Consider the following 57,671-nt stretch of genomic DNA (forward strand, 5'->3'; position numbering starts at 1 on the left):
GAGGATGGGGTAACAGTTATTGATTCAATTTCATTCGGCTCACAAAGCGCTGACTTGTCTTTTGGAAGATTTCCTGATGCAAGTGTAGCATGGACTTTTCTGCAGCCAACCCCCCAAAGCAGTAATTTACTAACCGAAGTAAAAAATGAATTACTAATTGCTCCATTAGAATTTTCAATTCAAGCATTTCCAAATCCATTTAATCCTGAGGTAACAATTGAGTACAGTCTTCCAACTGGAATTGAGAACAACTTTCAGGAAAGAAAGGTTTCAATAAAAATATTTGACATTCTCGGTAATCAAGTTGCCGAGCTTCTTAATTCAACTCAATCGGCGGGCAGGCAAAGAATTATATGGAATGCGAAAAATAATTCCGGCGATATAATCAGTACCGGGGTTTATATAATCAGCATCAATACCGGTGAAAGTTTAAAATCAGTTAAAGTACTTTTTTTGAAGTAAAAAGATTTATAGAAAGAATTATTTTTTGTTCAAGTTTTTCAGTCTGAAAAGGCTTAATTTTCACATAGAAAAAAGAAATATTTAGTGTTTCTAAAACAAGATATTTCGTATTTATAAACAGTTAATGGAGATTTTATGGTTCGAAAAAATGTTTTAATTATGGGTGCAGCAGGTCGCGATTTTCACAATTTCAATGTATTCTTCCGCAACAATCATGATTACAATGTTGTAGCTTTCACTGCAACACAAATTCCAAATATCGAAGGGAGGATTGATCCAAAAGAACTCGCCGGAAAACTTTACCCTAATGGAATAAAAATTTATGAAGAATCAAAACTCGAAGAGTTAATTAAGAAGTTCAAAGTTGACGAAGTTGTTTTTTCATATTCGGATGTTCCATTTAATTATGTGATGACCAAGGCTTCTATTGTAAATGCTGCAGGCGTTTCATTTAGACTGCTTGGCGCAGCAGAAACTCAAATAAAAAGTACCAAGCCGGTAATAGCTGTTCTTGCGGTTAGAACAGGTTCGGGAAAATCTCAGACATCAAGAAAGATTGTTCAGATACTTCGCGAAGCCGGTAAGAAGGTTGTCGCTATTCGCCACCCCATGCCTTACGGCGACCTTGTTAAACAAAAAGTACAGCGATTCGCAACCTATGCCGATTTAAAAAAACATAAATGCACAATTGAAGAAATTGAAGAATATGCGCCGCATGTTGCAAGCGGCGGAGTTATTTATGCCGGCGTTGATTACGAAGCTATACTTCGCGAAGCTGAAAAAGAAGCTGATATAATTTTGTGGGATGGTGGAAACAATGACGTGTCTTTCTATAAAGCTGATCTAACTATTACCGTTGTTGATCCGCACAGACCGGGACATGAACTTACTTATTATCCCGGGAACACTTCATTAAGAATGGCTGATGTTGCTGTTATTAATAAAGTAGTAACTGCACAGCCGGAAAATATTCTTACAGTCACAAATAATATTAAATCTGTAAATCCAAAAGCAATAATTATTGAAGGCGCCTCCCCCGTTACGGTTGACAAACCTGAATTGATAACCGGTAAAAGAGTTTTAGTCGTTGAGGACGGACCAACACTTACTCATGGCGAAATGAAATATGGGGCAGGTGTAGTCGCTGCACAAAAACTTGGTGCAAGAGAAATTGTTGATCCCCGACCATTCACAGTAAAATCAATCAGCGCTACGTTTCAGAAATATCCAAACATCGGCGTGCTTCTTCCTGCGATGGGATATGGTGCTGCACAATTGAAAGATCTTGAGACTACAATAAATAATACCAAATGCGATTCAGTTGTTATCGGCACTCCGATTGATTTGAGCAGATACATTAAGATGAACAAACCATTCACACGTGTAAAATATGATCTTCAGGAAATTGGTTCTGTAACGCTGAAGGATATTCTAAAGAAAAAGAAAATGATTTAGTAAACTTCGTTATTTGATGTTTGCACTGAGAAATCAGTGCGAAGCATTTTTATTAAGAAGGAGAAGAATGAAAATTTCAGTTTTATTTATAACCCTCATCATATTTGCATTTTTGAATAATGAATCATTCTCGCAAGGAGAATCAGCGGTTCCATTTCTTTTAATCCAACTCTCACCTTCACTAAGTGCAATGGGACAAACAGGCACAGCCTTAGCCACTGAAGATCCTTTTGGGTTTATTTGGAATCCCGCACAACTTGGTTATACAAGCCAGAACAACAATTTTTCTTTTATTTTTTATCCAGCAAAAACCGAATGGCTACCTTCATTTAATTTAGGTTTAGAATTACATAGCTTAGCATTTAACTTAAGATATAATCTGAAGGATTTAATTGATTTCCCTTTAAGTGTAGGATTTGGCTATTCAAATTTTGAAATAAATTTTGGCGAATTTTCAAGAATTGGACCTGACCCGACAATTTTTAAGAATTCGAAAGATTACTATTCTGCTTATGCTTTAGGAGTTGGAATAAATTATTTTGCACAATTTAATATCGGTTTCACTTCTAAAAGCATAACTTCAATTCTTTCTGATAACGGCTCGGAAGAAAATACGACTGGTAGTTGGGAAGGAAGTGCAATAGATATTGGTTTATTATTAAATGTTCCCGTGTCAAAATTAATTGATGAGAATATTAAATTTATATTAGATGAAAATCTCGTAGCCCGGCCGGATTTTAATTTTTCTATTGGATATTCAAAATCAAACCTTGGCGACGAGGTTTACTATTTTGATAGGGCACAAACTGATCCTCTTCCAAGGATGGATAGAATTGGTTATGGTATTTCAACAGGATTCGATTTACTGAGTGATGCTTTTCGTATGAGAGTATTTAACTTTTCTCTAACCATTGAAGCAGATGATATACTTATTGCAAGAGACTCACTTGGATGGGATTATAGCTCTACCTTAAGCGATTTAAAGTTCTGGAAAAATCTTGTTAACATCGAAGGCACCAATAAAATCGTTTCACATATTGGATTAAAAATTGATTTATTTGAAACCATTTCATTTTATACTGGACATTTTTCTGGTCGCGGTTTTGATGAAAGGAAAACCAATGGTTTTGAACTAAGAGCAAAAGGATTATTAAGTCTGTGGGCTTTATGGGCAAAAGATCCTATAACAGATTTCCTGCGTGATCATTTTGACATTAGATATTATAACACAAATTACTTTGCCGATCACTTTTTTGAAACAAAACTCACCGGTTTAGCTTTTTACTTTCATAACATCAACTCATTGTTCTAAGAAAAAGAAAATGATTTAGTACTACAGATTAAATTAATTTCCAATTTATTTTCTGACTCTGTGGAAAAGTTATCACAGAGTCAGAAATAATTTATCAATCCTACCTCAGCAATATCATCTTCTTAGTTTCAACAAAACTACCAGATCGAAGTTGATAGTAGTACACCCCGCTGGACAGACTGATAGCCTGTCCTACGTTGAACTCAACTTCATACGTGCCGGGCTGCTGATGCTCGTTTACAAGTGTGGCGATTTCATTTCCCAAAACATCAAAAACTTTTAACGAAACCAATATGTCACTCTGAGCTTGTCGAAGAGTGACAGAGGGGACGGTGTATTTTATTTTTGTTGTGGGATTAAATGGATTCGGATAATTCTGTTCGAGCGAAAATTCTGTTGGTGAATTTATTTCAACTTCAACTGTGTTTGAATATTCAAATGTTCCATCAAAGTCAATTTGTTTTAATCTGTATTGATATTTTCCAGAAGAAAGATTTTCATCAGTGAAAGAATAACTCTTGGGTTCCGTAGTAGTCCCGAAGCCGGGAACGAAAGCAATTTGATTCCAGTCCTGATTGCCGACTGAAGACTGAGGACTGCCGACTTGTTTTCTTTCTATCTCAAACCCGCTGTTGTTTGTCTCCGTTGCTGTTTGCCAGTTGAGTGTTATGTTGTTTTGCTGTGCTATGGCTGTGAATGATGTTAACTCGACAGGGACGATGTCACTGGAGATTCTTAAAAGCATAACTTCTTTTTGAAAAAACACTTGCGATTGAGCTCCGGCAACTATGTAATCACCATTTTGAACTTGAAATACGGAATAACATATTGTACTTGCATCTAATGTGCCATTGAGGTTAGTAAAACTATTGATAAACAAAGTCCATAAAGTATCTCCAACAGAATCAGTCCTGATAATCCATCCACGATTCTCAATGTCCGGTGGAGAAGCACCACCAACAACAATATAACCACCATCCTGTGTTTGCTGGACTGAATAACCAACGTCTATATCATGGTCATAATCATAATTCTTTGACCATTGCTCATTACCAAGCGAATCTGTTTTTACTAACCAAACATTTGAGAATCCTAGAATCGAATTATACCCGGTAATAGCGAAACCATTATCAGACGTGTTCGTTACTTGATTAAACCAATCGCTATTTTGACTACCGTAATAAGATTTAGTCCAAAGTGTATCACCGTTTACATCTAATCTTAACACCCATCCATTACAACCAGCATATCCGTTACAATCTGTAGCGCCTGCCGCAATCATTCCAATATCGGATAATGACTTTATAGAAAAAAGTCTCTGGTCTTTAATTTCATTGCCAAAAGATTTTGACCAAAGTAAATTTCCCTCAGTATCAACTTTTATTATCCAGTCATCGCTATCACTCGTGTTTGCATCTTTTTCACCAGCAATTATAAAGCCCTCGGGATTAAAAATGTCAACAGATCTTCCATAATCATCATTTACACCACCGAATGTTTTTGTCCAAAGCGTATCGCCAAGTGAGTCAGCTCTTATTAAATAAAAATCAAACCCACCCGCTCCAAATGATGATGTTGCGCCTGCTAGTATATACCCACCATCATCTGTCTGTTTTAGATCATAGCCATAGTCATCATCATTTCCGCCGTATGTCCTTGTCCAGAGTGTGTCTCCGTTTTCATTAGTCTTTATTAGCCATACGTCAAAACTATCTGCTCCGAATGAATTGGTGTAACCCACAATTGCAAAACCATTATCATTAGTTTGAATTACCGACCTGCCCAAATCATCTGTTGTGTTTAGTCCATAATTTTTCTTCCATAATATTTCTTGAGCAAATAGTAGGGACTGAATACTTACGAGAATACTTAAAATTATTATTATTGACTTATTCATTTCATCCCCCTAATCCGCCGTACAGTCGGTTATAGGTTCACTGCAGAATATGCTCTGCCAGTCATTTCCTTTTTTCCATCTATTGTCTTCATAGATAACCGAATTTAAGAGAGTATTACATTCTCCTACGGGACAATTATGAGGATAGTCTAGCGGACAAAGAAAGATATTGTTTTTTATCTTTCCCATTGTGCCAGAATCCCAATTTTCTATTCTTAATGGCCAACGGTCTATAACTAAATTAACAATCGTACAATTCTGAACATCAGAATAAAACTAACCATTGGTGAGGTCATTACTTTGTGTTATCCCTATTCCTTTTCCACCCGCAATATAACTGTTATATGCTCTCAATAATGGCTTTTCAGTTTGCGGGTCTTTGTAGCCGGCTTCTATGCTTGATTTTTTAGGATGTGCAGTGTTTTTATAACACTCATTCACGGTCAGTCTGCCAGCTGTTTGTCCATCTTCCTGATATGTTGCCCCTGGTTCATCTACAGAATTGTAGTTTGTGTTTATTGAACTTGAAGCAATAAACAAAGCAATTACTGCAAAGAAAAGAACCGATCGAACAAGAATGATTTTCATCAGAACCTCCTGAAATATTACTTAAACAATATCAAATAAGTTATTTACCTCTCCTGATAAAATTTTCGAAAGTATATTACAAATAGAAATGGAGAAAGTCAAGAACTGAAAATAAAGGAAAGACTTGTATCAGAATTATCACTGAACGAGTAAAAAGAAATAATACACTGAACAAAAAAAAGGCGAGCCATTTCCGGCTCGCCTTTTCATTAATTATCTATTATCTGACGTTTGACATTTGTCGTCTGACATATTTACTTCATCAAGATCATTTTCTTAACCGAAGTATTCTTTCCGGAATCAAGTCTGTAAACATAAATTCCTGTTGAAAGATTATTTGCATCAAAATCAACAGTGTATCTTCCCGGCTTCATATTTTTGCTAATGAGTGTAGCAACTTTTTCACCGAGTAAGTTAAATACAGTTAAGTTTACAAATCCTTCTTCAGCAATTGAATATTTAATTGTTGTAGTTGGATTGAATGGATTCGGGAAGTTCTGCTCAAGAGCGAATTCGAGCGGAACATTTACTTCAACTTCAACTTCGTTTGAGTATTCGAAAACGCCGCCAAAGTCAATTTGTTTTAGTCTGTAAATGTTTTTACCTGTTTCGAGCTTTGTATCGAGATATGAATAGTTTCTGATTTCAGTAGTTGTTCCAAAGCCAGGTACATAACCAATCTTTTGGAACTGTCCATTTACTTTCTTTTCTATTTCAAATCCCTGATTGTTAAGTTCAGTAGCAGTTGACCAATTAAGTTCAACACCTTTTTCCTTAACAGAACCGGTGAATGAAGTTAACTCAACAGGCACAGGATCACTTGCCCAAACCTGGAAGTTATCAATTGCCCACCACCAATCCCATCCTGGTTGAACGGTTTTTAGTCTTACTAAGAAGTTGGTTAGATGAGCTACACTTGTTATATCAATATTTTCGTGTGAGGCTCTTACATCTGTTTCATCAAATGTTAAAACGTTTGTCCATGTTGTTCCGCCATCGGTGCTAACATCAATATAAGCGAAATCAGCATTGTCTATTGCCTGCCAGTCATTATCGAACTCTAACCAAACCGTGTTATAGCCGGTAGCATCAACAGGAGTGATTAAAGTAGCAGTAGTATTTGTTGTAGTACCGGATCCGCAAAGATCAGCATCAGCAGCAAAAACATTACCTGCCGCAGTTGAAGGCAGGGTATAAGACCGACTGCTTAATGGAATTATTTCCCAAACACAATTCCCACCGTCATTTGTAATATTCCAGTTACCGCTTCCTGCTTCAAAGTCATCATTAAAAATAACTAAGAGATTAGGATCCTGTTCGGTAGTGAAACTCCATGTTGGACCGGCAGTTCCACAAGTACCATCTTCATTAATAACTCTCCAATAATAAGTAGTCCCATAGCTCAAGGGTAAAGAAGTAATATCCCATGAAGAGAATAAACTTCCGCTTTGAACAATAGGCATAGAACCGGGATCAGTACCAAAATATAAAGTGGTGGTAGTGGCATTTACACCATTTGTCCAGCTAATTGAAGGTAAATTAATTGATACATCATTAGCGCCGCTAACAGGATTTGGATCAGTTGGTGCACCGACAGGACAAGGATCGCCGAAAGTTACAGGAGCAGTCCAGGCTTGGTAAATTCCTGTTTTATCATCTGCCCAATAAGGCCAGATAGTTCCATTTGATTCGGTAACTCCAATGTAATCACCTTGATAACCACCGGCTAATCCAGGAATCGATTTTGGTTTAAAGTGATGATCACTTACTTCAACTTCTGTCCAGCTATCGCCGCCGTCAATTGATCTTGCAAGATAAACTGTTGCAGAGTCGTTTGATAAATCTCTTGCATCATAGTAAACAACATTAACTGCACCATCATCACCACTGACAACAAGAGCAGGCATATACTGTTCTGCGCCATTGTTTAGAGCATCCTGATTAACACGGATACCCGCAGACCAGGTTGTTCCGCCATCAGTAGATTTGTGAAGAATAATATCGGGATCAGATCCAGCCGGGGCTAAATTCTTTTCTGCATGAACTATATAAATCCAACCATTTCTAGCACCGCCGGAAGTATCTACACCCATCCATGGAAAATCATTTACTCTAATGCTTGTTGCAAAAAGAAATCCCCTGATACCATTACAATCGTAAATGTTATTGTTTACGCTCCATGTAACACCACCATCTGTTGACTTGCCAAATCCCATAAAGTCACCGGTATAAGGCGAACCAAGAGTAGGACTTTGCCAAGCAACATAAACTTCGCCATTGGGACCGATAGCTCCGTTACAACCTTGTGCATAATGGTTAGCAGGGGGAGTATTAATATTTACCGGTGAACTCCAGTTTACGCCGCTATTTGTTGAATAAGAAACTGCAATTGGAGGAGCTGAAGCAGTAAATCTTGACCAGGTTGCATAAACTCTTCCGAAATACGGACTATTAGGTTGGTTATCTACTACTGTATGATTTTTATCCTGTGAACCTGTAATAATATTTATAATTGAACTCCAATTAGAACCGCCGTCTGTTGAGTAAGCAGCTTTTAATCCATTAAATCCACCGTCAAGAAAAGTCATATAAAATCTACCTGCTGCATCAATAGCAGGGGCGGGGTCGCCGCCATGACCACTAACAGGGGTGGTTTTGCATGTATCACTTCCGTGCCAGGTTAAACCGCCATCGTTGGTAATATAAACGCCTTCGCTAATAAAGAAGGGACTGATGCGAACAGAGTTTGATGAACCAAATAATGTGTTTGGATCGGTCGGATGTTTTTGAATTGGAACTTCAGACTGTGTGAAGTTACTCGGGTGAACACGAACACTAATTCCTACCGTAGCAGTTCCAAGCGGGGTCGGGACGATTCTCGGAAGTTTGTTCGGGTGGATATAATTGATATGAGAAGGTGGAACTACAAATGGTTCCCCGGTCGGCTGAATTTGTGTGTTCCAAACTCTTGGATCTTCGAATTGTCCGAAGACTAAAGAAGAGGAAAATAGGAAAGTCAGCACTGCAGAATAGAGAAGTAATTTTACTCTCATTGATGCTCCTGTTTATATTGATGAATTATGATTTTGGTTTGTCCTTAAGGGCTTGATGAATTTCTAATTAAACTTGATAGAATTTTATAAAAACCTTATGAACTTGGATGTTAAAATAAGTATTTATTTTATTAAAAAAAGCAACTTGAAGTTTTTTTTATATTTGTCAGTAAATAATTATTTCTTAATGTTGCTATCAGTAACAGTATATTCGCATTCAAGAAAATGACATTAATAATTTTTTTAATACTGTTTTTTATTGGAATAAATGCATTGATTTTTCTATCATTAAGATCAGAATCAGATTGTGCTATCAGTTCTCAAAATCAGATTCAATTTTCAATTATCATTGCAGGTAAAAATGAAGAGAATAATCTTGAGCATCTTTTTTCCGCATTACATAATCTTGATTATGATAAAAATAAATTAGAAGTAATTTTTGTAGATGATAATTCCACCGATAACACTTACAACCTTGCAGTCCAATTGAGCCGCACATTTAGTAATTTTAGAATCATTAAATGCACAAGCAAACCATTCGCCGGGAAAAAAGGCGCTCTCGCAGTTGGAATTCAATCCGCCAAATTTCCATTTATATTAATCACCGATGCCGACTGCGTACCTGAAAACGGCTGGTTGAATTCATATTCACATTGCTTTAACAAAGGGTTTGATTTTTTAATTGGCGTGGCTCCATTTTACCAATCAATCAACGGCATCAATAAAATATCTTGCTTTGAAAATCTTCGAAGTTCTATCTTGACTTTTGCGTTTGCTAAATTAAGATTTCCTTACACAGCTTCCGCGAGAAATTTTGGATTTAGAAAAGAGGCTTTTGAAAAAATCGGCGGATACTCGAACACAACTGAAACTCTTAGCGGCGATGACGATTTACTTTTGCATGAAGCGATTAAACATAAGTTAAAAATCGGTTGTGTTACAAATCGCAATTCGTGGGTTTATTCAAATTCAAAAATCACTTTGAGAGATTATCTGAATCAAAAAGCACGGCATACTGAAACATCGCTTCATTATTTATTTAGCCGCCAAATGGTACTCGGGCTTTGGCATCTAATTAATTTAATAATGATTCTCAGTCCGTTTTTATTTTTTTTCAATCAATTATTTCTTCTTTTGTTTCTTATGAAAATGACGGTTGATATTTTTTTAATTAAATCCTTTGATAAAAAGTTTGGATACACATTTCAATTCTTCGAAATAATTTCGCTGCAAATTTTTTATGAATTTTTTATAGTCATAAATTTCTTTAACGCTTCTACAAAAAAGATTGAATGGAAATAGAAACAGAATCACCAGCCTGGCTTGATAAAGCACATCCCAATTTTCTCAGATGGCAAAAAGGAAGATTAGCAGCAGAAGCACGCGGGAATTTTGTCAAGCAAATTGTCTCCCATTTCCTTGAGTGCAAAAATTTATCAGTACTCGATCTTGGTTCGGGTGAAGGCGGAACTTCAAATGTATTCAGCAAGGATAATTGTGTTGTTAGTTTTGATTTAAGTTTAATAAGATTACTGCGGCAAAATGGTCTGGATAAATTTTATAAAGTTAATGGAAATGGATTAATCCTGCCATTTAAAAACAATTCGTTTGATTTAGTAATTGTTCAAGATGTGATTGAACATTTGCAAACAATAAATGATTTTTATCTTGAGATCATTCGCATATTAAAACCTAACGGAACTATCTATCTAAGCACTCCAAATAAGCTTTCTATTTTTAATTTTTTAGCCGATCCGCATTTTGGGTTGCCTGTGCTTTCTATCCTTAAACGAGAGAGTATTAAAAAATATTTTTTGAAATATTTTCGTAAAAAGGATTTTGAGAGAACTGATGTTGCTCAACTTTTATCTCTGAAAGAACTCATCAAAATATTTAATAAAGATTTTGATATTCACCTGCTTACAAAATTTTCAGTGATTGAGTTATTTAGTGGAAATAGCGGAATTGTATGGAGTGAATTCCACCTTACGATTATTCGTATTTGCAAATTTATCAACCTGGATTGGCTGATTACTAAACTTGCAAATGATAAGTTTGGACTCGTAAATAAATTTTTTACGCCAACGTTTTACCTTACGCTTAAAAGAAAGTAAGACAAAATTTGCCACGGATTTCACGAATTAACACTAGTGAATTTTTAACACCTGAAATTAGTGGTTAAAAATTTTAAATTTGGGTTAAGTTATTTTTAAAATAAATTTTTATAGAAGATTATGGATTACAAATTACTTATTCAAAAAGCAGTTGATGCAAAAAAATTTGCTCATGCACCTTACTCAAATTTCAAAGTCGGGGCAGCATTATTAACTGCCGATGGTAAAATTTATACCGGCTGCAATATTGAAAATAGCTCATACGGTTTAACAATTTGCGCCGAGCGAACAGCAATATTCAAAGCTATGAGTGAGGGCGAAAGAAAATTTTCGGCGTTGGCTATCATCGGTGATACTGAAGACTACCTCCCTCCCTGCGGTGCCTGCAGACAAATTATCTATGACCATTGTGGAAATATTGATATAATCCTTATTAATAAATCTCTTAATTATAAAATTTTTTCAACGCAGGATTTGCTTCCTTTTGCTTTTGGTGATGCAAATCTAGATAACGCTAAAAATTAAAATGGAATTTAAACCTCACTCATTACCCCAAAATGTTGGATGGATTGAAGTAATTGCAGGCTGCATGTTCAGCGGTAAAACTGAAGAGTTAATCAGAAGACTTCGCCGTGCTGAGATTGCAAAACAAAAAGTTGTAATCTTCAAACCGAAAATTGATAACAGATATTCGACTGATTCAATTGTCTCACACAGTGAGCAATCTCTCCCCTCCATTTTAATAGAGGATGATTCCGAGATAATTAAACTTAGCTCCAATGCCCAGGTAATTGGGATAGATGAAGCTCAGTTTTTTTCAGGTGATTTAGTCAATATTTGCAATTCACTTGCAAACTCCGGTAAGCGCATGATAGTGGCAGGGTTAGATCAGGACTATAAGGGCATTCCGTTCGAGTCTATGCCGCAGCTTCTTGCCATTGCAGAATACATCACAAAAACTTTAGCGATTTGCATGGTGTGCGGTAACCCTGCTGATAAAACTCAGCGCAATACAATTTCATCCGAACGTGTAGTTGTTGGTGCTGCAGATATTTATGAAGCGCGCTGCCGCAAATGTCATTATATCCCTGAAGATAAATAGGAGAATTATGGACTTTATCTCATTGGTTCGCGGCATCGCTGGAATAATACTATTAATTGGTATCGCATTTATTTTTTCCAATAATAAAAGAAAAATTAATTGGCGATTAGTGTTAAGTGGAATTGCAATTCAAATTGTTTTTGCAATTTTGATTTTAAAAGGCGATTCACTTCGGCAGGTTTTTTATCCGCTTGGTTTTGCAAAAGATTTTTTTAATTGGGTAAGTGGATTTTTTGTACTCATATTGAATTTTACATCTGAAGGAGCAAAGTTTGTTTTTGGTGATCTGGCACTTAGCCCCGGGAATGAAGGAAGTCTCGGAATGTTTTTCGCTTTTCAAGTTCTGCCTACAATAATTTTTTTCGCAAGCTTAATGTCAGTGCTTTATTACTTCGGAATTATGCAGAGAATAGTTCAGGCAATGGCATACGTGATGGCAAAAATTATGGGAACCAGTGGTGCCGAATCATTATCCTGTACCGCAAATATTTTTGTCGGTCAAACAGAAGCACCGCTGATGATCAAGCCTTACATCAAAGGAATGACGAACAGCGAAGTGCTGACTGTAATGGTAGGGGGAATGGCAACTATCGCAGGTGGAGTGATGGCGGCTTATATTCAGATACTCGGTAATTCATATTCTCAATCTTTAGGAATTCCGTTGGCAGAAGCACAGCACATATTTGCTACACAACTGCTTGGAGCAAGTGTAATGGCTGCACCTGCAGCGCTTGTAATTTCAAAAATTATTTTCCCGGAAATTTCCGATCCCGAAACAAAAGGCACAGTTAAAATAAAAGTGGAAAAGAATGCTCACAATTTTATTGAAGCTGCCGCAAATGGAGCTGGTGATGGACTATCATTGTCACTAAATGTTGGCGCTATGTTAATAGCTTTCATCGCACTGATTGCTCTGGTAAATTATTTGTTACAGGGTTTCGGAGATTTGGTTGGAATTAATAATTCATTGATTCAATCTTATGGTCAGCCTCTTAACTTTCAACTTATATTAGGCTGGGGACTTCAATATCTCGCATATGGAATTGGAGTGCCCTGGGAAGACGCACTCCATTTCGGAAGTTTGATTGGTACAAAAATTACTCTAAATGAATTTGTTGCATACCTCGATTTAGGGAAACTTATTGAAATGAAAATATTAGTAAATGAAAAATCTATCTTGATGGCTACCTATGCCCTCTGCGGGTTTGCTAATTTCAGTTCAATCGCAATTCAAATCGGGGGGTTGGGTCCACTGGCTCCTTCAAGGAAAAGTGATATTGCAAGTCTTGGTTTAAAAGCTGTGCTTGGTGGTTCGCTCGCAACATTGATGACGGCAACTCTTGCAGGAATTTTATTTTAATATGATTGACTTTGATTATAAATACAAAGAGGCAATCGAATTTGTACAGAAAAAATTTTTTACTAAACCCGATTTAGCAATTATACTTGGCAGTGGTCTTGGCGATTTTGCAAATTCTTTTGATGGTTCAATCAAAATTTTGACAAGCGATATTCCTACCTACCCTCATTCAACTGTAATCGGACATAAAGGTGAAATTGCTCTTGTGAATTATGCTGGAAAGAATGTGATTTTGTTCTCAGGACGTATTCATTTTTATGAAGTTTACAATCTTTCGCAATGTTTATTGCCAATTCATTTAATTAAAAAATTGGATTGCGATAAATTGATTTTGACAAATGCCGCCGGTGGAATAAATAAAAATTTTATCCCTGGCGATTTAATGCTTGCTTCTTCATTCAATGGAATTTGGATAAAAAAAGAGTTTGCTGAATTATTCGGAGTAGGATCTGATTCTACAATTAATAATTTCAGGAACTTACCATCTAATAGTTTAAATCATAAAATAAAATCAGCAGCCGAAAAAGAAAACATAAAGATTAAAGAGGGAGTCTATTGGTTCACAAAGGGTCCTTCCTACGAAACTCCATCCGAAGTAAGATTGATCAAAAAATTTGGCGGAGATGCAGTGGGGATGTCAACGGTTCATGAAGCTTTTTACTCCGCACTTTTAGGAATACAAACAAGTGCTATTTCCTGTATCACAAATTTTGCTTCAGGAATTTCTAATCAAAAACTTTCACACGCCGAAGTTACAGAAACAGCTTCACGAATTAAAAGTAAATTTGAAGCCTTACTAAAGGCAATAATTAAAGTTTTATAATCTACTTATTTCTTTTATAAATTATTAAGTCATCTAAAGCAAAAAGTCAAGCTTCAAAAATTTCAAAAATATAAGATGGGTGAGTTATTAACTTATGTTACGCATAAATTGATTTTTCATGAATTCTCCTTAGTGAAACTTGGTGATTTAGTGCCTTTGTGGCTTAATTTCTAACTTTTTCTTTTGCCACCAAGTCACAAAGACACTAAGAAATCACAAAGTGCCTAACATCAGTTATTAAAATAAGTGTAATCCATCCTCGTCTTCATAACCATAAGGGGCACGATTCATTTGAATAAGCAGATAAACAAAGCCTATGACATAAAGGAAAATTGCAAAAATCACTTAGCGCCTCTTAATTTATTTTATTTCTGACATGACTATAGTTTTCCTTTCAAGTTAAAAGGGACATTTTATTAAGAATTGCACGATTAAAATCAGATAAAAAAATAACTTGATATTATCTAACTGAAATTTGTTGACTTTCTAAGGCTTTAAGGGTAATTTTGTCAGCTAATTAAACTAACTTAATCCAGAAATACATATTGATTATGAAAGAATACCGATTTCGAATAGTGCTGATTGCTGCAGCCATAGCTCTTTGTGTTTATTTACTCTATCCAACTTATGTGGATAAACAGAATTCTAATAGGATTGATTCTGTCTTGCTTCAAAAAAGTAAAGAACTCAAGAAACAAAATCCGCAATTAACTAAATCTCAATTGGACAAAATGTTGAGGAGTGTTGAGGACAGCATAAAATCCTCCGATCCATCCATAAATGAAACGAGATTGAAACGTGTTAAACTCGGGCTTGATCTCCAAGGCGGCATGCGAGTAGTTATCGAAGTTAATACGGGTAAAATGCTTGATAAACTTGCCGGTAAAAAAACCGACGACATATTTAAACAAGTACTCGCCGAAGCGGAAAAAGAAGCTGCTTTAACTGATGATAATATTGTTGATATTGTTGGACGTAAGTTTTCAGAACGCGGAATAAGACTAAGCAAATACTTTGGAACCATTCGGGATGAAGACAGCGATATTTTAAGTCAGCTTAATAAAGATACCGAAGATGCTGTTACTCGTGCGATGGAAATTATTAGAAACCGTGTTGACCAATATGGTGTTTCTGAGCCTTCAATTCAACGCCAGGGAAGCAGAAGAATTATTGTTGAACTTCCCGGTGTTGCAAGAGAAGAAGAGGCAAAGCAGCTTTTGCAAGGCACAGCTTTATTGGAATTCAGAATTGTAAAAGATCCCGAATTAACAATTAGTGTTATGCAAAAAATTGACGACGTTCTTTCCGGCAAAGTTTTAGATGATACAACCGGAATTGATTCTACCAAACAAATAGCAGAAAATAAAACTGATTCCACAAAAGTTGATTCAACTAAAATCGCTTCGACTGATACGGCAAATAATCAGCAGCTTTCGCAGGAAGAATTTGCAAAGCAGCATCCATTTTTTGCAGTTGCACTTCTTGATCCGCAAAGCCAGGTTGCCGATGCTTATGTGAAAGAAGATGATCGAACAAAAATTACTTTGATGTTGAACAGACCCGAAGTTCAAAAAGTAATTCCTAATAATGTCGAATTTGTTTTTTCTGCAAAAGCAATTGGTACTCAGGAAGGAAAAGGAATTTATACACTTTATATGGTGAATAAAGAACCCGAACTTACTGGCAGTGTTATTACTGATGCACTTGCAAATATCGACCCAAGCTCTTCAGCACCAATTGTTAATATGACAATGAATACTGAAGGCGCAACTCAATGGGCAAGAATAACAGGCGCAAATGTGAATAAAAGAATTGCAATCATACTTGATGGTTTGGTTTTTTCTGCCCCAAATGTTAAAAATAAAATTACAGGCGGAAGAAGCCAGATTGAAGGTATGGCTAACATGGAAGAAGCAAAACTTCTTGAAATTATTTTAAAAGCCGGAGCTCTTCCTGCCCCCGTTGATATAATTGAAGAAAGATCTGTTGGACCATCCTTAGGTGAAGATTCTATTTCGAGCGGCTTTAATTCAGCCCTCATCGGGTTTCTGCTTGTTGCAGTATTTATGATAATCTATTATTTACGGGCTGGAACAATCGCATCGGCTTGCCTCATATTTACAATATTATTTATTCTCGGAATACTTGCCGGGTTTAGCGCTACACTAACTCTTTCCGGAATCGCCGGAATTATTCTAACAATAGGTATGGCCGTTGACGCCAACGTTCTTATCTTTGAAAGAATCAGAGAAGAATTAGCTACTGGTAAAACTTTGAAAGCCTCAATAGACAGCGGTTTTTCAAAAGCAAATTCTGCTATCATAGATTCTAACATAACCACTTTCTTTACAGGTATAATTCTTTATCAGTTTGGAAGCGGTCCGGTGCAAGGTTTTGCTCTTACACTGATGATTGGTATAGCTGCAAGTTTGTTCAGCGCTCTTGTAATTGCGAGAGTAATTTTTGATATAATGGTTGCCAGAGGCAGTAAAATTTCTCTCGGTTAAAAATTTTGAAATAAGGAGTTATATATTAAATGAAAATTTTTGAAAATATACACATAGATTGGCTCGGTAAAAGGAAACTGTTTTATATGCTTTCCACATCTTTGTTTCTGATTGGAATGCTCAGCATAATATTCAGAGGCTTAGGTTTCGGAATTGATTTTAAAGGCGGAACAGAAATAGTCTTACAGTTCCAAAAACCTATTAATATTTCTGATATGAGAACAGAAGTTGAAAAACTTAACCTCGGCACAATTGAAGTTAAAACCTTCGGTGGAGAAACCGGCGCACTTGTTAGAACGGAACTGCAGGAAATCCCAAAACAGGTTTATCCTAAAGTTCTAGCAAGTATTGAAAAAGAAATTGATAATACTCTTCCGGGAGTTGAGCGAAAAATAATTGATTCAACTTCCAATTCGGTAACATTTCAATTTCCTAACCCCGATACAACTAATATTCTTGTTGATAAATTATTTGAAGCCGGGTTTCAGACAAGCAAAGTTTCGGAAGAATTAACTAACACACAAATGGTAGTTAGTGTTGGAATCGGAGATTGGATCAAAGAAAATCTTCGTGATAAATATGCAGACAATCCATTTACAATTCTTAAAGAAGATAGAGTAGGTCCAAAAGTTGGCAATGAATTAAAACAGGATGCCATCATCGCAATCATTCTATCGCTAATCGTAATTTTGATTTACCTGGCATTCAGATTTAAATTCATTTTTGCTTTTGGTGCAGTGCTTGCCTTGTTTCATGATGTACTGATCACTCTTGGATTCTATGCTATCCTTTATGATGTAATTCCCGGATTAAATCTCGAAATTGATTTAACAGTTGTAGCAGCATTTCTTACACTTATCGGTTACTCAATCAATGATACAGTAATTGTTTTTGACAGAGTTAGAGAAAATCTAAAAATTCATAAAACTATGCCGCTACTTGAATTACTAAATGCAAGTATCAATCGTACAATGAGTAGAACAATTTTAACCGGCGGAACAACCCTGCTTTCTGTTACCGTACTTTTAATATTTGGCGGCGAGGTTTTAAGAGCATTTGCTTTTACATTATTCTTTGGAATAATCATTGGAACATACTCTTCAATATTTGTAGCGAGTGCTTTAGTGTTAGAATATGCAACGAAGTATAATAAAAAAGTTCAGTTCTGATTAATTCAAAATTAAATTTAAAAAGCCGATGAATTATTTCATCGGCTTTTTCATTTTAAAATTATCGGAAATTTGTAATTCGGAATCTTGAATTTTAGAATGCTAAGAAATCAATTTACCTTCACAATCACCATTGTCAAATCGTCATTTGGTAAAGCACCGCCCTTAAATTTTTTATCTCACTCCAAACTAAATTCATAATTTCGGCTGAGTGACTTTGGGTTTTGCTTTTTAATAATTCAGTGAGTCTATCTTCACCGAACAACTCATTTTTATCATTCATTGCCTCGGTAATTCCATCAGAAAAGAAAGCGAATATTTGTCCGGGTTTATATTCTTTTTCAACTTCAACAAGAGTCCTGCTGAATATATCACCTCTCTCTAAGCCTAATCCAAGTCCTTGTGTTTTAATAGATTCAACTGTATCATTAAAGGCAACAAGCAAAGGCATATGCCCGGCTCGGCAAAATTTTACAGTTTGTTTTTCTACATCAAACAATGCGAGTGTGATGGTAACAAACCAATTACGCTCCATTGATTCGTAAAGCTGTTTATTAATTTCAATAAGAATTTCACGCGGTGATAAACTTTTAGCACAAGCAAGCTGCATCATTGTTTGAAGCTTAGTCATATAAAGAGCAGCCGAAAAACCTTTACCCGAGACATCACCAACAGCAACAAATAATTTTGTGTCTGAGATTTGGATAAGATCATAATAATCTCCACCCACCTGCATAGCTGGAATCATTTCACCGCATAGATCAAGCCCTCGCAGGTTTGGAACGCATTTTGGCAGAAGACCTTGCTGAATTTTTCGGGCAAGGTCAAGTTCTTTGTCCAGTTTTAATTTTTCATTTTCAGATTCATAAAGCCGGGCGTTTTCAACTGAAATTGCAATCTGATTTGCAGCTGCGTAGAGGAGTTCAATATCCTTTCCACCAAACTGCGAACCTGAATATTTCAGACCGAACATCAAGCAACCAATTACTTTTGATTTTACAATCATCGGCACAACTGTAAAAATTTCCTCCTCAATCAATGTTCTAAAATTCTCAGGAAAAACTTTTTCAAAATCCTGCTGCATAATTACCGGATTATTTATTATGAGGGATTTTTCACCGATAAACGAACTGATGAAATATTTCTTTATTACACATTCTGAATTTCTAAATCCAACTTCGCGTACTAATTTTAATTCAGCAGAATCAAAATCCCGAAGAAGAATTCCAAACTTTTTTATTTGAAGCGCATCAAGAAATGTGTCTTTCGTTAAATCCAAAATTCTGTCCAAGCCGGCAACAACGGAAATATCATTGCTGAATTTGATCAGCACTTTTTGATAAGCAAATTGCTCGGGATAAAATCTCCTCGTTAAAAAATCCTGAAACTTATCTTTGGTGGATTGAAATACAAAAGCAAAGATGAGGAAAAAAACTCCTGCTATGATGCCTTGGTTCTCCGAACCAATGGCACGGCTTATCCCCTGCCCCATTAAATAAACCACGAGAAAATATATGCCTGCAACACTTGCTGTGGCTATCCCGTAAGTTATCGTGTTCTTTATTACAACGCTTACATCGAGAAAATGATATTTGAATATTGCGTATGCAAACATCAAAGGGACGAGAATTAAAAGCAATATAGGAGTGTAATATTCAGGCGAATTAAATATTGTATCCGATATTGCCGGCGCAATAGTACTAACATAAAACTGAACCAAAAATCCAAACAGGAAAGCAAGAATAAAGATCATAATTGGTTTTTTGTTTTCTTTTTTCGATTCTTTTCTGTATTGAATTATTAGCGATATAAACGCGGTTATATTTGCAGCGATAACGAATATCCTAATTAAAGTTAGGAAAGTGTTAATGGTATTAACATTAAACTTTTCAGCAAGTGCAAAATCTTGAACTAATATTAATGCTGCTGCCATGACAAGGATGACAGTCAATATGAATACAATTTTAAGCCATTTGAATTTAGAAATTTTAAAAACATTCGGAAAGGTCCAAACAAAATAGAGCAGCACAATCGAAAAAGAAATGAAACTAAATACAATTATTTCCCATATCAACAAAGATGTAAGTGGATTCGTCTGTATGAACTTGAATAGAGATCCCCCGGTTGGAAATAATAAATTAATATTTGGAAGAGCTGAAAGCAAAGTAAAAGTAAAAAATAATCTTTGAGCTACACCTTCTGGTTTTGCACTGTAAACTACTAAACCAATTAATAGTAAAATGATAGAACTTAGAACTTGTGCAAGCTGCCCAAACTGAATTAATTTTTTAATGTAAACTTTCGTTGATAAAATTTCGCCATTGGATTTTCGAACTTTATAATCAGCGTAGCTGCCTTCCTCTACCCGATTTAGTATTTCCTGTGCTTTTAATACATCAACTATTTTCACACCACTAATTTCGAGAAGCTGATCTCCATTTCGAATGCCTGCATTATATGCCACTCCACCTATTTTTACAGATTGGAATTCGATTACTATTTCTTTGCTGTCGATCTTTTTGGGTATCCATAAACATTCATCATTTGAGGTAACATTAACTTCAATTACTCTGTAAAGGCAAATAAATAGTATCGCAAGAATAATCGCTGTTATTGAAGAAGCGATTTTAATTCGATATTTAAGGAATAATAGTTTAAGGTTTATCATTTAACTTTAATAATCATTAGTGTGATATCATCTGATTGAACTGCGCCCGCAGTAAACTTTTGTACTTCCGATTTTATATTATCAAGAATTTCAATTGTGGACAAATTAGAAATCTCTTTGGCTAACTTTTCCAATTTCTGATCAGAAAATTCTTCGCCGCCGGCATTCATTGCTTCAGAAATTCCATCAGTAAATAAAACCAGCACATCATCCTTTTGAAGCTGGAGTGTTTCGGTATTATAAGGCATTATGGTTTTCATCACGCCCAAAATCATTCCCCCTGCTTCAAGTTTTTGAATTTCATTCTTTCTAATTAACAGCGGAGGATTATGCCCGGCATTTACGTAGCTGATTTTTTTTTCCTTATCATCAAGCAGCCCCCAAAAGAAAGTAATGAATTTACCATCTGAAGTATTATCTGTAACCAAGTCATTTATTATTTGTGTTGCTTGATCAAGTGGATAATCCTGCCTGCACACAACCTGCAAAAACGCTTGCATATTAGCCATCAATAAAGCAGCCGGGAAGCCTTTCCCTGAAACATCTGCAATAGCAATGCAGCATCTTCTCTCATCAAGTTTAAGAATGTCATAATAATCACCGCCAACTTGTTTCGACGAAATATTTATAGCACTAACATCAAAGTTCTTTAACTCTGGGATTCGAGCAGGCAATAAATTTTGCTGAATCTCACGTGCAATCTCAAGTTCTTCTTCCAATTTTTGTTTTTCCAAAGCTTGCTTGAACAGTTTTCTATTTTCCAATGAGATTATTGCCAGGCTTCCGATAGAATAAATAAATTCGATATCATCAACAGAATACTCCTGATTATTAATTCTCTTTCCCAGCAGTATCATTCCTTTTGTCTTTCCCTGCACCTGCATCGGAACAGCTAATTCAACACCTGCTTGAAACAAAAGCGGAAAATTTTCTTCGATGTTTTTTTTATCTAGGTATGAATCAATTTTGGTGAGTTTAATTTCACTTAACTTAGATTGAAGTTCACTGGAAGAAAATTTTGATTCGAGAATTTGGACTAACTGATCTTCGATGGTTATCACTGCATATTTGGAAACAAGAAATTGACCAATCAATGAATAGACTAAAAGTTTTGCAACTTTAGTTGACTCTGAAAAGAGACCAAACTCCTTACTCAATTCAAAAAGCGAACTCAATCTTTGAACCCTTGAATCAAGTGCCCGGTTTACTAATTTAATTTCATTTAAGACTATGGAATTCTGGATGGCGGTTGCAGCAATATTTAAAATTGTTCGAAGGAAATCCTGATCGTCTTCGGAATAGGGCGTTCGGTTTAATTTTTCTCCGAGGCAGATGATTCCCACACAATTTTCCGAGCAATTTATTTTTTCAACTGCAGGGAGATTCAACTCAGATATGAATTGTATAAAACTTTGATCTTCAATTGAAAAATCTTCTGCCTTAATTTTAGGAAACTGCTTTAGTAGATCGGCACTAATTCCTTTTGAGGTTTTTATCTCTAAAAACTTATTCGCTTCCAGAATTATTAATCCACGTGTGGCTAAGAATTTACCCATGCAGGTAAGTAAAAGATTGTTGAGAATGAAATTCAAATCAAGATTGGAGTTGATGATTCTGCTGAACTCAACAAGTGCAGTGAGATTTCTTTTAACTTTTATGTTTTCAGCCTCGGAGATCATAATTGAGCAGCATTAATATTTTTTGAAAGCAGTACCTGATTATATTTCCCGGGAATGGAAACGTACTTAACTTCATCCATCAAAGTTTTCATCAAATACATTCCTAATCCACCGACGCGCTTTTCGCGATAATATTTTTGAAGATCCGGTTCGGGTATACTATTAGCCTCAAAAGAATTGCCGTAATCTTTTATCTTAACTACAAATTTCTTATCTGAATAGGAAATAGAAATGTGTATTTCGCCATCAGGCATTGATCTATAAGCATGTTTAATAATATTTGTGCAAGCTTCATCAACAGCAAGCATGACCTTATCAATCTGATCCTGCGCCATCCCGGCTTGCTCAGCCGTTCGTTTGATAAAATCTCTGATATCAGAAAGATTTTCTGTACGGCTTTTTACAGTTAGTTGATTTGATTTATTTTTTATCATTTTCAGGATTATTCATTTCTTTAAATTTATTTATAGCCTCTTCATCAGACTTAAATATCTCGTAAAGGAGAGGAAACCCGAGCAGGTCAAAAATGTTATAAACTTTTTCATTCATCGCTGTCAGTTTTATATCACCATTTTGCTCTCTGATCTTTTCAATAAAAGCCATAAAAACTCCGAGTCCGGCACTGCTGATATAAGCAAGATCTTTGAAGTTGACAACAATCTTAAAGTAATTGTTTTCTAAAAGATCGGAAAAATCGGTTTCCAGCTTCGGCGCAGTATGTGCATCAAGATAACCGTTGAGGTAAATCAGATTTATGTCACCTTCGTTTTTGATAAAGGTGTTGAATTCTGCCATTATGTTTCTCCGTTAATTTTAATTTTTATTCAATTTAAAAATGACCAATGTAATATCATCATACTGAGCAAGTGATTGAGAAAACAATGTGACCTGCTGTATTACGCAGGATGAAATTTCATCAGGTTCACTTCTTGAATTTTCAAGAATTATATTTTCAAATTTGCTATCACCAAAATCTTCCAGATTAGAATTTTTAGCTTCAGTAATTCCATCGGTGTACAAAACAAGAATATCTTGCTCTTTTAAATCTAAGGAAATCTCCTCAAGTGTTTCAGAAAAAAAATCCGATTCACTGATGCCTAAAGCAATCCCCGAAGGTTTAAGATTAGTTGCAATTCCATCACGAACCATCAACAAAGGGCAATGCCCTGCGCGGGCAAGACGAAGGGTGTTTTCATTTAAATCCAGAACACCAAATGCAGCACTGACAAAAGTTTTTTTATCGAGAGTAGTTAGAAGAATTTCATTTGCATTAACTAATATTTCTTTAGGTCTTGAAAGTGTTTTACATAGAGATTCAAAAATTCCTTTTATTTCAGCCATTATAAATGCAGCAGAAATTCCTTTACCTGAAACATCTGCAATGATAAATCCAATTTTATTATTATCAAGCTTAAAAAAATCATAATAGTCCCCGCCAACTTCAAATGCGGGAATAAAGACTGATGAGATGCTGATCCCTTTGAGTTGAGGATTTTTTTCAGGGAGAATTTTTCTTTGAATCTCGCGCGCAACATCTAATTCTTTTTCAAGTCTTTCTTTTTCAATTGACTGTTCAAGCAGCATAGAATTTTCTATTGCCACCGAAGCATAGTCCGAGAATGTATTTATTGCTTCTATGTCATCTTCATTAAATATTGCACTGCCTTTCTTTACTGCAGTTAAATAACCTCTAAGTTTATCATGAGTTTTAATCGGCGAAATAACTGCGCTGGAATATTTATCTTCAGGATTAGAGCTACTAATGAAATTTTTCACTTCATTAGCTTTTCTATCGAAGACTTCAGCAGTTGGGATATGAAATAGTGTTGTAAAAAATAATATAGAAAAATAAATAGAACCATAAAGCATTATTATCTCAAAAAAATTATTCAGTGAAGGTGAGAAGTTGATCAAAATTCTTGAGTGCACATCATTCTCGCCCGCACTTGAAAGATTTAATATGAAAAGCAGTACGATTAATATTGAAAGAACAAGTAAAGTCAATTTTTCTTTTTTCGATATAAAAGCAATCCACGATATCTTTAAAGAATTGTATATCATCAGCAAAACAGAAACAACAAAGAAAGTTTTTTCGATAAAATCAATATCTAATTCTTTTGGAATTAATGCTGAAACTGAAGCGAGCAGGAAAAAAACACACATTGTATTAAAATATGTCCCTACATCCTGACTCTGCTTATGAAAATATAATTCGCGGAAACTTAGAAGGAGATAAGTAAGGAATCCAAGCAAAATAAACACATAAATAAATGCGATCACTAAATAGAATAATCCCTGGTCGTTAATATTGTTTTTGATATCATCAAATAGAAACGTAATAACCGTACCCGAAATTGCGATCATAAAAAAAATGAGCGCATTTATTATTCCAATATGTAAGACGATTGATAAAGGACGGGATTTTTTAGCTTTGACCAGGTTAAGAAGATTTAAACTCAAAAAAAACAAAGTAAGTATCAGAATCAAGTCACTGATGACCAGTACCAAGCTATTACTGTACGAGATAAACACTGCTCTGAATATAAAAAGTCCCACAGCAAAGATTAGAAAAAACTGAAATTTTGAATTTTTGATTAATTGACTCAGTCCTTGTGTCATAAAAATAAATGCAAATAAAAGATTTGTTGGATTTCTGTTTAAGTTTTCCGAAAAGTTAATTGATAATTTGATTTTAACAAAGATAAGTTAGATGAGCGGAAAAATTGACAGATGACTAAAAAACAGGAAGGATGGTTTTACGAATGCAAATCTCTAAAATTCAAATTTCTATCACTTCAGCCTCCGGATTAATCTTTTTCTGTTCCAATTTATTTCGCCACTCTTCCATTTCACGTCGGAGATTCTCCATTTCCTTTTGCAGGGATTCAAATTGTTCCTTCATACTACCCCCTTGCGATTTTTCATCTCCATAGTTTTTGTAAAATTCCTTCAAGAGATTTTCTAATGATTTATCCTGAAATTGAAAATTCCTTGAATCGAACGAGTTCGTAGAATCGAAGAAAATTTTATTCTCCCTCAATATCGAATCTACATTTGGAATATTAATATCAAAATTCATTTCCCCTAAGGAATCAGATTCTTGAAATTTAAATTCAAAATGGTTTCCCTGTATTTCAGGAATTTCGGGTAAAACGAAACTGAAGTTTTGAAAATTTTTTGCGACGTCTTCAATTATTGAATTAATGCTGTCAAAATCTGGCAGACTGATTTCCGGTATCTGGATTTTGGGAATGTGAACCCGGCATTCGTTGGAATCAATAAATACCATAATTTCGTTATCAAATTTGCCATCACTATTAAAATTGTGGAGTGAACTGTCGAAACGAAATGTGAATGATTTAAAAACCTCAGCATTTTTTTTGTGGTTATTCAAATCTCTATTTAAGTTTTCAATTTTTTTATCAAACTCATCCTGGTCGAACTTAAACTTCTCACTAAAAATACTGTCGGGTGTTAAGAAGATGTAATTATTGTCGTGCAAATTTTTCACCTGTGCAACCAATCCAGCTACTTCATTATTACTTGCAAAACTAAATCCAGCGGGCATTACATCTCTGAATTTTTGTTTATTTGAATTTTCAGCAAATGACAAAATATCTGCAAGCATTGCTTTCTGATAACTCCACAAGCCGGGATTTACTGCAACAGTATTTTTATCATTCACAAGAATCAATGGTTCAATAGCAGTTGCATACACTTGAATTATTGAATCAATTTGTTCGGATTGTTTTGGGGTTAGTTCAAGAGCCGATTTAAATTTCTGTAAGTCAAGATTTTGCTGATTTTCATTCAGCGTTTTGATTTCAAAAACTCCATCACCCTTATCGTCATAACCAAACAAAAGATATTGCCCTTGAGATTTATCCAAAGGAAGCTGACCGTAAAAAGCAAAATCAAAAATATCCTCGCCGGAAACATCTGCTGCAAAAAGCAGCGGCTTAAGATTCTCTTTATAAAAACCCGCAATCTTAGATTTCTGCTGTTCAAATAAATTTTCAATTATGTTGGGATTAAATTTCAGAAAAATCATTAGCGCAATGGTGAGGGAACCAATAATTAAAGCAGGTGACCACCGTTTTAATTTAGCACTAATGTTTTTTTCTTCATTTAGCGATGCAGAAAGTCTCGTTTCAAAGTAAGGTGATTCATCAATTTGCTTGAATGAAGCAGCAGTTAATTTCTTAATACGCATTAAAGCGTCGTGCTCATTTTTGAGTTCAAGAGACGAATTAATTTTCGATTCGATACTTTGAATATCTTTGGGAGATAATTCACCATCTATAAATGCAGAAATGTTTTCCGAAACTGTATGAATTTTTGTCATGATCTTAACTCCTGTTCAAGAGGTTTAAGAATGTTTCTTAAACTCTCCCGTGCCCTGAATATGCGGGATTTCACTGTCCCGATTTCACAGCCCAATGATTCTGCAATTTCTTGATAGCTAAATCCTTCAATGTCTTTAAGTAGTAATGGAATTCTTAATTTAGCGGGGATTTTCAGTATGGCTTTTTGAACGATTTCAGAAATATCTTTTGAATCATGATCATGATGGTACCCGAAATCTTCGTTATCTTTGAAGTAACTGAAAATACTTCTGATCTTGATTTTCCTCAAATGATCTTTGCATTTGTTGATAGTAATGCGGTATAACCATGTTGTAAACTGCGATTCAAATCTGAAGTTTCTAAGGTTTTTATAAACATTAATGAAAACTTCTTGAGCTATATCATCAACACCATCTACGGAGCCGAGTGTCATGAAAATTATATTCCGGACCTTTTCTTTATGCCTTTTAACAATAAGGTTAAAAGCTGCTTCATCACCGTCAATGAATTGCTTAACGATTGAAAAATCATCATCAAGATTTAGGATCTGAGGTAAATGCAAATCGTTATTTTCCTTTTCTGAATTCATAGTTTAGACGTATTTTTTAGTTATAAGTTCCTACAAAATTAAACTAATAAATTTTATAGATTAAAATTAATTCTGAACATCATATATTTGCTTTACAATAAGTCACTAATTAAATTACTTCCGAAATTTTAGGAGATTCTAATGAAAATAAAAACTAGTGAAAAATACGGCGCTGTTATCATTGAGCTAAAAGGAAATGTGATGGGCGGCGAAGACACTAAAAATTTTACTGATTTGCTCCATAAACTGATTGACGAAAATAAATTAAATGTAATCGTTGATCTTGCAGATGTAAAATTTATGAATAGTTCTGGTCTTGGGATGTTAATCAGCGGTTTAACAACGATGAAAAAGCAACCGGGCACTTCAAGCTTGCTTCGGTTTCTGATAAAATCGAAAGCTTATTAATAATTACAAAACTGATCACCATTTTCGAAACTTTTGACAATGTGGATGCCGCCGTTAAAAGTTTCGCTAAATAAATTATAAATTTTCTTTCAGATATTAAAACTCCGAATAAATCCATTCGGAGTTTTTACTTCGTACTCTTACCTATTAATCAATAATGGAAAATAAATGAGCGTAACAGTTCTTGTCGGTAGTCAATGGGGTGATGAAGGTAAAGGAAAAATAGTTGACCTGTTGAGTGACAGGTATCAGATAGTAGCAAGATATCAAGGTGGGGCTAATGCTGGACACACAGTTGAAATTGATAATAAAAAATACATCCTGCATTTAATACCTTCAGGCATATTACGCAAAGATGTTATTTGTGTAATCGGCAATGGTGTTGTAATTGATCCTTCTGCATTACTGGATGAAATAAAATTACTTGCAGAAAACGGAATAGATGTTTCCGACAGATTATTTATTAGTCATAATGCACACCTCATAATGCCTTATCACAAATTGCTGGATAGGATAGGAGAAAGCGGCGATAATAAAATTGGCACTACCGGTCGTGGAATTGGCCCTTGTTATATTGACAAATTTGATCGTAAAGGAATAAAAATCGTTGATCTTCTGAATAAAAAAATTCTTGAAGAAAAGATTAGACAAAACCTAAAAGAAAAAAATAATATACTTCACAAAGTCTATGATCACGAGGGACTTGACGTAGAGGAAATTGTTAAAGAATATCTTGAATTTGATGTGGCAATTGATAAATACGTAAAAGATGTTCCTGTTTTTCTAAACTCCGAAATTGAAAAAGGCAAATCAGTTCTTCTCGAAGGCGCGCAAGGTGCTTTGCTTGATGTTGATTTCGGAACGTATCCCTTCGTCACCTCTTCCAGTCCAACCTCCGGCGGTGCGTGCACAGGCACAGGTATTCCTCCAACTAAAATTGATTCGGTAATCGGAATTGTTAAAGCTTACACAACACGAGTTGGAAATGGCCCATTCCCCACAGAATTATTGGATGACGATGGTGAAAAACTTCGTAAAATTGGAATGGAGTTTGGAGCAACAACAGGCAGACCAAGACGCTGCGGTTGGTTTGATGCTTTCCTGGTAAATTATTCTGCTCTAATTAATGGTATTACTTCTGCAGCTATTACAAAATTGGATGTTTTGAGCAGCTTCGATGAAATAAAAGTTTGTATCGGATATGAACTCAATGGTAAAATGTTGAAGTCTTTCCCAACAGATGTCGATCGCCTTTCAAGAATAAAACCTATCAACGAAGTTTTACCCGGTTGGAAAAAGGATATTTCAGACTGCCGAAACTATTCTGAATTACCGGCTGAAACGAAAAATTATCTCGAATTTATTTGCAAAAAGTCGGGCGTAAAAATGGAAATTATTTCTGTTGGTCCTAAAAGGAATCAAACTTTCTACGCTTTATAATTGGACTAAATGTATTGATTTTTTTTCACAAATTATCTATTGAAAATTTAGGATAATACGAAATGAAAATGTCCGGTGGACCCGCTTCTACTAACATCAAAATACTATTGCTGATCATGGCATTGCTTATTGCTGGAGGAACTCTTTTCTATACACAGAACCTTGTGCAAAAACTCCAGGAGCGAGAAAGACAAATTGTAGAACTATACGCAAAAGGAATTGAATATGTCGCAAACACTAACTCGCCTGATGTAGATATTACATTTCTCTTTGATAACATTATTAAACCTATTGATTTCCCGATTGTGCTTACAGATAAAGATAATGTTGTCAATATCCGAAATAAGACCGACGTTAGAAATATAAATTTTGACAGTACCCTCACAAATACCGAGCTTAAATCTTTTTTAATGAAAAAATAAAAAAAATGGATGAGCTTCACCCCCCTATTGAAGTAACATATGCGGATACCATCGTTTTAACGAAGATTCATTTTGGCGATTCGGAGCTTATAGAACAGCTTAAGTTTTATCCTTACCTGCAAATTATTATTGCATCACTTTTTATCATCATCGGCTATATTGGTTTTAGCAATATCAAGCGGAGCGAGCAGAGTAATATTTGGGTGGGAATGGCAAAGGAAACTGCACACCAATTCGGAACTCCATTATCAAGCTTAATGGGCTGGCTGGAAATGCTAAAACTAAATTTTCATGATTCCAATAAGGTAAGTGATATTGCAGAAGAGATTACAAGTGATATTGAGAAGTTGAACAAAATTACTTTCCGCTTTTCCAAAATTGGATCGAAGCCTGAACTCAAAGAAAATAATGTTTATGAAGTTATTACTAAAGTGGTTGATTATTTTCAAAGAAGATTACCTCAAACCGGGAAATCCGCAGAGTTAAGCGTTACCGGTGATAATTCTGCATTTACTAAAATTAATGCAGAGTTATTTGAATGGGTAATTGAAAACCTCATAAAAAATTCTCTCGATGCAGTTGATCCTGCAAATGGCAAAATAGAGATCGTCGTAACTGAGAACAAAAAGTCAGTTGATATTGAAGTAAGTGATAATGGCAAGGGAATTGACTTAAAAAGAAGAAAAGATGTTTTCCGACCTGGTTACAGCACAAAAAAAAGAGGCTGGGGATTAGGGTTAAGTCTTTCTAAACGAATTATTGAAGGCTATCATGGCGGAAAAATCTTCGTTAAAAATTCCGGTATGGCAGCCGGAACTACATTTAAAATCATACTTAGGAAGAAATAAAAATTTCATCAGATCGTTCAAACCTATTGTTTACCTTCATTTAAATCCTAAATGTGTAGATTTCATTCTTCACGAAACAACTCTTCATTAAATTTGTCCAATATTAGCCTTCTGATCAACTATTTTTACCACTTCAAAATCCAGTTGTAATTATGACGAGTAATTATTACTCAAAGCCCTGAATAGTTGATTTTTTCTTCATCTTTTGCTCGAAATACATAGCGGAAAATTTTGGCATGGGAGTTGTATACTATAACCCGAAATAGTTTAAGCATAGCATCCCTCCAAAATGACACTCTGACTGTCGAGTTATCCCCTCACAACTCGACAGTCTTTTTTTTAAACCATCATAAAACTTACCCACCAAAAAAAGTGATTCACTTTTATAAAGAATTGTCTTTAAATCCTAAAATCGAACAAGTGACTATTTGAAAATAGTCAATAATCAAACATATCAGGTGGCATTATAATTGTTTTATAATATCCGAAAAGTAGTAATAATTTCTAGCATAGCCCCTCCTAATATGACACAGATTACTGCCGGACTTTGGGTCAACAGTCCGGCAGTTGTCTTTTAAAAAAATCTCATCATTCTAAATCTGGCACACATTTTTTTAAGTATTGAAATCCTTTTAAAATTTGATCTCGATTTAGTTGAACATCAATTAAAACCTCACCTATATCTTTAATTAGGATCCCGTTTATTTTTCCTCCAAAATTTTTCTTATCAAATTTTAAGTAATAGAGAATGTCATCGTCGTGAATTTTCAATAATGTGTCTGGAACTAAATTTTTAAGTGGTAATTGTATAAAAGAATAAAATTTCTCTTCATTTAAAATTTTCAAGGTTTTTGAAATACTTAGCATAATTATTAATCCAGCGTTGACAGCTATTCCATGCTTGATTTTAAATTTTGAAGCACTTTCAATTGCATGCCCAAAAGTGTGACCGAGGTTTAATATTTTTCGTAATCCATTTTCAAATTCATCTTGATGGACAATGGAAGCTTTTATAAGTAAACAGTTTCGAATTATTTCAGTCAAGACAGACTCATTGAGAGCCAAGATCGAAGTATAATTATCGCTTATATAATTGAAGAAACTTGTATCAGATAGAAAAGAATATTTAATAACTTCCCCCATCCCTGATTCAATTTCTGTTTTCGGAAGCGTCTTCAAAAACGATAGATTAATGATTACACATTCCGGCTGGTAAAATGTACCTACTATATTTTTTTTATTTTTAAAATTTATCCCTGTCTTGCCGCCAATTGAGCTATCTATTGTAGCGACAAGGGTTGTTGGTATATGAAACAACTTTATTCCCCGCATAAAAATTGAGGCAGCAAAAGCACTTATATCCCCTGTAACACCACCACCAATTGCAATTAAAGAACTTGATCTGCTCAAACCGGACTGCAGTATTGATTCTAGTAGTTTTTTTAGTTCCGGGAAAGATTTGGAACGTTCCCCCGACCTTAGAATATAGCGATTGGTATTTTTTCCTAAGAGAGAAATAAACCTTTTTATGAAATTTTGATGTAAGCGATTAACGGTTTCATCAATAATAACAAAATATCTATCTGAGGCAGAATTATTAATAATTATTTTTTTGATATCGGCGGGCGAGAAGTTATCAATCAGTACAGGGTATTCTTTTTTTCTGTGCAAGCAATAATTTTTTTCATAGCAATCTCAAACTATAAAATGAATTGAATTAAGTTTTTTAACTATTAAATCCACTGTTTTTCCTATGGAAATATTATCAGTTTGAAATGTTAAATCAGCCTGTGAGTAAAATTTTTTTCTCGCTTCAAATAAGGTATTAATTTTTGATAAGAACATTTCCTTTGTGGGATTCTCAAAGTCTTCAAATAAGAAAGCGGGTCTATCCTTTTTATATTTTAGTCTATGATAAATTGATTCAGGGGAGGCGTTAAGAAAAATCAAGATACCAGATTTTTTTATGATGCTTAAATTTTCATCATTATTTATAGCTCCACCGCCGAGTGAAACTACTACATTTTTCTTCTCTGAAATTAATGTAATTATTTCTTTTTCAAGATCTCTAAAATACTTTTCCCCAAAATCTTTAAAGATTTCATTTACTTTTTTATTGATTTTTTTTTCGATTTCCTTATCAATATCTGCAAATTCAAAACCAATTGTATTGGCGAGAATCGGACCCAGCGTACTTTTACCCGAAGCCATAAAACCGGTAAGATAAATGTTATTCATTCTGCGTTATAATTATTAGCACGAAATTATTAAATAAATATTTTTGCTCAAATGAATGATATCATAAATGGAAGACTAACGCCAGGAGGAATGCAATACCATCAACATTAATTTTTGATTCGAAAGATTTTTGGGGTAAAAGAATTGTTGTGCCATCATAAGTTACTTCAGTCTTATTGTACTCACTCCTAATCGAGAATTGAGGGTCACGAAATTTTAATTCGAGACGTACAGAAAAAAAGTCTCTAATCACGTAATCGGTAGACAGCGCAACATGAATGCCATAAGCAAACGATCTCTCAATATTCGATATTTCAGCATCCCCGAAATTTCTTATCTGTTCGCCGTGATAATAACCGATGCCACCACCCATTAAAAAAATAAATTGTTCTGTTGAAAAGGGTAAAAAATAATAAGCAGATAATTCGACGGGAACCAATATAAATCCATCTTCAACATTGATATTTACGGTTACTCCGTCAGAAAAAACTGTTAGATTAGGTCCAATAGCAGATTTTTTCAAATATTCAGTTGATAATCCAAATAATATATTATTATTGAGACGGTAGCGAATGTCAATTGCAGGATTAAGTATATCTTCGAGCGGGAAAAAATTATTCCTTAATACTTCATCTGAAGAATTCGGGTTTAGAAATATTTTAGCCGAGGTGGTATAAACTCCACTTATTCCAAAACTAAATTTTTCAATGTTGTACTGTGCGGAAATAAAAGCTGGAAAGAATATTAATAAAAGAAATATATTTTTTTTCATCTACTTAATAAACAATTCTTTTGATTTAAAGTTCAACATTATTTATTAAATAACAAACCCCCGAATTTTTCCATCCGGGGGTTTAGCATTAATAAACTTTTAAGAATTTTTATTGTTTAAAAAATTTCTGTCTATTATCAACTATATCACCTTCTTCTTTTAACTTACCCAGCCATGCTGTAAATAAAGCATTACGTCTTTCTTGAAGAATTGAATTTCTAAGATTACTGCTTTGCAATTCGTATGCATTTTTATCAAAATTTGTTTTGCTGACTAATCTCATCAAGTAGTAACCACGTGCGCAGCGAAATGGACCTGATAATTTATTCGGTTCAAGTGATAACGCATAATTATAAAATGCGTAATCCCTGCCGATATTGGGGACAGTAGTATTGATAGTAAACTCGCCTGAATTCGCGACTTTAATTCTTGAATCAACCGATGTAATTTTATTAATATCTCCATTAACTTTTTTGAAAACACTTTCTGCTAATTTTTTTGATTTCTCAAATTTCTTATCTCGAACGACGAGATTTTTCACCATTGCTTTTACTTCATCGAATGGTCTAAATCCTTCATTTGTAATTTCTGAAACCATCATTACCACATAACCATTTGCAACCTTATATACATCACTTACTGTATTAAGTCCATTTTCAAATGCAAAATCTACAAGTCTTTTATCACCACCGATTAGTGGAACCGCAGTTGCCGTTTTTTGAAATGGGGGTGTTTCTTTTAATTCTAATTTTAGAAGTTTGGCTTCACTTTCAAAGCCGTTCTTTTGAGCGATGTAGGAAAAATCATTAGCCTGATTAAATATTGCATCTTTTGTGGTGGCAGATTGCTTAACCGGGTTAACAATTCTTTCGACAACAAATTTTGTATTGTTTCTTGAAAGCACACGGATTATATGATAACCAAAACTTGTTTTAACAGGTTTCTGAATTTCTCCAATCTTACCTTCAAAGCAAGCTTTTTCAAATTCTGGAACTGTTTCGCCTTTACCGAACCAGCCTAAATAGCCGCCGTTCTGCCCGCTCATTTTATCTATAGATTTTTCTTTGGCAACCTGATTGAAATTAGCACCACCCATTAATTGTTGATATACTTTTGTCGCTTCCGCTAGGTTCTCTGCATCACTGCTGAGTTGACCAATCAAAATGTGTTCTGCTTCAACAAAAGTTTCGTTTGAAGCAAATGAGGAAATGAAATGGTACAGAGCATAACCTTCGGCCGCGATATAAGGTCCAAGAATTGAATTTGGGACAGCCGAGAAAAATTCTTTAGCGTGGTCGCGGGAAATTTCTTTTATTGAAATCGTATCTTTAGAATAGGGAGCCGATGAGTAAATATCTACAAATGATTTAAAAGAAGCTGTATCGTTTTTGAAACTGTAAGCGACACTCTCAAGGCTTTCTTTAACAATGTTTGAATCTTCTTTAGACGCTTGATTTGGGAACAATACAAACTTTACTTTTCGTTGCGCCTGAATTTTATATTTATCTAAATTCTCATCGTAATATTTTTTAACTTCTTCATCAGTTACTTTGAAAGTAGAATCAGGCCAGAGAATTATTTCGAACGGCGCATAATCAACATTAAGTTTAATATTGTCATCCATATATTTTTTAAGCACTTCTGCTTCACCAACTGTAACACTTGCGAAGAGCAAACTTTGCAGCTTTTCACTCAATTGATTCTGTCTAACAATCTGTTCCGCCTGAAGCAAAGGTTCTTTGTTACGAGGATCGAAAAGAGCAGTTTCATACATTTGTCTGTTAAAGCGCCCGGTTGAATCTATGAAATTTTGTTTTAGAAAATCGGGTGGATTATCGCCAAGTATAATGTCTTTAATTTCCTGATCGGAAACATAAAGCCCATATTTTTCGATTTCCTGATTAATTAATTTTTGAGTAACAAGCGCCTCCCAAACCTGGTTCCGAAGTTGTTCGAGTTCTTCATCTTCGACATCTTTCCCTGTTTGGTTTTTTTTGTTCTCAATCTGTTGATCAAGAGCATTCTGAAACTCTTGATATGTGATTTCTACTCCATTCACAGAGCCAATATTATTTGTACTCCCGCCTAACGCCTCTAAAACATTTGAGTCAGATATCATCATAAAAAGGACAAATAACCCTCCAACTCCTATTATAAACCAAGGAGCTAAACCGCGCATTTTTGCCATCATAGGCATATTATTATAATCTCCAATTTAATTTCAAGTCTTGATTTTAGCTTTCAAAAATAGACATAGAGGCTTAGAAAAACAACTTAATACTGCTGAAAAATTCAAGACGAATAAAGAGAAAAACCCAATAAGTCTAATGATGCGAAATAGAATAGAATTGCTTTTTCAAATTGATGGTGACTGGCACTGCTGTCCAAAATAATTTTAATATCAGTAAAATCAATTAAAATTGAATTGATTTGAGAAGGATTTTTATATAACTAAAAACAATCCCTATTACCTATTAGGCAAGTTGATTATAGAGAAGAGCAAACCGTTAAAACGGTTGGCAGTTAAATATTTTTTACGTTCTCAACGGGATTTGGCTTGCCATCCCTCTGGGAAATCCCGTTGAGAATGTAAATCAAAATGATTAACCGTTTCAACGGTTTCATAATTCAATTAGTAAACCAGAGTATTTAGAATTAGGCAAAAACATTCAATATTTTTTCAAAAAAATTATTTTGGACAGATGTGGTGACTTGAGTTTTTTCTATTTCTTAAACTAAAAATCACTAATTTTCTTTTTAGAATTAAAAGCAACAACAGAAGTATTGATAAAGGATTGAATTTTGTCTGATAAAACAAATTTTTTAAAAAACATTCCAATATTTTCAGATCTGGAAGAAAATTCACTAAACCAAATACTCGACCTTGGCAGTTTAAAAATGTACGCCAAAGATGAAATTATTTTAAATGAAGACGAAGCCGGAACTGCTCTTTTTGTAATTGTGAAAGGCAAAGTTAAAATTTCAAGGTCCAGTAAAGACGGCAAAGAGGTCATACTTACTATTATGAATGAATCTGACTTTTTTGGTGAAATGGCTATTCTTGACGGCTTCAGCAGAAGTGCTACAGTTACAGCTTTAGAAGAATCAAAATTATTTATCGTTCAACGAAATGACTTCTTAACCCTCCTCAAAAACCATACTGAAGTTTCGATTGCACTTCTTCAAGAATTGACTCAAAGATTGAGAGCTGCAGGAATGAAAATTAAAGCCCTTTCACTTAAGGATGCCGAAGGAAAGGTGGCTTCTGTGATATTACAACTCGCTGAAGAAATAGGAAAAATTAGACAAGGTGTAGTTGAGATAGAAAAACTGCCTTATCAGCACGAGCTCGCAAACATGGCTGGAACTTCGAGGGAAACAATTTCGAGAACACTTCACACCTTTGCAAAAAAAGGTTTGGTTGAATTGGACGGCACCCACCTTAGAATTTTAGATTATGAAAAATTCAGAGAAATATATAATTAGATGGCTGACATAGTTGATTTACATATTCACACCAATCATTCCGATGGTTACTACACACCAAAAGAAATTGTTGACTTTGCAAGAAGGCACGAAGTAGAAATAATAAGTATCACCGATCACGATAACCTTGCTGCTATTAAAGAAGCCCAGGCTTATGGAAAGCAATTCGGGGTTGAAGTAATTCCCGGCTTAGAAATAAGCTCAGATGTAAGAGACAAAGAAATTCATATTCTTGCTTATTTATTTGATGTTGACAATGAAGAACTTGGTCGTTATCTCCTCTTTTTCCGGCAGGAGAGAGTCAAACGCGCCGTAAGGATGGTGGAAAAACTAAACGAGTTCGGATTGCCTCTTGAAATTGAGGACGTTCTTTCAATTGCGAAAAACTCAGCGGTTGGAAGACCTCACGTTGCACAGGCATTAGTAGCAAAAGGACTTGTTAGTTCATACTTCGAAGCGTTTTATAAATATATCGGAAATGGCTGTCCCGCTTACGAAAAAAAAGTCCATCTTTCACCTCAAAGCGCTTTTAAAATTATAAGCGATGCCGGAGGTTTATCTTTCATTGCTCATCCCGGGAACATGAGTGAAGCTTTAATAAAAGAATTGATTGATGATGGTGTTGATGGGATTGAGGTGGTTCATCCATCTCATTCAGCTCAACTCGTAAAATACTATAAAGGGATAGTTAATGAATATTTTCTTTTGGAAAGCGGCGGTTCAGATTTCCATGGGGGCAAAAGAGAAGATGAAAAAAGTTTCGGCAAGTTCACAGTAACCCGATCTATTGTTACTGCAATGCAAAGAAGACTTTCGCGCAGCAATAAATAATCTATGATGTTTCGGAATTCTAAATGTGAAATTATTTTGGCACTTTCATAGAATCGAAATAATATTATTTTAGTCACAATAAATAAACTTAATGAGGTAACAATAAGTCAATCTCTACGATTTCAATAAAAATCTATTGGTATTAAAATGAAAAAAATATTTTTGTGCTTACTGTTAACACTCATCAATTCATTTGCGTTTTCTCAGCAAACTACTGATTGGAAAAATTATACCGATATGAAATCAGTAAATTCTATCTTTGTAGAAGGCAGTACTTCATGGGCTGCAACAAATGGTGGCGCATTCTACTTCAACCTAAAAGATTCCACTTATCTTTTATTAAGAAGAGCGGAAGGATTAAGCTCAACAATCATCACTTCGGTAGCTACTGATAAAAATAATAAAGTTTGGCTTGGGAGTTCATCAGGCATCATTAATGTTTATGATCCCTCCAGCAAAGAAGTTCAGAGTATTCTCGACATTTATAATTCAGATAGATCAAGCAAAACAATCAACGACATCTTTATCACCGGTGACACTGTAATTGTTTCCACAGATTTTGGCATCTCGCTAATTGACATAAATAATTTCTTTTTTTATGATACCTACTTCAGGTTTGGAAATCTTGCTTCAAACATAAAAGTTAATTCTGCCAATAAATTAAATAATCAGATTTATGCAAACACAGATTTTGGTCTGGCAGTTCAAAAAGCCGGTGTAATTAATTTATCAGCTCCGGAATCGTGGGATGTTTATACTACCTCCAATGAACTGCCTTCTAATAAAACCAAAAAAGTTTTGCTTTATAAAGACTCTCTGATTGTTGCCACAGACAAAGGCTTGGCCGTAAAAACCGATGGTTCGTGGAAAGAATTTCTTCCTGAATTCAATGACGCAGATATTACGGACGTTATTGCTTTTAATGACTCGCTCGCTGTCTTATCAGAAAATAAAATTAATATTTATTCAGCAGGAAAAACTGCATTAATATTTTCTTCAAGTGATGCTCACACAACGTTGGCGCATTCTAACGAACAGGGGATTGTAATTGCAAGCAGCAGGGGAATAAAAAGATTGAACGCTCAAAATATTGCAGAGATTTATTATCCAAATGGACCCGAAAGAAATCAATTCCCAGATATGAGCGTTGATCCAAAAGGGGTTTTATGGTGCGCCAGCGGCAAGGATGGGGCTGGTGTTGGCATTTATCGTTTCGATGGGGAAAATTGGTCAGTCACAAATAAATCTGATTACCCTCAATTCAATACAAATGACTTATATCGAATATACTCCGCCCCCGATAATTCAATTTATGTCGGAAGCTGGGGTCATGGGTTTGCAAAATTTATTGATACTACTCTTCAGGTATTTGATTTTTATAACACTGAGATGAAAGGTATTTCCACTGATCAGGATTTTCTTGTAATTACCGGATTTGATTATGATTCACAAAATAATTTATGGGTATTAAATTACGCTTCGGCTGATAAGAAATCTTTGAACTTACTAACTCAAGACAGCGTTTGGTATTACTATTCCGTTCCTTCAGAAAATAATCTTTATACAGAACAGCATTTTGATTTAGTGATTGATAATTACGATACAAAATGGTATTACTCACTCGATCCAAATCGAACAGGACTTTTTTATTTCAATGAAAATAAAACTTTTGACAATCTTGCAGATGACAAATCCGGCTATCTTACCGAAGCAAATGGATTGAATAGCAGCACAGTACTATCAATCGTTGTTGACAAGCGGGGGGATGTGTGGGCGGGAACAAATCTTGGAATCAATATTCTTACAAATAATAGTTCAATAATTTCTCAGTCATCTCCATCATTTAATATTTCGTCAGTTTTTTCTTTAAGACAGCAAACTATAAATGCAATTGCTGTTGATGCACTAAATCAAAAATGGGTTGGAACAAATGAAGGGCTGTACCTTGTAAATTCAGATGGCTCCTTTTTGATTGCTTCTTATACAACTAAAAATAGTGCTTTGTTATCTGATATTGTTCGAAGCATCGCCATTGATGAAGTTACCGGAACTGTCTATGTCGGTTCTGATGCAGGACTGACTTCCTTCCTAACCCCTTCCATTAAACCACTCGATACTTTTAGTGAACTTTTCTTTTTCCCCAACCCATTTGTACTCGGTTCCGGAAATAATTTACTTACAATTGATGGACTGATAAAAGATACAGAGATTAAAATACTGACAATTGATGGCAAACTAGTAAATTCTTTTCTATCTCCCGGGGGGCGTGTGGCATATTGGGATGGTAAAGATCAACAAGGAAGATTGGTTAACAGCGGCGTTTACCTGATTGTTACTCATGATCAGGAAGGGAATAGTGTTCTGACAGGTAAAGTTGCAGTTCTTCGTCAATAATTATTTTACCTGTAAAATTAAATTTTTATGATCGATCTTTCGAATATTTCTCTTCAATTTAATGGAAAGTACCTTTTTCGCGATGTTAATCTCCGAATTAATTCCGGCGATAAAATTTCATTGGTGGGGGCAAATGGAACAGGCAAGTCTTCCTTCCTCAAAATAATTTCGGGAGAAATAGCTCCTGAAACGGGAAAAATAAATAAACAAAAAAATGTCAGCATTGGCTACTTGCCGCAGGAGAATGTAACTCATTCAGGCAGCTCATTGTTTGAAGAAGCTAAAACCGCTCTCTCTATGCTGGTAACAATTCAGGAAAAAGAGCGATCCATTACCGATCAACTTAATGAAAGTGATCTTAGCGATGAAGAGCGGAATGATCTCGTACATCAGCTTGGGGAAATACACCACCGCCTTGATGAATTGGATGCATATTCTGCAGAATCTAAAATAAAAAAAATTTTAGCCGGGTTAGGTTTTGAAGAAAATGACTTCGAACGATTAACAGATGAATTCTCCGGCGGATGGCAGATGAGAATTGCTCTGGCTAAGCTGCTTATTTCTCAGAACGATTTACTCCTGCTTGATGAACCAACTAACCATCTGGACATTGAATCATTAAACTGGTTGATTAATTTTATTCAGAACTATGATGGGGCGCTGCTCATAGTTTCTCACGATAAATTTTTGTTAATAGAGTTACAAATAAGACACTTGAAATTTATCTTTCCAGGTTTAGTATGTTCAACGGTAATTATTATGCCTATTTAAAATTTAAAGATGAACGCGATGTTCAAACTGAAAATCATTTTACGCTTCAACAAAAAAAAATTAAAGAAACCGAAAAATTTATCGAGAGGTTCAGGTACAAAGCTACTAAGTCAAAGCAAGTTCAAAGCAGAATCAAGCAGCTTGAAAAGATTGAACTAGTAGAACTTCCGGAATTTGATTCGACAATTCGTTTTAAATTTCCCGAAGCCCCTCCGAGCGGCAGGATTGCGATTGAATTAAAATCTATTTCAAAATCTTTCGGTGACAAAAAGATATTTGAAAAAATAGACCTAACTTTTGAACGCGGCGAGAAAGTCGCTTTCGTAGGACCAAATGGTGCGGGTAAAACTACACTCGGGAAAATTCTCGCAGGTGTAACTGATTTTAATGGTGAACGCTTCATAGGTCATAAAACAACTATTGCTTACTATTCACAGGATGTAGCAGATAATCTGAACCCTGCACTTGATCTGATTGAAACTCTCGAAGGAATTGCTGAAAATTTTACCATTGGTCAACTCCGCGGATTGCTTGGATCGTTTCTATTTCGCGGTGATGATGTATTTAAGAAGGTGGGTGTACTTTCCGGCGGCGAAAAAAGCAGATTAGCGCTTGCAAAAATTTTACTGACTAAATCTAACTTAATTATTCTTGACGAACCGACAAATCATCTTGATGTTAATTCAAAACTTGTATTGCAAAATGCCCTGCTTGATTTTAAAGGATCCCTCATTGTAGTTTCTCACGATATAGATTTTTTACGCCCGGTGATAAGCAGGGTAATAGAAATAAGGAAGGGTGTGGTTAAAAATTTTATTGGTGGAATTGAATATTATCTTGAAAAAATAAATGGGCTGAATTTTAATGATCGTAAAGATAATTTAGAACAGGTCAAAGATAGCTCTTCCCGAAAAGATCAGAAAAGAATTGAAGCAGAGGCAAGAAAGAAAAGATTTATACTCACAAAAGATATTATCAAACAGATTGCTAAACTGGAACAACACATCTCCGCATTAGAAAAACGGCAGCAGGAGATTGAAACTATTATTTCCTCTAATGACTTTTACTCGAAGCCTGAATATGTGAAACTGACTTTTTCAGAATACGATCAAACGAAGGAAAAGCTCGATCTTGCCTTAGTTCAGTGGGCAGAACTCACAGATAGAAAGCATGAAATAGAAAAGCAATTCAACTAAACTTTTACCCCGACAAATTCTTCTGCAAGAGCAATTCCCCCATAAATTGCTGCATCATCGCCGAGTGAACTCGCAACAATCTTTAACCCTTTTGCAGTAGCTTTCATTACGTGTTTATTAAATTCTTCTTTGATCAGAGGAAGCATAAAATAATCAAGGGCTTCAATCAAACCTCCCCCTAAAACAATCATATCGAAGTTCATCGTGTTTGCAATTCCCGATAGCACGATTCCAATAGTTTGGCAAGCCTCTGTAATGTTTTTAATAACAACTTTGTCTTTTTTCTTAATTGCTGCGGCGAGTGCTTTGGATTTTAATTTTTCACCGGGTTTGAGATGAATATTTAATGAAGTTTTTTGCTTACTTTTTTTCAAATCAGAAATAATTTTATTTGCAATTGCTGTGCGGCTTGCTAATGCTTCAAAACATCCTTTGTTCCCGCAGCCGCAAACGGGTCCATTTTTATCAACAACAATATGCCCGATTTCTCCTGCGACAAAACCGGAGCCGCGATATATTTTACCATTAATAATTAATCCTCCACCTATTCCGGTGCCTAAAAACACGGCGAGTAAATTTTTTGCTTCTTTGCCAATCCCCGAATATTTAATGCCGAGAGCTCCAAGATTAACGTCATTTTCAATCAAAACAGGAAATGGAATTAACGCTTGCAGTTTTTCTTTAATATTAAAATTTTTTAATCCAAGATTTGGGGCAATCGCAATAATACCAGTATGCGGGTTCACTGCACCGGGTACACCCAAACACACGGCTGCAACATTTCCTTCTTGAATATTTCCCTTCTTGATTACATCCTTAATTATAGATACGATATTTTTGATATATCCCCGGCTGCCCTTACTCAAATCTGTTGCATACTTTATGCTTGCAATAATTCCATCAGAAGAGTTAACTGCACTTGCAAGAATTTTCGTCCCCCCCATATCAACACTGATTACGCATTTCTTTTTCAGAGTATCCTCATTTATTAATAATATTTATAAAGAATTTTTTAAAACCTAAAAGGAAAATTTTCCTCCCCAAATATATAGCAGTTTTGATTTGATAAAAATTGGTAATCCTTCAGCGATTAAATAATTTTGGGTTATGTATAAATTTACTCCGCTTAAACGATTTGGGCAAAATTATTTAAAGGATGAAAACATCCTGAATAAGATTGTTCAAACAATTGATCCACAGCGAGCAGATTCTATAATTGAAATTGGTCCGGGCACAGGTGCCCTTACAAAAAAAATTATTGATAAGACTGCTAATTTTATTGCTGTTGAAATTGATAACAGAGTGATAGATCAACTTAAGTCTGAGTTCTCAAATATTAATTTGATCAATGCTGATTTTCTGAAACTTGACCTTAATTCTTTTTCCAGTAAAACTAGACCTCCTTTCCGAATAGTTGGAAATATTCCTTACAATCTTACTTCCCCAATCATTTTTAAAATAATAGAGAATAGAGATATTATTCGTGACGCTGTTTTCATGATACAACTTGAAGTGGCAGAAAGAATGAACGCAAAAATCGGTACGAAAGAATACGGCATTCTCGCAGTGATATTGAATCACTTTGCCGATGTCAAGCTGTGCTTTAAAGTTTCACCAAATGTTTTCTATCCTAAACCGAAAGTTTATTCAGCTGTAGTAAAAATTGTGATGAAAGAATCCGGGATGAACGATAGAAGCGCTCAAATATTTATCAAAACAGTCAAAGCTGCTTTTGGTAAAAGAAGAAAAACTCTGCGTAATTCACTTAAGAGCAGTATATTTGAAAATATTGATTTTACAAACTGCGGAATAGATTTAGGTCTTCGGGCTGAACAACTTTCAATCGCTGACTTTATCAAACTTTCAGAGTATGTATCCAAAAATATTTCTCAAAATACCTGGATCAACAAAATAAATATTTCAGTTAATGAATGAAATAAAATCCTTCTTAAAAAAATTAAAAGCTTACGATCTTGTTGTAATTGCTTTCTACATTTTTCTAACTATTCTGCATTTGATTTTCTATGATAAAATTTTGAATTCGAGTGGTTGGATTGTTATAAATGCAGGAATCGTTTCGCTGGCATTTCTATTAGCCTTTCTGGAAGATCGCTATGCAAACAGGGTTTGGCGAATACTTCATTATTGGTACATCGCTCCTTTAATCATGCTTACCTTCAAAGAACTTTACTATATGATCAAGCCTATACGCGGTATGGATTATGATTTTCTTTTTATTAATATTGACAGATTTCTTTTTGGCGGTGATCCAACTAAATTTTTCTATCACCTCGCAAACCCCTTCCTTACAGAAATACTTCAGATAGTTTATGGAAGTTTTTATTTGCTTCCAATTATTTTATGTCTTTCGCTTCTTCGAAAGAAAAGATATGTCGCAACAGACTTCGCACTTTTTTCGGTAGTCTATGGATTTTTCCTTTCCTACCTTGGCTATTATTTACTTCCTGGAATCGGTCCAAGATTTACATTGCACGATTTCAATTCAGTAAATCAAGCACTGCCTGGATTATATTTAACTAATTTTTTGCGCGAGGTTGTGAATGCAGGTGAATCAATTCCTGCCGGAACAATCAATCCGGCTGATTTAGTTCAGCGTGATGTTTTTCCAAGCGGGCATACTATGATCACTTTAATCGTAATCTATCTATCAATTAAACTTAAAAGCAGAAGCAGATATTTTTTTATCCCGGTAGGTTCGCTTCTGATTTTTTCTACTGTTTATTTATGGTATCACTATGTAATTGATTTGATTGCCGGAGCTCTATTTATGATGTTTGCCATGTGGTCGGGTAAATATATTTTTAATTGGTGGCGAAGGAAAATTTACAAAGAAGAGTTTGAGTATTTGAAACATTAATTATGTCTGATAAAAAAACTAAAGTAAAATATATTTTTGATTCGATAGCTTTTCGATATGATTTTCTAAATCATCTTCTAAGTTTCGGGACAGATGTTTACTGGCGCAAAAAAGCGTTAAGGTTAACGAAATTTTCTGCTGATGCTATACTGCTTGATATTGCGTGCGGCACAGGTGACTTTGGAATTGAAGCCTCCAAATTTGGTATCAAAAATATTTTCGGCGCCGATCTTTCATTTAATATGCTTCAACTATTCAACAAAAAGAGTGATTGGATAAAGGGACGAAACTTTCAAATGGCTGCCGAAAATATCCCGTTGAAAAATAATTCTGTTACAAATATTACAGTAGCTTTTGGTGTTAGAAATTTTTATGACATTCAAAAAGGATTTGATTCTTTCTATCGTGTGTTAAAGGATGGAGGTAAAGTAACTATTCTTGAATTCAGAATGCCAACGAATAAATTCTTCAAAAGCCTCTACAAATTTTATTTTAAAAAAATTCTTCCGAAAATAGGAGGGATCATTTCCGGAAATAAAGCTGCCTACGATTATCTTCCTTCATCAGTAGAAGAATTTGATGAGAAAATAAAAATGCCGGAACTGTTAAAAGTTTCCGGCTTCAGAAAAATTAATTCTTATAATCTGACTTTTGGAATTGTTCAGGTAATTGTTGCTGAGAAATAATTTCTGTTTTATTTCAAACTCAACCAGATTTTCTGTAATGGTGTTTACAGAATCATCAAAATCAATGTATGCACTCGATAGCGCATTTACTACTGTTTGATTACCCTCCCATTTTACAACTCCAATATCTTTTACAATCCAGGAATATGCTGTTAATTTTTTCGGAGTTACAGTTGGATCAATACTTTCGCGCAAGATTAGCTCGTATTTTATTTTTTCAGCATCGGCAGTAACATTTCCTGAATTTAAAGGAATTATCAATGCACTTTCAACTCCCTCATAAAAAGCATTTACTTCAAGCGGCGTAAAATTAAATATGAATGGCGGAATGGTTAATGTCATTTTAAATACTGTCCAGGTTTTTCCACTTTCAAGAGGAAATGAAAATAAAATAAATTCGGGATCAAGATTTACACCGGATCGGAATGAGTCTGGAATTGATGTATAAAGCCCGGTGGTATCGAGAAAATAATAAACTCCGTTATCGGTTTTTCTAACAAACGCCTGCGATGAAATTAATAAAGAGTTTAACGTAAGTGAATCAAACTGATTTGAATAATCAGTTCCGGCTAAATTCGTTCCTCCAATAAAATACGACAAGCGACTGCCGGTGATGATATTTCCTAACGAATCTATTCCTTCAACAGAATACTTGAAAAATGTACCGTCCGAAATTGGGAAATAATTTCCCGGGGGTAGCGGGGCAGATTCATTAACCGCATCATCTTTACAAGAAGAGAGAATTAAAAATAATCCAACCGAAATGTAAAGAAAAAATAATTTTATTTTCACTTTATAACTCCTTCTGATTTTAGCCTATTAAAAAGTTTATTAAAAGCCTGAAAGCGATGACTGATTTTGTTTTTTGTATCAGCATCTAATTCTGCCATCGTACAATCATATCCTTCAGGGATAAAGTAAGGATCGTAACCGAATCCATTCTTTCCTTTTGGATAATTGGTAATCGTTCCTAAAATTTCTCCATGATCAGTTATAATATTCGAATCATCAGCGTAAACTGCAACACAATAATACTTCGCTTTGTGAGGTTCAGAAAATGAATTTAATTCTGAAATTAATTTTCTGTTATTGTCTTCATCAGTTGCGTTTACTCCGGCATATCTTGCTGAAAAAATCCCCGGTTGATTATTTAACTGTTCCACCATTAACCCTGAATCATCAGTAAGACAGGGTAGTTTGAAAATGTTAAAATATTCTTTGGCTTTAATGATTGCATTTTCTTCAAAACTATTTCCAGTCTCTAAAACATCGGGAATATCTGGAAAATCATTTAAAGACAAAATTAATAATTCACTATTAATTGCAATTTGTCTTACTTCGCGAAGCTTGCCTTTATTCTTTGTAGCGAATAGAATTTCTTTCAAAGTTTCGCTCGCTTAACTAATTCTTCAAATTCTACTTTACCTTTTCTATAAAGTTCGTACTCATCATATTGAATTGATGCGCCGTCTTTTACAACCCACTCCCCTTCTATCATCACGTTTATCACATCTTCTTTCCCTGAAGAATAAACAATAGACGAATACAAGTCATCATCATTATCAGTCAATGGATGAAAGGGAGATTCGAGATTCAGAAAGACAAGATCGGCTTTTTTACCCACTTCAATGCTTCCAATTTCTTTTTCGAGATGAAGAGCTTTTGCCCCTTCAATTGTCGCAAGCTTGAAAACAGTTTTCGCACTCATTGAATCAGCACCGTGAATAGGTTTCTGGATCAAAGAAGCAAGACGCATTTCTGTAAATGCACTGAGTGAATTATTACAAGCTGCTCCGTCAGCACCAAGCGAAACTGAAATCCCTTCCTTTAAATATTTGGGAATGTCAGCAATGCCCGATGCAAGTTTTAAATTAGCCGATGGACAGTGGGCTATTCGTGTATTTGTCTTTTTTAATTTTTCTATTTCTTGTTCATTGGTGTGAACACAGTGCGCCAGCACAGTGTGATCGTCAAGCAAATCTAAATTGTTAAAATGAAGAATGTTTTCGACGCCAAACCTTTTGCGAACTTCTTCTATTTCATTTTTATTTTCAGATGAATGTGTGTGATACAAACTGCCGGGAAAATCTTTCATCATTTGCTTTGATTCAATCATTAATTCATTTGAACATGAAAGAACAAAGCGTGGAGAAAATGCAAATTTTATTTTTCCGTTTTGAGAATTGTGAAATTGTTTTGCAAGGTCCCCCGTCATCTTCAATTGGTCGAAAGTGCCTGATTTGAATTGAGGATAAATATCGTTAACATCCATTAAACAATTACCTGCATAAGCGCGCTGCTTCGAATTAATTAATTCTTCAAAAATAAATTCTTCAAATCGCAGTGAACCCATATCAAGAAGTGTCGTAGTGCCTCCGCGCTGAAGTTCATTCAACCCAATTTGGGCTGAAACTTTTATCGAATTTTTATTATGAGCATTCTCAAGCGGAAATATTCGCTTGCCAAGCCAGTCAAGAAGCTGGATATCATCAGCGAAGCCGCGAAATAGTGATTGACACAGATGAATATGAGTTTGAACAAACCCGGGAATTACTGTTAGATTATCGAGATAAATTATTTCTCCGTTGAATAAATCAAAATTATTTTTACTTCTCGGTTCAACAGCAGAAATCACTCCATCTGTGATTTCGATATAATGATCGCGAAGGATTCTTTCATCGGCATCAACACAAATAATTTGTTTTGGGATAAGTATCTTTTTATTCATTCTTCGATTCTTCAAAAATTTCATCCATCATTTCAAATGCATATCTTAAGTGCGGAATTACGATTGAGCCGCCGACAATCAATGCGATGTTGAACGACTCCATTAGTTCCTGTCTCGTAGCCCCCTCCTGAATAGAGCGGTCAATATGGTAGAAAATGCAATCATTACAACGCAGCACCATTGAAGCGACAAGCCCCATTAGTTCTTTCGTCTTCGCTGGCAATGCACCGTCAATGTAAGCCTTGTTATCAAGGGCAAAGAATTTATTGTAATCTCTAAACCCGGAGTTCAGGATTTTATCATTCATATCTGTTCGGTATTTCCGTGTTTCGGAAGTAGTCTTTTTCATTTTAAATTCTTTCGGTGTTAGTTAAAGATCAAATTTATTTTTTTCGGGGTCGTAAGAAACTTCAAGTGTTCGAGGATCAACTTTATCTTCCTCATCTTCCCAATCATATTTTTTCGGCGGATCAATTTTTCGATAAATGAATGCAGAAATAATTCCCGATAATGCACCAAATGCGTGTGATTCCCATGAAATATTTTCCTGACCCGGAAAGATTCCCCAAACAAGTCCGCCGTAAAGAAAAATTACTACCAACGCAAGTGAAATAGATTTGTTGTCTCTCCTGAATAATCCGCTGAAAAAAATAAACGCAACAAACCCATAAACAATTCCGCTGGCACCAATGTGATATGCCGTTCGAGCGAACATCCAAACTAAACTACCGGTTAGGAGATAGACAAGCAGAATGACTTTGTAAGCGGCATGAGGATAGAAATAAAACACACCGTAGCCAAGCACTATTAGTGGAAGTGTATTAGAAAATAAATGGCTGAAATTTTCATGGATGAGAGGCGAAAAAAAAATTCCAACCAATCCACTGATTTCTCTTGGCAGAACACCGAGAGTAACAAAACTTAAATTAAATAGAACTGATACTAAATAAACTATCCAAATTACAATCGGAAATATCAGCGGGATCAGAAATTTTTTTCTTAGAATATTCTGCATCTGATGACAATCTGCTTATCTCATCAGAATAAATTTTTTAACTTCAGAAAATTCACCAGCCTTTAATTGATACAGATAAACACCGCTTGATAATGTAGAATTTACAATATATAATTTTGTGTGATTCCCAGCTTCCTGATATTCATTAACCAGCGATTCTATTTCTTCACCAAGGGAATTGAATATTTTTAATTGGACTAATCCACCAGCAGGTAACTGCCAACTGATAATAGTACTCGGGTTAAATGGATTTGGATAATTCTGTTCAAGCGAAAATATTGAAGGAGAATTAATTTCAACTTCAATATTATTTGAATATTCAAAGCTTCCATCAAAATCAATTTGCTTTAATCTGTATTGATATTTTCCTGATGATAGATTCTCATCTTTAAAAGAATAGGTTTGTTTTTCCGAAGTAGTTCCGTGACCCGGAATAAAACCAATTATTTGCCAATCTTCATTGCTGACTGAAGTCTTTGGACTGAGGACTTGTTCTTTTTCAATTTCAAATCCACTATTGTTAATCTCGGTTGCAGTTTGCCAATTCAAAATAATATCGCTTCCAAAATTATTTGCAGAAAAGGAAATCAACTCTACAGGAACCGGATCGGGAACAAGAGAAACATTCAGAGCTGTGGAAGAATAATTTGTCACTGAAACATTGGTCATTGTTTTGCTTAAGTGATCAGGAGCAGAAAAAGTAATATCATAATTTCCCTGCATTATCATTCTTCTATAAAATCCATTTATTGAATCGGAAGAAATAACAGTGTGTTCATCGTCGTGATTTTCGATTGTAATCAAAGCACGAAGAGGATTGCCGAGCGTATCAGTTACAAATCCGCCGATACCGTAAAGAGTCTGCTGCATAAAATTAATAAATGAACGCTTATTATATTCCCAATGAGCCGGCAGTTGATTTGCCGGAAGAAGTTTTATATCAGATAATTCAATTGTGACTTCACGACCGCCGCGGAAGTAAGTCAGATAATCCTGTCTGCCGCCGTGAATAACATACCACGCACCGCCGTTCGTAATTCCGTCATCGAAGCCGGACATGTAATTGGAGGGGGCATGAGTTTGAACTGTGTCGGCATATTCATGGGAAGTAAACTGAAACCACTCTTCATCAGCGTGTGAAATAAAATCAGGATAAACATTTGACCATGTGTCCCAGGCATAATTTACAACCTCAGCGCCGCCGTGAAAATTTGCAGAGAGAATAAAATTATTCGAATCAATAATATTTTTCATCACAGTTGTTTCCGGCTGCTGATTCGGATTAACTCCGTTTTCAGGATCGGGAAAATTTCTGTTCAAGTCGTAACCATTTTGGTTGTAGCGAATAGCACCGTTCACTGTATTATTCCCGCCGTGATAAGTGCCGTCAGGGTTTGCAAGCGGGTTGATCCATATTTCTGAATTATTAATCAGATCGGTGATCTCAGCATCAGCGCCGTAGCTTGTAAGAAGTGAGTCAATCAATCTCAGCATTAAAACATAGCCGGTGGTTTCATCGCCATGCATTGTTGACGAATACATAAACTGAGGTTCGGTTTCTTTATCATTAATATTGTCGGAAATTTTAACGAATAATATTTTTCTATTCATCACAGAATTGCCTGCATCAATCACCTGGCAGATGGAAGGGTAATCAGCAACGAACTGATTCATCATTGCAATGTAAGCATCGTAGGTGGGGTAAGTGTTCCAATCATTTACGCCGTCTATTGTGTTGCTCATCGAGACGTTTTCAACTATTCCGGGTTTTGGAAGGATGGTGTATGATAGTTGTAAGTCAGGAATTGGTTGAACTCGTTTTCATTTGCGTAAGCATAAACTTTCAATCCTTCAACATTATCAATGGAGATGATGTTTGTAAGTCCGCGCAGTTCTTCTATTGAATTAACATTAAATAAAAAATACACTTCAATATTTTTTTTGAAGTATTCCGAATCCAAATTTTGGGAATAGGCAGAAACTGAAATGAGCAAAGCTAAAACGTAAGTGTGGAAGCTAACCACTTTGTGGAAATATCTGAACATAAAAACTCCGGCGATGTTTTTCATAATATCTAAAATTTACTTACGCCAATATAACCAAACAGAATTTTAGTGCATTAATGAAAAAAAGCTGTATAGTAAAAGCAAGGTGCCTCTGATCAATTATTACGAAAATGCTTTCGAATAAATAAAATGGCGCAATCAATTTGTATTACTCCCCGCCAACCTTACAACATCAAAAAAATAAGATTTTGAGCACTCTACGCGACCTTGGAAGACGACTACGCTAAACCGGTAAATGTCGCTGCGGAGTTGGTAGATGCCTATGCACGTTTGGTAGATGTCTCCATGAGTTGCGTAAATGTCTCCACAAGTTGCGGGCATATTGACGAAGGTTTGGGAGATGAGTACGCCGAGTTTTTACATATCTACCGGCGATTGGTAGATAAGTACGCACGGACAGAAGATGACTCCGGGGAGCCGTAGAGAGTTATGAAACGAAGGAAGACCCCAACAAATTTAGCTGTAGATGAATATTAGGCTAAGTATTTGAGAACGAGGCTGCGAATTTGACTACGGAGAGATGTTTTTGTGTATGGGACAGCGTAGAAGGGAATATTGATTTCGAATAGATAAAAATTGTTAACAAATCTCCGATGGCAATGCCATCGGAGGTTTAGAAGTAGGTTTATTATTTAATTATTTTATCAATAGCATCTGCTTGGATTCGTTGAAAAGAATTTTTCCATACTTCATTGCGGTGATTCTGTAAATGTAAACTCCGCTTGAAAGAGTGCTTGCATCAAAAGTCATTTCAAAAATTCCTGTTTCTAGTTCTTCATTTACCAAATTTGCTACTTCTCTGCCAAGAACATCATAAACTTTAAGGGTTACAAAACTCTTTTCTGGAATTGCGAAACTGATTGTTGTGCTTGGGTTGAATGGGTTGGGGTAGTTTTGAGAAAGTATATGACTTTTTGGAATGGCGGGAACATAATTATTATTCTTTATTGATGTTATTATTTCACCGAGGTTTCCGTTCTTACTTATTTGTTGAGCCAATATCCCCCCCCAGGGGGCATCGTTTTCAAAAACTACTATTGCGCCATAATTGCCATCTGAAACTATCTGTGATAGCCCAGGAGTTAAATTAGTTACTGCAATATCAGTATCACCCCAAACTTTGTAACCAAATTTATCTATTCTTTGTGCATAAAGACCTGAAGGAATTCTCCCAAGATAATATAGTAGAATATTTGAATTCACTTCACTTTCTAATAATCCATGATCTCCTTTCGACGAGATTTCATTTGACACTTTAAGATTATCACTCCATAGTTTATAACCTGAAAGATCAAATCTCTGAACAAATAAATCGTCTACAGGATACCATCCATTATCCCAGGAAGCTGTAACAGTATTATCTGAATTTAATAATAAATCTGCAGGATTAGGGTTAATATTAGTAACACTATCATCCAGCACTATTCCATCTTCACCCCAGAGTTTTTCGCCTGAATGGGATATGCGATTTAGGATTAATTTTTTGACCGAAATTTGTCTAACAGCACTAAGGATCAATCCTCCTTCGCCATCCTTTATCCATTTTTCATACTCTAAATTTTCTTTGAGTGTCCACTTCAAAATTCCCGTACTGTCATAATGCTCTATAAAATGTTTTCCTTCATACGGATATTGTAGAAAAATTCCACCGCTATCATCCGAAATAATTTTGATCCCGAAGGAGTCTAAAACACTATCGGCTACTAAAATTCCATTTTCTCCCCAAAGCCTTTCTCCATTTTTGGAAATATGCTGAATATATAATTTATGTGTATATGACCCCCCCCCAGGAATTGAGAAATCCCAGAAACAAAAAATTCCACCATTTTCATCAATACAAAAGTCAGTGGAACCGTTTGTAAATTTTGTTGTATCAGTTCTTAATTTTATCCCGGCTTCGCCCCAAAGTTTTTTCCCATCATTGTCAAGCTTTTGGACATAGGGTTCTGTAAGTATGATTTGATTGAAGGAAGAATCAAAATAGACTTCCCCAGCAGAATAGCAAACTAGTGTGGAGTTAGAGTCTCCTAAAAAAATATCAACAGGATAATTGCTATTGCCAATTTCCGAAATAACGATTGCAGAATTCCATTTTAAGGACCCTAAACTATCAATCTGTTGAAAATATAAGTTAGTAGTATCATAGTTAAAATTCTGGAATGAAATGGATGCGCCCCCCCTGCCATCCTGGCAGGCAATAACATTTACACCCCAATCCGAAACCCGTGTGTTTACATAAGGATCGTCACTCCATTGGCTAAAACTGGCAGAATTCTGGATTAGGATGAAAGAAATAATATTTATTATCAAAAATAAGTTTCTCATAATCGTTCCGTTTTAAATTCTCAAAATCAAATATTCAGCGGCACAGAAACATTACCTGTGCCGCTGCTGTGTTTTTATTTAATCAGTATAATCTTCTGTGTATTAACATAACTTCCAGAAACGAATCTAACAAGGTAAACTCCGGAGGGTATTGCTTCACCTTCAAAGGGCACAATATGTCTTCCTGCCGGGAGTGTATGATTCACTAATGTCTTGATTTCTTCGCCGATAGAATTAAAAACTTTCAAAGAAACTGAAGTAAACTCAGGCAAATCAAACACAATGTTTGTGTTTGGATTGAACGGGTTGGGGTAATTCTGTTCAAGAGAATACTTTTCTGGCAATAGCTCATTTGTCCTTTTGTAGTATAATACATTCGAACTTACAATATTTGAAACATTGCTTACAAATGAGCTTGTCGTTGCTTTTACATAATATGAAGCAATATTCGAACTGCCCCCATTGTAAAATCATAATCAGTATATTCAAATCTTAAGGTATCATAACCAGTTTCATAAATTAACTGATAAACAGCAGGAGGTCTTCCTGGTGGTATCGTTTCTACTTTTCTATAAACTTTATAGTTGTACACAGAATACGGATAGATATTGTATGGTGTCCAGGCAAGTCTAGGGTGATTATTATCATTAGTAATTTTTAAAGTCTTTGTCCAATCAGTATTACTAAAAACATTTACATTGTTTGAAGTGTATAAAGATTTTGTTCCGTTGAATGCTTCAATGTGATAGTAGGAGGTATGTGAAGCAGTTTGTATAAAATTCTGATCAATAATTGCTTCATCATTAAAAGAAAGAAAGGCATCATCAATATCAGCTATCCAGTAGTAATCTTCAGGTTCAGGTTCAACAGTATCTAAAGACCAGGCATACCAAATCCTATACTTTGAAGGAATGTAATCCTGTGGTGGGGGTGCTTCCCAAAATAATTTAGCTTTTGTTAGCGGGGAGTAAACTGCAAGGTTATTCTCGGTGTAATCTTCGAAGCAGGAAGTTACCCGAACACCATTTTTGATTGTCCATATACCAACAATTCCCCTATCTGGGATTTGAGTATATGTTGAAGCATTCTTATCTTTATAATAAAATTTATCTGAGGTAGCATTGTACTTAAGAAAAAAATCAGTATCATACTGAAATTCTATTGGATAACTTTGATTAGCCCACTTACAATCTCGTAAATCAATGAACACATAGTTTTGTTCATAATCAGTAAATAGTTTGTAGAACCCGTGAGCAATTGGTTCAAAAGGAGCAGCTTCCCAGAATACTCTCCATCCAAAACCTGTGTTTGTATGATTTCCAATAATAACTTCGGTTGCGGTTGAATAATCATCAGTAATTGTTGAATTAGCAAATACTGCACTATATGCTTCGAGAGTAAAGGTAATAGTTGTAAAACTGCCTTCAACTTCAAGCGATATTTCCTCTTTGAACAGTTGCTGTTGTGAGAATATTGGCTCAAGATAAAAGCAAATTAAAAGAATGCTAAATATAGCTTTGCACATTTCCACCTCCTTATTTGATTGAATACACACTTGTTGAGCGATAAGTAGGGAAGTAAAGTTTCGCTATTCCGATAGCAGGTGAATCGCCTGACTCTCCAAACAGTGCGTCGCTTTGCCATAAAAGTTTACCATCATTTTGGAATGCCAATACTTTGAATTCATATCCTGGGTTAGTCTGAATTGGTACATAAATAATATTTTGATTATCACAGACAAGAGGTGAGGAAATTGTTCCTCCATAAATCTCTGTAATCGCCGATTTCCATCTTAATTTACCATCATAGTCTAAGGAATAAAGAGAATCAGTACCAAATCCAAAATAAATATTACCAAAATAATCCATCGTAGGTTCGAGGAAATATGAATCTACCCGGTTTGAAACCGATTGCTCCCATAAAACATTTCCCAATTTGTTTAGCTTTATCATATAAGCGTTTGTGCCCATTGCCCTATCATAAATTCCATATAAGTAAATATTTCCTTCATAGTCAATCAATGGTGAAGCAATTCCATTTTCACCGCCAAAACTCCAAATAATTTTCTTTTGGTTTACATCAACAGCATATAACGCTTTTTCGGACCCAGTTATATATAATGTATTACCATCTGGTGAAAATGCAATTCGAGTATTACTACTAAGAGACCCAAAAAAAATATTTTCAATCTTTAAAGTCCATTTTAGTTTACCATATTTACTCAGTGCGAAGAGTGTTGAACTTGAGTCTACAAAATAAATTGTCCCCTCCTTCCCAATGTTCATTCCTCTGGTGGTAATATAAGTTTCTGTATCATACTCCCACTTTTCTAACCCATTCTTTGTAAGCGCGATAATTTTTCCACCAGTATAAGTTGATACAATGATTGTCGAATCTGATAAAATTAATGGAGTAGTTCCTGATGCTATCTCCTGTATTTTATAGTACCAATTCAAAGCGCCGGATTGATTTAAACTATAAACTCCTCCTTTACCAAATGCAGGACCACTAGTTTGAAAAATAACTGAATTATCAGTACCCATTAAAACCCCACTCTCAATGTAAACTGAATCATACGCCCATTGTACCAACCCAGAAGAAGGACCATTATATTTACTTCTACCGGTGTATTGAGGATTTCCTCTAAACATAGGCCAGGGGCTATCGGCAAGGCTGGGCCAGTAAATATCTTCCTGGTAACCGGGAGGTTTTGGTGGTTCGTTTGGGGCGGTGGGGTTTTGTTCGCAGCTTGTCATCATAACTGCAGAAACAATAAAAGTTAGACTAAAGATAAAATACTTTAGGGGCCGAGAGTTTTTGAACAGAAGATTTTTTACTGTCATTTTTTTATCCCTAAATATTTTTGTTTGAAACTTAAGCACAAAGAAATGAAATGTCAACTAATAAAAAAGGCTGCCCATTTCTGAACAGCCTTGAAACAAATAATTATATTTAATAAACTCCCCTCTCCTTTGGAGAGGGGTTGGGGGTGAGGCTTTACTTGATCAATATCATCTTCTTTGTGCTTGTAAAGTTACCTGCTGTCAATGCATAATAATATATTCCGCTGGAAAGATCACTTGCATTAAAGTCTATTTGATAATTGCCCTGTTCTTTCTGCTCGTTGATTAATTCTACAACTTCATTTCCAAGTACATCATAAATCTTCAATGTTACAAAAGCATTTTCAGGAATTGAATAGCTGATGCTTGTGTTTGGATTGAAGGGGTTGGGGTAGTTTTGACTTAATGAATAATCAACCGGACTTGGAACTGTTGCTTCAACTTCATAAGAATATTCGAATGAGCCATCGTAGTCAATTTGCTTTAATCTATAAACATAGCTGCCTGCATTCATTTTTGTATCAATGAACTGATAGGTTATCGGGTTAGTTGTGGTACCTGCACCCGGGACAAATTTAACTACAGACCAATCGCTTCTTTTGGTGTTTTCAATAGTTGCACGTTCAACTTCAAATCCTCTGTTGTTAAGTTCGGTTGCCGTTTGCCAGTTAAGATAAACATTATCTATTTTCACATTTGCAGTAAAAGCACTCAACTCAACGGGAACCGGATCAACAACTACAATTGAAACAGTTCGCCGATGAACAGGAGTACCGTTTGGTCCCTGCCCTTGGATATTAATTGTGTAAGTACCATTGGTAACTGTTCCTGATGTGTAAATTCTCATCGGTACGGAACCAGGATAAGTTGAAAGAGTATTACCACTGGGGAAATCAAGAATGAGAGACCCGCTTGCAGGGGTGGGTGTAATTGTTGCTGTGAAAGAAGCGGTCTCTGTATAAAGTTTAACATCGGGAACATCTATACTATAAAAAACAGTGTCGTTAATGTTATCAATGTTTTGCGTTGATGGAGATGAGAGCATCGCAAAATCAGGGAAGTATCCCGTGTAACTTCCATAATTGTTATTGCGGAAATCTGTCCAAACCGCCATTGCGCCTAATTCGTTGGAAACAATCGCATTATAATCACCCATATAATTAGCAACGTTATTTGTACAAATTCCGGTTGCACAAATCT

46 protein-coding genes and 3 pseudogenes (2 of these 49 running past the window's edge) are annotated in these 57,671 nt (G+C 35.2%); 22 read left to right on the forward strand and 27 right to left on the reverse strand.

The features are described from left to right. The 3 genes from IPH11_03555 to IPH11_03565 all read left to right on the forward strand — a co-directional run. Positions 1 to 462: the 3' portion of a CotH kinase family protein gene (locus tag IPH11_03555; protein MBK6912778.1), read on the forward strand. 1,923 nt of this gene lie to the left of the window's left edge; the window shows 462 of its 2,385 coding nt (coding positions 1,924–2,385); its start codon lies off the left edge, out of view; it ends in the stop codon at positions 460 to 462. Positions 463 to 597: 135 nt separating this feature from the next. Next, positions 598 to 1,917, forward strand: a complete 1,320-nt coding sequence (locus IPH11_03560) for a GTPase (GenBank protein MBK6912779.1) — start codon at positions 598 to 600, stop codon at positions 1,915 to 1,917. A 67-nt stretch (positions 1,918 to 1,984) separates the two neighbouring features. Then, positions 1,985 to 3,229: a hypothetical protein gene (locus tag IPH11_03565; protein ID MBK6912780.1), complete on the forward strand. Its 1,245-nt coding sequence runs from the start codon at positions 1,985 to 1,987 to the stop codon at positions 3,227 to 3,229. 100 nt (positions 3,230 to 3,329) lie between these two features. Here the strand turns inward: IPH11_03565 and IPH11_03570 are convergent, their stop codons facing one another. The 3 genes from IPH11_03570 to IPH11_03580 form a co-directional block, all read right to left on the reverse strand. After that, positions 3,330 to 5,126 (reverse strand): T9SS type A sorting domain-containing protein, encoded by a 1,797-nt coding sequence (locus IPH11_03570; GenBank protein MBK6912781.1) that lies wholly within the window; start codon positions 5,124 to 5,126, stop codon positions 3,330 to 3,332. Positions 5,127 to 5,402: 276 nt separating this feature from the next. Continuing rightward, positions 5,403 to 5,714, reverse strand: a complete 312-nt coding sequence (locus IPH11_03575) for a hypothetical protein (protein ID MBK6912782.1) — start codon at positions 5,712 to 5,714, stop codon at positions 5,403 to 5,405. 254 nt (positions 5,715 to 5,968) lie between these two features. Next, positions 5,969 to 8,767 carry a T9SS type A sorting domain-containing protein gene (locus tag IPH11_03580; GenBank protein ID MBK6912783.1) on the reverse strand — a complete coding sequence of 933 codons (2,799 nt, stop codon included), beginning with the start codon at positions 8,765 to 8,767 and terminating at the stop codon, positions 5,969 to 5,971. Positions 8,768 to 8,992: 225 nt separating this feature from the next. On the opposite strand from IPH11_03580, the gene IPH11_03585 reads away from it, so the two are divergent. The 8 genes from IPH11_03585 to secF all read left to right on the forward strand — a co-directional run bounded on the left by IPH11_03585 (position 8,993) and on the right by secF (position 17,842). Beyond that, entirely contained in the window at positions 8,993 to 10,069 is a 1,077-nt protein-coding gene (locus tag IPH11_03585; GenBank protein MBK6912784.1) for a glycosyltransferase, read from the forward strand. After that, on the forward strand, positions 10,060 to 10,881 hold the full coding sequence (locus IPH11_03590; protein MBK6912785.1) for a class I SAM-dependent methyltransferase: 822 nt from the start codon (positions 10,060 to 10,062) through the stop codon (positions 10,879 to 10,881). The genes IPH11_03585 and IPH11_03590 overlap by 10 nt, the downstream gene beginning before the upstream one ends. 120 nt (positions 10,882 to 11,001) lie before the next feature. Then, positions 11,002 to 11,406, forward strand: coding sequence for a cytidine deaminase (locus IPH11_03595; protein ID MBK6912786.1), 405 nt, complete (start codon positions 11,002 to 11,004; stop codon positions 11,404 to 11,406). Position 11,407: 1 nt separating this feature from the next. Beyond that, a complete protein-coding gene (locus IPH11_03600) occupies positions 11,408 to 11,983 on the forward strand; it encodes a thymidine kinase (GenBank protein MBK6912787.1) in 576 nt (191 codons plus the stop codon). A gap of 4 nt (positions 11,984 to 11,987) precedes the next feature. After that, positions 11,988 to 13,343, forward strand: coding sequence for a NupC/NupG family nucleoside CNT transporter (locus tag IPH11_03605; protein MBK6912788.1), 1,356 nt, complete (start codon positions 11,988 to 11,990; stop codon positions 13,341 to 13,343). 1 nt (position 13,344) lies between these two features. Further along, on the forward strand, positions 13,345 to 14,166 hold the full coding sequence (locus IPH11_03610) for a purine-nucleoside phosphorylase (GenBank protein ID MBK6912789.1): 822 nt from the start codon (positions 13,345 to 13,347) through the stop codon (positions 14,164 to 14,166). Positions 14,167 to 14,717: 551 nt separating this feature from the next. Beyond that, positions 14,718 to 16,673, forward strand: a complete 1,956-nt coding sequence (gene secD / locus IPH11_03615) for a protein translocase subunit SecD (protein ID MBK6912790.1) — start codon at positions 14,718 to 14,720, stop codon at positions 16,671 to 16,673. Between the two features lie 29 nt (positions 16,674 to 16,702). Beyond that, positions 16,703 to 17,842, forward strand: coding sequence for a protein translocase subunit SecF (gene secF, locus IPH11_03620; protein ID MBK6912791.1), 1,140 nt, complete (start codon positions 16,703 to 16,705; stop codon positions 17,840 to 17,842). 136 nt (positions 17,843 to 17,978) lie between these two features. Here secF and IPH11_03625 read toward each other — a convergent pair whose 3' ends face one another. The 7 genes from IPH11_03625 to IPH11_03655 form a co-directional block, all read right to left on the reverse strand. Next, a complete protein-coding gene (locus tag IPH11_03625) occupies positions 17,979 to 20,510 on the reverse strand; it encodes a SpoIIE family protein phosphatase (protein MBK6912792.1) in 2,532 nt (843 codons plus the stop codon). Then, entirely contained in the window at positions 20,507 to 22,189 is a 1,683-nt protein-coding gene (locus IPH11_03630) for a SpoIIE family protein phosphatase (GenBank protein ID MBK6912793.1), read from the reverse strand. Before IPH11_03630 ends, IPH11_03625 begins: the two co-directional genes overlap by 4 nt. Beyond that, complete coding sequence (locus IPH11_03635; GenBank protein MBK6912794.1) at positions 22,186 to 22,623, reverse strand: ATP-binding protein; 438 nt, start codon at positions 22,621 to 22,623, stop codon at positions 22,186 to 22,188. Before IPH11_03635 ends, IPH11_03630 begins: the two co-directional genes overlap by 4 nt. Further along, positions 22,610 to 22,984: an STAS domain-containing protein gene (locus IPH11_03640; GenBank protein MBK6912795.1), complete on the reverse strand. Its 375-nt coding sequence runs from the start codon at positions 22,982 to 22,984 to the stop codon at positions 22,610 to 22,612. The genes IPH11_03635 and IPH11_03640 overlap by 14 nt, the downstream gene beginning before the upstream one ends. An 18-nt stretch (positions 22,985 to 23,002) precedes the next feature. Beyond that, entirely contained in the window at positions 23,003 to 24,553 is a 1,551-nt protein-coding gene (locus tag IPH11_03645) for a SpoIIE family protein phosphatase (protein ID MBK6912796.1), read from the reverse strand. Positions 24,554 to 24,968: 415 nt separating this feature from the next. Further along, on the reverse strand, positions 24,969 to 26,534 hold the full coding sequence (locus IPH11_03650; GenBank protein MBK6912797.1) for a hypothetical protein: 1,566 nt from the start codon (positions 26,532 to 26,534) through the stop codon (positions 24,969 to 24,971). Continuing rightward, positions 26,531 to 27,124 carry a sigma-70 family RNA polymerase sigma factor gene (locus IPH11_03655; protein MBK6912798.1) on the reverse strand — a complete coding sequence of 198 codons (594 nt, stop codon included), beginning with the start codon at positions 27,122 to 27,124 and terminating at the stop codon, positions 26,531 to 26,533. The genes IPH11_03650 and IPH11_03655 overlap by 4 nt, the downstream gene beginning before the upstream one ends. 141 nt (positions 27,125 to 27,265) lie before the next feature. On the opposite strand from IPH11_03655, the pseudogene IPH11_03660 reads away from it, so the two are divergent. The 3 genes and pseudogenes from IPH11_03660 to IPH11_03670 all read left to right on the forward strand — a co-directional run bounded on the left by IPH11_03660 (position 27,266) and on the right by IPH11_03670 (position 30,242). Then, positions 27,266 to 27,606, forward strand: a pseudogene (locus IPH11_03660) (STAS domain-containing protein). Positions 27,607 to 27,700: 94 nt separating this feature from the next. After that, positions 27,701 to 28,972 carry an adenylosuccinate synthase gene (locus tag IPH11_03665; protein ID MBK6912799.1) on the forward strand — a complete coding sequence of 424 codons (1,272 nt, stop codon included), beginning with the start codon at positions 27,701 to 27,703 and terminating at the stop codon, positions 28,970 to 28,972. A gap of 62 nt (positions 28,973 to 29,034) precedes the next feature. Next, a pseudogene (locus IPH11_03670) lies at positions 29,035 to 30,242 on the forward strand (HAMP domain-containing histidine kinase). A 588-nt stretch (positions 30,243 to 30,830) separates the two neighbouring features. Here the strand turns inward: IPH11_03670 and aroB are convergent. From aroB to IPH11_03690, 4 genes are all read right to left on the reverse strand, one after another. Next, positions 30,831 to 31,913, reverse strand: a complete 1,083-nt coding sequence (aroB, locus tag IPH11_03675) for a 3-dehydroquinate synthase (protein ID MBK6912800.1) — start codon at positions 31,911 to 31,913, stop codon at positions 30,831 to 30,833. 24 nt (positions 31,914 to 31,937) lie between these two features. After that, the gene (locus IPH11_03680; GenBank protein MBK6912801.1) at positions 31,938 to 32,480 is read right to left on the reverse strand and encodes a shikimate kinase; all 543 of its coding nucleotides are present in this window, start codon (positions 32,478 to 32,480) and stop codon (positions 31,938 to 31,940) included. A gap of 61 nt (positions 32,481 to 32,541) precedes the next feature. After that, the gene (locus tag IPH11_03685; GenBank protein MBK6912802.1) at positions 32,542 to 33,252 is read right to left on the reverse strand and encodes a hypothetical protein; all 711 of its coding nucleotides are present in this window, start codon (positions 33,250 to 33,252) and stop codon (positions 32,542 to 32,544) included. Between the two features lie 109 nt (positions 33,253 to 33,361). Then, positions 33,362 to 35,440, reverse strand: coding sequence for a SurA N-terminal domain-containing protein (locus tag IPH11_03690; GenBank protein MBK6912803.1), 2,079 nt, complete (start codon positions 35,438 to 35,440; stop codon positions 33,362 to 33,364). 710 nt (positions 35,441 to 36,150) lie between these two features. On the opposite strand from IPH11_03690, the gene IPH11_03695 reads away from it, so the two are divergent. The 4 genes and pseudogenes from IPH11_03695 (at position 36,151) to IPH11_03710 (ending at position 41,930) form a co-directional block, all read left to right on the forward strand. Beyond that, on the forward strand, positions 36,151 to 36,738 hold the full coding sequence (locus IPH11_03695) for a Crp/Fnr family transcriptional regulator (GenBank protein ID MBK6912804.1): 588 nt from the start codon (positions 36,151 to 36,153) through the stop codon (positions 36,736 to 36,738). After that, positions 36,739 to 37,569, forward strand: a complete 831-nt coding sequence (locus IPH11_03700; GenBank protein ID MBK6912805.1) for a PHP domain-containing protein — start codon at positions 36,739 to 36,741, stop codon at positions 37,567 to 37,569. Positions 37,570 to 37,716: 147 nt separating this feature from the next. Then, entirely contained in the window at positions 37,717 to 39,963 is a 2,247-nt protein-coding gene (locus tag IPH11_03705; GenBank protein ID MBK6912806.1) for a hypothetical protein, read from the forward strand. A 27-nt stretch (positions 39,964 to 39,990) separates the two neighbouring features. Further along, positions 39,991 to 41,930: pseudogene (locus IPH11_03710) on the forward strand (ABC-F family ATP-binding cassette domain-containing protein). On the opposite strand, the gene IPH11_03715 reads toward IPH11_03710, so the two are convergent. Next, entirely contained in the window at positions 41,927 to 42,874 is a 948-nt protein-coding gene (locus IPH11_03715; GenBank protein MBK6912807.1) for an ROK family protein, read from the reverse strand. The pseudogene IPH11_03710 and the gene IPH11_03715 overlap by 4 nt on opposite strands. A gap of 163 nt (positions 42,875 to 43,037) precedes the next feature. Here IPH11_03715 and rsmA point away from each other — a divergent pair, with 163 nt between their 5' ends. From rsmA to ubiE, 3 genes are read left to right on the forward strand one after another with little or no spacing between them, the layout of a single operon-like run. Continuing rightward, positions 43,038 to 43,865 carry a 16S rRNA (adenine(1518)-N(6)/adenine(1519)-N(6))-dimethyltransferase RsmA gene (rsmA, locus tag IPH11_03720; GenBank protein MBK6912808.1) on the forward strand — a complete coding sequence of 276 codons (828 nt, stop codon included), beginning with the start codon at positions 43,038 to 43,040 and terminating at the stop codon, positions 43,863 to 43,865. After that, on the forward strand, positions 43,858 to 44,808 hold the full coding sequence (locus IPH11_03725) for a phosphatase PAP2 family protein (GenBank protein ID MBK6912809.1): 951 nt from the start codon (positions 43,858 to 43,860) through the stop codon (positions 44,806 to 44,808). The genes rsmA and IPH11_03725 overlap by 8 nt, the downstream gene beginning before the upstream one ends. Continuing rightward, entirely contained in the window at positions 44,808 to 45,494 is a 687-nt protein-coding gene (gene ubiE / locus IPH11_03730) for a bifunctional demethylmenaquinone methyltransferase/2-methoxy-6-polyprenyl-1,4-benzoquinol methylase UbiE (GenBank protein ID MBK6912810.1), read from the forward strand. Before IPH11_03725 ends, ubiE begins: the two co-directional genes overlap by 1 nt. Here the strand turns inward: ubiE and IPH11_03735 are convergent. Genes IPH11_03735 through IPH11_03765 form a run of 7 tightly spaced genes read right to left on the reverse strand, consistent with a single transcriptional unit; the run spans position 45,414 to position 51,306 of the window. Further along, positions 45,414 to 46,286 carry a hypothetical protein gene (locus IPH11_03735; protein ID MBK6912811.1) on the reverse strand — a complete coding sequence of 291 codons (873 nt, stop codon included), beginning with the start codon at positions 46,284 to 46,286 and terminating at the stop codon, positions 45,414 to 45,416. The genes ubiE and IPH11_03735 overlap by 81 nt on opposite strands. Further along, positions 46,283 to 46,879, reverse strand: a complete 597-nt coding sequence (rdgB, locus tag IPH11_03740) for an RdgB/HAM1 family non-canonical purine NTP pyrophosphatase (GenBank protein MBK6912812.1) — start codon at positions 46,877 to 46,879, stop codon at positions 46,283 to 46,285. Before rdgB ends, IPH11_03735 begins: the two co-directional genes overlap by 4 nt. Then, entirely contained in the window at positions 46,876 to 48,222 is a 1,347-nt protein-coding gene (locus tag IPH11_03745) for an amidohydrolase family protein (GenBank protein ID MBK6912813.1), read from the reverse strand. The genes rdgB and IPH11_03745 overlap by 4 nt, the downstream gene beginning before the upstream one ends. Then, positions 48,215 to 48,571, reverse strand: a complete 357-nt coding sequence (locus tag IPH11_03750) for a carboxymuconolactone decarboxylase family protein (GenBank protein MBK6912814.1) — start codon at positions 48,569 to 48,571, stop codon at positions 48,215 to 48,217. The genes IPH11_03745 and IPH11_03750 overlap by 8 nt, the downstream gene beginning before the upstream one ends. 21 nt (positions 48,572 to 48,592) lie before the next feature. Continuing rightward, complete coding sequence (locus tag IPH11_03755) at positions 48,593 to 49,237, reverse strand: rhomboid family intramembrane serine protease (protein MBK6912815.1); 645 nt, start codon at positions 49,235 to 49,237, stop codon at positions 48,593 to 48,595. Between the two features lie 15 nt (positions 49,238 to 49,252). After that, positions 49,253 to 50,980, reverse strand: a complete 1,728-nt coding sequence (locus tag IPH11_03760; protein MBK6912816.1) for a T9SS type A sorting domain-containing protein — start codon at positions 50,978 to 50,980, stop codon at positions 49,253 to 49,255. A 14-nt stretch (positions 50,981 to 50,994) separates the two neighbouring features. Continuing rightward, complete coding sequence (locus IPH11_03765) at positions 50,995 to 51,306, reverse strand: hypothetical protein (protein ID MBK6912817.1); 312 nt, start codon at positions 51,304 to 51,306, stop codon at positions 50,995 to 50,997. A gap of 282 nt (positions 51,307 to 51,588) precedes the next feature. Here IPH11_03765 and IPH11_03770 point away from each other — a divergent pair, with 282 nt between their 5' ends. Further along, complete coding sequence (locus IPH11_03770; GenBank protein ID MBK6912818.1) at positions 51,589 to 51,726, forward strand: hypothetical protein; 138 nt, start codon at positions 51,589 to 51,591, stop codon at positions 51,724 to 51,726. 213 nt (positions 51,727 to 51,939) lie between these two features. On the opposite strand, the gene IPH11_03775 is transcribed toward IPH11_03770, so the two are convergent. The 5 genes from IPH11_03775 to IPH11_03795 all read right to left on the reverse strand — a co-directional run. Further along, a complete protein-coding gene (locus IPH11_03775; GenBank protein ID MBK6912819.1) occupies positions 51,940 to 53,628 on the reverse strand; it encodes a T9SS type A sorting domain-containing protein in 1,689 nt (562 codons plus the stop codon). A 74-nt stretch (positions 53,629 to 53,702) separates the two neighbouring features. Beyond that, entirely contained in the window at positions 53,703 to 53,972 is a 270-nt protein-coding gene (locus IPH11_03780; protein MBK6912820.1) for a T9SS type A sorting domain-containing protein, read from the reverse strand. An 83-nt stretch (positions 53,973 to 54,055) separates the two neighbouring features. Then, complete coding sequence (locus IPH11_03785) at positions 54,056 to 55,153, reverse strand: hypothetical protein (protein MBK6912821.1); 1,098 nt, start codon at positions 55,151 to 55,153, stop codon at positions 54,056 to 54,058. Positions 55,154 to 55,163: 10 nt separating this feature from the next. Further along, the gene (locus tag IPH11_03790) at positions 55,164 to 56,471 is read right to left on the reverse strand and encodes a PQQ-like beta-propeller repeat protein (protein MBK6912822.1); all 1,308 of its coding nucleotides are present in this window, start codon (positions 56,469 to 56,471) and stop codon (positions 55,164 to 55,166) included. A gap of 154 nt (positions 56,472 to 56,625) precedes the next feature. Continuing rightward, a protein-coding gene (locus tag IPH11_03795; protein MBK6912823.1) for a T9SS type A sorting domain-containing protein crosses the window boundary here: on the reverse strand, positions 56,626 to 57,671 show its end. 1,228 nt of this gene lie beyond the right edge of the window; only the last 1,046 of its 2,274 coding nucleotides appear in the window; its start codon lies beyond the right edge, outside the window; its stop codon occupies positions 56,626 to 56,628.

The sequence above is a fragment of the Ignavibacteriales bacterium genome (assembly GCA_016709155.1).
Lineage (GTDB): Bacteria > Bacteroidota > Ignavibacteria > Ignavibacteriales > Ignavibacteriaceae > JADJEI01.

Coding starts and splice junctions, on each gene's coding strand:
- IPH11_03560 (MBK6912779.1), top strand. CDS start 598: ATGGTTCGAAAAAATGTTTTAATTATGGGTGCAGCAGGTCGCGATTTT.
- IPH11_03565 (MBK6912780.1), top strand. CDS start 1,985: ATGAAAATTTCAGTTTTATTTATAACCCTCATCATATTTGCATTTTTG.
- IPH11_03570 (MBK6912781.1), bottom strand. CDS start 5,126: ATGAATAAGTCAATAATAATAATTTTAAGTATTCTCGTAAGTATTCAG.
- IPH11_03575 (MBK6912782.1), bottom strand. CDS start 5,714: ATGAAAATCATTCTTGTTCGATCGGTTCTTTTCTTTGCAGTAATTGCT.
- IPH11_03580 (MBK6912783.1), bottom strand. CDS start 8,767: ATGAGAGTAAAATTACTTCTCTATTCTGCAGTGCTGACTTTCCTATTT.
- IPH11_03585 (MBK6912784.1), top strand. CDS start 8,993: ATGACATTAATAATTTTTTTAATACTGTTTTTTATTGGAATAAATGCA.
- IPH11_03590 (MBK6912785.1), top strand. CDS start 10,060: ATGGAAATAGAAACAGAATCACCAGCCTGGCTTGATAAAGCACATCCC.
- IPH11_03595 (MBK6912786.1), top strand. CDS start 11,002: ATGGATTACAAATTACTTATTCAAAAAGCAGTTGATGCAAAAAAATTT.
- IPH11_03600 (MBK6912787.1), top strand. CDS start 11,408: ATGGAATTTAAACCTCACTCATTACCCCAAAATGTTGGATGGATTGAA.
- IPH11_03610 (MBK6912789.1), top strand. CDS start 13,345: ATGATTGACTTTGATTATAAATACAAAGAGGCAATCGAATTTGTACAG.
- secD (MBK6912790.1), top strand. CDS start 14,718: ATGAAAGAATACCGATTTCGAATAGTGCTGATTGCTGCAGCCATAGCT.
- secF (MBK6912791.1), top strand. CDS start 16,703: ATGAAAATTTTTGAAAATATACACATAGATTGGCTCGGTAAAAGGAAA.
- IPH11_03625 (MBK6912792.1), bottom strand. CDS start 20,510: ATGATAAACCTTAAACTATTATTCCTTAAATATCGAATTAAAATCGCT.
- IPH11_03630 (MBK6912793.1), bottom strand. CDS start 22,189: ATGATCTCCGAGGCTGAAAACATAAAAGTTAAAAGAAATCTCACTGCA.
- IPH11_03635 (MBK6912794.1), bottom strand. CDS start 22,623: ATGATAAAAAATAAATCAAATCAACTAACTGTAAAAAGCCGTACAGAA.
- IPH11_03640 (MBK6912795.1), bottom strand. CDS start 22,984: ATGGCAGAATTCAACACCTTTATCAAAAACGAAGGTGACATAAATCTG.
- IPH11_03645 (MBK6912796.1), bottom strand. CDS start 24,553: ATGATCGCAATTTCGGGTACGGTTATTACGTTTCTATTTGATGATATC.
- IPH11_03650 (MBK6912797.1), bottom strand. CDS start 26,534: ATGACAAAAATTCATACAGTTTCGGAAAACATTTCTGCATTTATAGAT.
- IPH11_03655 (MBK6912798.1), bottom strand. CDS start 27,124: ATGAATTCAGAAAAGGAAAATAACGATTTGCATTTACCTCAGATCCTA.
- IPH11_03665 (MBK6912799.1), top strand. CDS start 27,701: ATGAGCGTAACAGTTCTTGTCGGTAGTCAATGGGGTGATGAAGGTAAA.
- IPH11_03680 (MBK6912801.1), bottom strand. CDS start 32,480: ATGAATAACATTTATCTTACCGGTTTTATGGCTTCGGGTAAAAGTACG.
- IPH11_03685 (MBK6912802.1), bottom strand. CDS start 33,252: ATGAAAAAAAATATATTTCTTTTATTAATATTCTTTCCAGCTTTTATT.
- IPH11_03690 (MBK6912803.1), bottom strand. CDS start 35,440: ATGGCAAAAATGCGCGGTTTAGCTCCTTGGTTTATAATAGGAGTTGGA.
- IPH11_03695 (MBK6912804.1), top strand. CDS start 36,151: ATGTACGCCAAAGATGAAATTATTTTAAATGAAGACGAAGCCGGAACT.
- IPH11_03700 (MBK6912805.1), top strand. CDS start 36,739: ATGGCTGACATAGTTGATTTACATATTCACACCAATCATTCCGATGGT.
- IPH11_03705 (MBK6912806.1), top strand. CDS start 37,717: ATGAAAAAAATATTTTTGTGCTTACTGTTAACACTCATCAATTCATTT.
- IPH11_03715 (MBK6912807.1), bottom strand. CDS start 42,874: ATGGGGGGGACGAAAATTCTTGCAAGTGCAGTTAACTCTTCTGATGGA.
- rsmA (MBK6912808.1), top strand. CDS start 43,038: ATGTATAAATTTACTCCGCTTAAACGATTTGGGCAAAATTATTTAAAG.
- IPH11_03725 (MBK6912809.1), top strand. CDS start 43,858: ATGAATGAAATAAAATCCTTCTTAAAAAAATTAAAAGCTTACGATCTT.
- IPH11_03745 (MBK6912813.1), bottom strand. CDS start 48,222: ATGAATAAAAAGATACTTATCCCAAAACAAATTATTTGTGTTGATGCC.
- IPH11_03750 (MBK6912814.1), bottom strand. CDS start 48,571: ATGAAAAAGACTACTTCCGAAACACGGAAATACCGAACAGATATGAAT.
- IPH11_03755 (MBK6912815.1), bottom strand. CDS start 49,237: ATGCAGAATATTCTAAGAAAAAAATTTCTGATCCCGCTGATATTTCCG.
- IPH11_03760 (MBK6912816.1), bottom strand. CDS start 50,980: ATGAGCAACACAATAGACGGCGTAAATGATTGGAACACTTACCCCACC.
- IPH11_03765 (MBK6912817.1), bottom strand. CDS start 51,306: ATGAAAAACATCGCCGGAGTTTTTATGTTCAGATATTTCCACAAAGTG.
- IPH11_03770 (MBK6912818.1), top strand. CDS start 51,589: ATGAGTTGCGTAAATGTCTCCACAAGTTGCGGGCATATTGACGAAGGT.
- IPH11_03775 (MBK6912819.1), bottom strand. CDS start 53,628: ATGAGAAACTTATTTTTGATAATAAATATTATTTCTTTCATCCTAATC.
- IPH11_03785 (MBK6912821.1), bottom strand. CDS start 55,153: ATGTGCAAAGCTATATTTAGCATTCTTTTAATTTGCTTTTATCTTGAG.
- IPH11_03790 (MBK6912822.1), bottom strand. CDS start 56,471: ATGACAGTAAAAAATCTTCTGTTCAAAAACTCTCGGCCCCTAAAGTAT.